General features: G+C 64.3%; 56 protein-coding genes (1 of these 56 cut by a window edge). 38 read left to right on the top strand and 18 right to left on the bottom strand.

Going from position 1 to position 55,316, the window contains the following annotated elements; translation table 11 throughout:
• Positions 1-301: the 5' portion of a nuclear transport factor 2 family protein gene (locus ABIB66_RS29200; protein WP_354209175.1), read on the bottom strand. 65 nt of this gene lie to the left of the window's left edge; the window shows 301 of its 366 coding nt (coding positions 1-301); it begins with the start codon at positions 299-301; its stop codon lies beyond the left edge, outside the window.
• A 100-nt stretch (positions 302-401) separates the two neighbouring features.
• Between ABIB66_RS29200 and ABIB66_RS29195 the strand changes: the two genes are divergently transcribed.
• The 3 genes from ABIB66_RS29195 (at position 402) to hemC (ending at position 3,754) form a co-directional block, all read left to right on the top strand.
• Positions 402-992 (top strand): TetR/AcrR family transcriptional regulator, encoded by a 591-nt coding sequence (locus ABIB66_RS29195; RefSeq protein WP_354209174.1) that lies wholly within the window; start codon positions 402-404, stop codon positions 990-992.
• Positions 993-1,045: 53 nt separating this feature from the next.
• On the top strand, positions 1,046-2,671 hold the full coding sequence (locus tag ABIB66_RS29190) for a GMC family oxidoreductase (RefSeq protein ID WP_354209173.1): 1,626 nt from the start codon (positions 1,046-1,048) through the stop codon (positions 2,669-2,671).
• A 102-nt stretch (positions 2,672-2,773) separates the two neighbouring features.
• Positions 2,774-3,754, top strand: coding sequence for a hydroxymethylbilane synthase (hemC, locus tag ABIB66_RS29185; RefSeq protein ID WP_354209172.1), 981 nt, complete (start codon positions 2,774-2,776; stop codon positions 3,752-3,754).
• Positions 3,755-3,957: 203 nt separating this feature from the next.
• Here the strand turns inward: hemC and hemE are convergent, their stop codons facing one another.
• On the bottom strand, positions 3,958-4,992 hold the full coding sequence (hemE, locus tag ABIB66_RS29180; protein WP_354256366.1) for a uroporphyrinogen decarboxylase: 1,035 nt from the start codon (positions 4,990-4,992) through the stop codon (positions 3,958-3,960).
• A gap of 110 nt (positions 4,993-5,102) precedes the next feature.
• Here hemE and ABIB66_RS29175 point away from each other — a divergent pair, with 110 nt between their 5' ends.
• Together ABIB66_RS29175 and ABIB66_RS29170 are read left to right on the top strand one after the other, a co-directional pair.
• Positions 5,103-5,318: a hypothetical protein gene (locus ABIB66_RS29175; RefSeq protein ID WP_354209170.1), complete on the top strand. Its 216-nt coding sequence runs from the start codon at positions 5,103-5,105 to the stop codon at positions 5,316-5,318.
• 172 nt (positions 5,319-5,490) lie between these two features.
• The gene (locus tag ABIB66_RS29170) at positions 5,491-7,395 is read left to right on the top strand and encodes a sensor domain-containing diguanylate cyclase (RefSeq protein ID WP_354209169.1); all 1,905 of its coding nucleotides are present in this window, start codon (positions 5,491-5,493) and stop codon (positions 7,393-7,395) included.
• A gap of 6 nt (positions 7,396-7,401) precedes the next feature.
• Here ABIB66_RS29170 and ABIB66_RS29165 read toward each other — a convergent pair whose 3' ends face one another.
• Together ABIB66_RS29165 and trhO are read right to left on the bottom strand one after the other, a co-directional pair.
• A complete protein-coding gene (locus ABIB66_RS29165) occupies positions 7,402-7,620 on the bottom strand; it encodes a SlyX family protein (RefSeq protein ID WP_354057373.1) in 219 nt (72 codons plus the stop codon).
• On the bottom strand, positions 7,610-8,392 hold the full coding sequence (trhO, locus tag ABIB66_RS29160; RefSeq protein WP_354209168.1) for an oxygen-dependent tRNA uridine(34) hydroxylase TrhO: 783 nt from the start codon (positions 8,390-8,392) through the stop codon (positions 7,610-7,612). Before trhO ends, ABIB66_RS29165 begins: the two co-directional genes overlap by 11 nt.
• Before the next feature lie 185 nt (positions 8,393-8,577).
• On the opposite strand from trhO, the gene ggt reads away from it, so the two are divergent.
• The 5 genes from ggt (at position 8,578) to ABIB66_RS29135 (ending at position 14,787) form a co-directional block, all read left to right on the top strand.
• Complete coding sequence (gene ggt, locus ABIB66_RS29155; protein ID WP_354209167.1) at positions 8,578-10,164, top strand: gamma-glutamyltransferase; 1,587 nt, start codon at positions 8,578-8,580, stop codon at positions 10,162-10,164.
• Positions 10,165-10,332: 168 nt separating this feature from the next.
• Positions 10,333-10,947: a (2Fe-2S)-binding protein gene (locus tag ABIB66_RS29150; RefSeq protein WP_354256363.1), complete on the top strand. Its 615-nt coding sequence runs from the start codon at positions 10,333-10,335 to the stop codon at positions 10,945-10,947.
• A 4-nt stretch (positions 10,948-10,951) separates the two neighbouring features.
• On the top strand, positions 10,952-11,968 hold the full coding sequence (locus tag ABIB66_RS29145; protein WP_354209164.1) for an FAD binding domain-containing protein: 1,017 nt from the start codon (positions 10,952-10,954) through the stop codon (positions 11,966-11,968).
• A 2-nt stretch (positions 11,969-11,970) separates the two neighbouring features.
• Positions 11,971-14,262: a xanthine dehydrogenase family protein molybdopterin-binding subunit gene (locus tag ABIB66_RS29140; protein WP_354209163.1), complete on the top strand. Its 2,292-nt coding sequence runs from the start codon at positions 11,971-11,973 to the stop codon at positions 14,260-14,262.
• 60 nt (positions 14,263-14,322) lie between these two features.
• Complete coding sequence (locus tag ABIB66_RS29135; RefSeq protein ID WP_007606926.1) at positions 14,323-14,787, top strand: FKBP-type peptidyl-prolyl cis-trans isomerase; 465 nt, start codon at positions 14,323-14,325, stop codon at positions 14,785-14,787.
• Positions 14,788-14,844: 57 nt separating this feature from the next.
• On the opposite strand, the gene ABIB66_RS29130 is transcribed toward ABIB66_RS29135, so the two are convergent.
• Positions 14,845-15,063, bottom strand: a complete 219-nt coding sequence (locus tag ABIB66_RS29130) for a CsbD family protein (protein ID WP_275171453.1) — start codon at positions 15,061-15,063, stop codon at positions 14,845-14,847.
• Positions 15,064-15,190: 127 nt separating this feature from the next.
• On the opposite strand from ABIB66_RS29130, the gene ABIB66_RS29125 reads away from it, so the two are divergent.
• The 3 genes from ABIB66_RS29125 to ABIB66_RS29115 all read left to right on the top strand — a co-directional run bounded on the left by ABIB66_RS29125 (position 15,191) and on the right by ABIB66_RS29115 (position 16,794).
• On the top strand, positions 15,191-15,703 hold the full coding sequence (locus ABIB66_RS29125) for a cupin domain-containing protein (RefSeq protein ID WP_354209162.1): 513 nt from the start codon (positions 15,191-15,193) through the stop codon (positions 15,701-15,703).
• 132 nt (positions 15,704-15,835) lie between these two features.
• Complete coding sequence (locus ABIB66_RS29120) at positions 15,836-16,264, top strand: VOC family protein (protein ID WP_275171455.1); 429 nt, start codon at positions 15,836-15,838, stop codon at positions 16,262-16,264.
• Between the two features lie 41 nt (positions 16,265-16,305).
• Positions 16,306-16,794 (top strand): VOC family protein, encoded by a 489-nt coding sequence (locus tag ABIB66_RS29115; protein ID WP_354256360.1) that lies wholly within the window; start codon positions 16,306-16,308, stop codon positions 16,792-16,794.
• 152 nt (positions 16,795-16,946) lie between these two features.
• Here ABIB66_RS29115 and ABIB66_RS29110 read toward each other — a convergent pair whose 3' ends face one another.
• Both ABIB66_RS29110 and ABIB66_RS29105 read right to left on the bottom strand, forming a co-directional pair.
• Positions 16,947-18,107 (bottom strand): hypothetical protein, encoded by a 1,161-nt coding sequence (locus ABIB66_RS29110; protein WP_354209161.1) that lies wholly within the window; start codon positions 18,105-18,107, stop codon positions 16,947-16,949.
• A gap of 2 nt (positions 18,108-18,109) precedes the next feature.
• Positions 18,110-18,811 (bottom strand): FecR family protein, encoded by a 702-nt coding sequence (locus tag ABIB66_RS29105; protein ID WP_027568515.1) that lies wholly within the window; start codon positions 18,809-18,811, stop codon positions 18,110-18,112.
• 51 nt (positions 18,812-18,862) lie between these two features.
• Between ABIB66_RS29105 and ABIB66_RS29100 the strand changes: the two genes are divergently transcribed.
• Complete coding sequence (locus ABIB66_RS29100; protein ID WP_354209160.1) at positions 18,863-20,293, top strand: glycosyltransferase family 39 protein; 1,431 nt, start codon at positions 18,863-18,865, stop codon at positions 20,291-20,293.
• Between the two features lie 55 nt (positions 20,294-20,348).
• Here ABIB66_RS29100 and ABIB66_RS29095 read toward each other — a convergent pair whose 3' ends face one another.
• Complete coding sequence (locus tag ABIB66_RS29095) at positions 20,349-20,990, bottom strand: OmpA family protein (protein ID WP_354209159.1); 642 nt, start codon at positions 20,988-20,990, stop codon at positions 20,349-20,351.
• 506 nt (positions 20,991-21,496) lie between these two features.
• On the opposite strand from ABIB66_RS29095, the gene ABIB66_RS29090 reads away from it, so the two are divergent.
• The 3 genes from ABIB66_RS29090 to ABIB66_RS29080 all read left to right on the top strand — a co-directional run bounded on the left by ABIB66_RS29090 (position 21,497) and on the right by ABIB66_RS29080 (position 23,392).
• Complete coding sequence (locus tag ABIB66_RS29090; RefSeq protein ID WP_354209189.1) at positions 21,497-21,742, top strand: hypothetical protein; 246 nt, start codon at positions 21,497-21,499, stop codon at positions 21,740-21,742.
• A 121-nt stretch (positions 21,743-21,863) separates the two neighbouring features.
• A complete protein-coding gene (locus ABIB66_RS29085; protein ID WP_354209188.1) occupies positions 21,864-22,112 on the top strand; it encodes a hypothetical protein in 249 nt (82 codons plus the stop codon).
• Between the two features lie 116 nt (positions 22,113-22,228).
• Entirely contained in the window at positions 22,229-23,392 is a 1,164-nt protein-coding gene (locus ABIB66_RS29080; RefSeq protein WP_354209158.1) for a winged helix-turn-helix domain-containing protein, read from the top strand.
• Between the two features lie 92 nt (positions 23,393-23,484).
• On the opposite strand, the gene ABIB66_RS29075 is transcribed toward ABIB66_RS29080, so the two are convergent.
• Complete coding sequence (locus ABIB66_RS29075; RefSeq protein ID WP_354256357.1) at positions 23,485-23,913, bottom strand: ribosomal maturation YjgA family protein; 429 nt, start codon at positions 23,911-23,913, stop codon at positions 23,485-23,487.
• Positions 23,914-23,992: 79 nt separating this feature from the next.
• On the opposite strand from ABIB66_RS29075, the gene ABIB66_RS29070 reads away from it, so the two are divergent.
• The gene (locus ABIB66_RS29070) at positions 23,993-25,324 is read left to right on the top strand and encodes an MFS transporter (RefSeq protein ID WP_354209156.1); all 1,332 of its coding nucleotides are present in this window, start codon (positions 23,993-23,995) and stop codon (positions 25,322-25,324) included.
• 12 nt (positions 25,325-25,336) lie between these two features.
• Here the strand turns inward: ABIB66_RS29070 and ABIB66_RS29065 are convergent, their stop codons facing one another.
• Positions 25,337-25,690 (bottom strand): type II toxin-antitoxin system PemK/MazF family toxin, encoded by a 354-nt coding sequence (locus ABIB66_RS29065; protein WP_354209155.1) that lies wholly within the window; start codon positions 25,688-25,690, stop codon positions 25,337-25,339.
• Positions 25,687-25,926 (bottom strand): antitoxin MazE family protein, encoded by a 240-nt coding sequence (locus ABIB66_RS29060; RefSeq protein WP_354209154.1) that lies wholly within the window; start codon positions 25,924-25,926, stop codon positions 25,687-25,689. Before ABIB66_RS29060 ends, ABIB66_RS29065 begins: the two co-directional genes overlap by 4 nt.
• Positions 25,927-26,128: 202 nt before the next feature.
• Between ABIB66_RS29060 and ABIB66_RS29055 the strand changes: the two genes are divergently transcribed.
• Positions 26,129-27,235, top strand: a complete 1,107-nt coding sequence (locus ABIB66_RS29055; protein ID WP_354209153.1) for an efflux RND transporter periplasmic adaptor subunit — start codon at positions 26,129-26,131, stop codon at positions 27,233-27,235.
• On the opposite strand, the gene ABIB66_RS29050 is transcribed toward ABIB66_RS29055, so the two are convergent.
• Positions 27,221-27,427: a hypothetical protein gene (locus ABIB66_RS29050; protein ID WP_354209152.1), complete on the bottom strand. Its 207-nt coding sequence runs from the start codon at positions 27,425-27,427 to the stop codon at positions 27,221-27,223. The genes ABIB66_RS29055 and ABIB66_RS29050 overlap by 15 nt on opposite strands.
• Here ABIB66_RS29050 and ABIB66_RS29045 point away from each other — a divergent pair.
• The 8 genes from ABIB66_RS29045 to ABIB66_RS29010 all read left to right on the top strand — a co-directional run bounded on the left by ABIB66_RS29045 (position 27,414) and on the right by ABIB66_RS29010 (position 38,638).
• The gene (locus ABIB66_RS29045) at positions 27,414-30,551 is read left to right on the top strand and encodes an efflux RND transporter permease subunit (protein ID WP_275171470.1); all 3,138 of its coding nucleotides are present in this window, start codon (positions 27,414-27,416) and stop codon (positions 30,549-30,551) included. The genes ABIB66_RS29050 and ABIB66_RS29045 overlap by 14 nt on opposite strands.
• Before the next feature lie 35 nt (positions 30,552-30,586).
• The gene (locus ABIB66_RS29040) at positions 30,587-31,186 is read left to right on the top strand and encodes a TetR/AcrR family transcriptional regulator (protein WP_027516353.1); all 600 of its coding nucleotides are present in this window, start codon (positions 30,587-30,589) and stop codon (positions 31,184-31,186) included.
• Positions 31,187-31,321: 135 nt separating this feature from the next.
• Entirely contained in the window at positions 31,322-31,945 is a 624-nt protein-coding gene (locus tag ABIB66_RS29035; RefSeq protein ID WP_027516354.1) for a flavin reductase family protein, read from the top strand.
• Positions 31,946-32,113: 168 nt separating this feature from the next.
• The gene (locus ABIB66_RS29030) at positions 32,114-34,381 is read left to right on the top strand and encodes an acyl-CoA dehydrogenase (RefSeq protein ID WP_354256354.1); all 2,268 of its coding nucleotides are present in this window, start codon (positions 32,114-32,116) and stop codon (positions 34,379-34,381) included.
• Positions 34,381-35,664 (top strand): acetyl-CoA C-acetyltransferase, encoded by a 1,284-nt coding sequence (locus ABIB66_RS29025; protein WP_354209150.1) that lies wholly within the window; start codon positions 34,381-34,383, stop codon positions 35,662-35,664. The genes ABIB66_RS29030 and ABIB66_RS29025 overlap by 1 nt, the downstream gene beginning before the upstream one ends.
• 2 nt (positions 35,665-35,666) lie before the next feature.
• Entirely contained in the window at positions 35,667-37,763 is a 2,097-nt protein-coding gene (locus ABIB66_RS29020) for a 3-hydroxyacyl-CoA dehydrogenase NAD-binding domain-containing protein (protein WP_354209149.1), read from the top strand.
• A gap of 50 nt (positions 37,764-37,813) precedes the next feature.
• Positions 37,814-38,224: an acyl-CoA thioesterase gene (locus tag ABIB66_RS29015; RefSeq protein ID WP_247372636.1), complete on the top strand. Its 411-nt coding sequence runs from the start codon at positions 37,814-37,816 to the stop codon at positions 38,222-38,224.
• Positions 38,225-38,446: 222 nt separating this feature from the next.
• Positions 38,447-38,638, top strand: a complete 192-nt coding sequence (locus tag ABIB66_RS29010) for a hypothetical protein (RefSeq protein ID WP_008137732.1) — start codon at positions 38,447-38,449, stop codon at positions 38,636-38,638.
• A gap of 139 nt (positions 38,639-38,777) precedes the next feature.
• Here ABIB66_RS29010 and ABIB66_RS29005 read toward each other — a convergent pair whose 3' ends face one another.
• Complete coding sequence (locus ABIB66_RS29005) at positions 38,778-39,254, bottom strand: nuclear transport factor 2 family protein (protein WP_354209147.1); 477 nt, start codon at positions 39,252-39,254, stop codon at positions 38,778-38,780.
• A gap of 154 nt (positions 39,255-39,408) precedes the next feature.
• Here ABIB66_RS29005 and ABIB66_RS29000 point away from each other — a divergent pair, with 154 nt between their 5' ends.
• Positions 39,409-40,083, top strand: a complete 675-nt coding sequence (locus ABIB66_RS29000; RefSeq protein WP_354209146.1) for an HAD family hydrolase — start codon at positions 39,409-39,411, stop codon at positions 40,081-40,083.
• Positions 40,084-40,173: 90 nt separating this feature from the next.
• A complete protein-coding gene (locus ABIB66_RS28995) occupies positions 40,174-41,016 on the top strand; it encodes a DeoR/GlpR family DNA-binding transcription regulator (protein ID WP_275171480.1) in 843 nt (280 codons plus the stop codon).
• Positions 41,017-41,019: 3 nt separating this feature from the next.
• On the opposite strand, the gene ABIB66_RS28990 is transcribed toward ABIB66_RS28995, so the two are convergent.
• A complete protein-coding gene (locus ABIB66_RS28990; RefSeq protein WP_354209145.1) occupies positions 41,020-41,436 on the bottom strand; it encodes a type II toxin-antitoxin system VapC family toxin in 417 nt (138 codons plus the stop codon).
• Complete coding sequence (locus tag ABIB66_RS28985) at positions 41,436-41,684, bottom strand: type II toxin-antitoxin system prevent-host-death family antitoxin (protein ID WP_354057328.1); 249 nt, start codon at positions 41,682-41,684, stop codon at positions 41,436-41,438. The genes ABIB66_RS28990 and ABIB66_RS28985 overlap by 1 nt, the downstream gene beginning before the upstream one ends.
• Before the next feature lie 289 nt (positions 41,685-41,973).
• Here ABIB66_RS28985 and glpD point away from each other — a divergent pair, with 289 nt between their 5' ends.
• From glpD to ABIB66_RS28950, 7 genes are all read left to right on the top strand, one after another.
• Positions 41,974-43,524, top strand: coding sequence for a glycerol-3-phosphate dehydrogenase (gene glpD, locus ABIB66_RS28980; protein WP_354209144.1), 1,551 nt, complete (start codon positions 41,974-41,976; stop codon positions 43,522-43,524).
• Positions 43,521-44,660: an ABC transporter ATP-binding protein gene (locus tag ABIB66_RS28975; RefSeq protein ID WP_354256351.1), complete on the top strand. Its 1,140-nt coding sequence runs from the start codon at positions 43,521-43,523 to the stop codon at positions 44,658-44,660. The genes glpD and ABIB66_RS28975 overlap by 4 nt, the downstream gene beginning before the upstream one ends.
• Positions 44,661-44,672: 12 nt before the next feature.
• The gene (locus ABIB66_RS28970) at positions 44,673-45,758 is read left to right on the top strand and encodes an ABC transporter ATP-binding protein (protein WP_275171484.1); all 1,086 of its coding nucleotides are present in this window, start codon (positions 44,673-44,675) and stop codon (positions 45,756-45,758) included.
• Positions 45,758-46,660 carry a carbohydrate ABC transporter permease gene (locus ABIB66_RS28965; RefSeq protein ID WP_275171486.1) on the top strand — a complete coding sequence of 301 codons (903 nt, stop codon included), beginning with the start codon at positions 45,758-45,760 and terminating at the stop codon, positions 46,658-46,660. Before ABIB66_RS28970 ends, ABIB66_RS28965 begins: the two co-directional genes overlap by 1 nt.
• Positions 46,660-47,466: a carbohydrate ABC transporter permease gene (locus ABIB66_RS28960; RefSeq protein WP_007606994.1), complete on the top strand. Its 807-nt coding sequence runs from the start codon at positions 46,660-46,662 to the stop codon at positions 47,464-47,466. Before ABIB66_RS28965 ends, ABIB66_RS28960 begins: the two co-directional genes overlap by 1 nt.
• Positions 47,467-47,476: 10 nt before the next feature.
• Positions 47,477-47,806 (top strand): DUF2160 domain-containing protein, encoded by a 330-nt coding sequence (locus ABIB66_RS28955; RefSeq protein ID WP_211398805.1) that lies wholly within the window; start codon positions 47,477-47,479, stop codon positions 47,804-47,806.
• Positions 47,807-47,933: 127 nt separating this feature from the next.
• Positions 47,934-49,676, top strand: a complete 1,743-nt coding sequence (locus tag ABIB66_RS28950; RefSeq protein ID WP_275171808.1) for an ABC transporter substrate-binding protein — start codon at positions 47,934-47,936, stop codon at positions 49,674-49,676.
• Between the two features lie 196 nt (positions 49,677-49,872).
• Here ABIB66_RS28950 and ABIB66_RS28945 read toward each other — a convergent pair whose 3' ends face one another.
• The 3 genes from ABIB66_RS28945 to ABIB66_RS28935 form a co-directional block, all read right to left on the bottom strand.
• On the bottom strand, positions 49,873-50,973 hold the full coding sequence (locus tag ABIB66_RS28945) for an alkene reductase (RefSeq protein WP_354209142.1): 1,101 nt from the start codon (positions 50,971-50,973) through the stop codon (positions 49,873-49,875).
• A 184-nt stretch (positions 50,974-51,157) separates the two neighbouring features.
• Positions 51,158-51,661, bottom strand: coding sequence for a DUF1993 domain-containing protein (locus ABIB66_RS28940; RefSeq protein ID WP_354209141.1), 504 nt, complete (start codon positions 51,659-51,661; stop codon positions 51,158-51,160).
• Positions 51,662-51,928: 267 nt separating this feature from the next.
• Positions 51,929-53,230 (bottom strand): lytic murein transglycosylase, encoded by a 1,302-nt coding sequence (locus ABIB66_RS28935; RefSeq protein WP_354256348.1) that lies wholly within the window; start codon positions 53,228-53,230, stop codon positions 51,929-51,931.
• A gap of 249 nt (positions 53,231-53,479) precedes the next feature.
• Between ABIB66_RS28935 and htpX the strand changes: the two genes are divergently transcribed.
• Both htpX and ABIB66_RS28925 read left to right on the top strand, forming a co-directional pair.
• Positions 53,480-54,412 (top strand): zinc metalloprotease HtpX, encoded by a 933-nt coding sequence (gene htpX / locus ABIB66_RS28930; protein WP_354256345.1) that lies wholly within the window; start codon positions 53,480-53,482, stop codon positions 54,410-54,412.
• A gap of 134 nt (positions 54,413-54,546) precedes the next feature.
• Positions 54,547-55,188, top strand: coding sequence for a tetratricopeptide repeat protein (locus ABIB66_RS28925; RefSeq protein WP_354209138.1), 642 nt, complete (start codon positions 54,547-54,549; stop codon positions 55,186-55,188).
• Positions 55,189-55,316: the final 128 nt, after the last annotated feature.

Genomic DNA, 55,316 nt, shown 5'->3' with positions numbered 1-55,316 from the left:
TCTGCCAGGCAATCTCATCCAACGTTCGGATGATGCCCTCGGCGTTGGTGAAGCTGAAGGTCCAGCGCGTGGCAACATGATCGCCTTCGATCAGGCTCGGCCCGATGCGCACCGCCTTGACCTCCTTGAAGGCTGCCAGCACGCCGCGCTCCTTGGCCGCGAGCTTGTCGCGTCCGACGAGGGGTTCGGCCTGGTTTTCACAGGTGGCAGCGTCCGGCGTGTAGTAGTCGAGGATCGCCCCGACGAAATCCCCGTCCTCCAATCGTTTGGCGAAAGCTTCGACGACATCACGGCTCGGCATGGCGCACCTCATGAGTAAAACCGACTGATAGTCGGTAAATACCGACCGACGGTCGAAAAGTCAACTGGCTGTCCTCGTCCGTTTCGACTACAGCAGACCCATGGCCAAACAGGCGGAGCGGCGCGCAGCGACATCGGAGGCGATCCTGACGGCGGCGCGCCGCCTGTTCGGGACGCAAGGCTTTGTCGCGACGACTATGGACGAGATCGCCGAAGCCGCCCACGTCGCCAAGGGCGCGGTCTATCATCACTTCAAGACCAAGGAGGCGGTGTTCGAAGCGGTGTTCGACCAGGTCTCGCGCGATCTCGTCGCCGAGATCGACAGCACGGCCCGTGCCGAGAAGGACGTGCTTGCCGCGATGGTCGCAGGCACCCAGCATTATTTCGCCGCGACCGCCAAGGGCCCGACCGGCCAGATCATCCTGCGCGACGGCCCGGCCGTGCTCGGCTGGGAGCGCTGGCGCGAGATCGACGCCAGACATTTCGGCGGCAAGCTGCCGCGTGCGATTGCGGCGGCGATGGAGGCTGGCCTGATCGCGCGGCAGCCGGCCGAGCCGCTGGCCCGGCTGCTGCTCGGCGCGGTCACGGAAGCGGCGGTCGCCTGCGCCGGACGCGCCGATATCGCAAGGGCGGGTGCGGAATATGCCCGTGCGTTCAGGTCGCTGGTCGAGGCGCTGCGCGTCGCTGCATGATCGTGCTAAGTGATGATCGGAAACGCCCCCACCAACAAAAAGAACAGTAGCGCATGAACGCAACTTCCTCCCTGACGCCCTCCGATCCTGAATTCGACTACGTCATCGTCGGTGCCGGCTCTGCGGGCTGCGTACTCGCCAACCGGCTGTCGGCGAACGGCAAGCACAGCGTGCTGCTGCTCGAGGCAGGCCCGAAGGATTCCAACATCTGGATCCACGTGCCGCTCGGCTACGGCAAGCTGTTCAAGGAAAAGACCGTCAACTGGATGTACCAGACCGAGCCGGAGCCCGAGCTGAAGGGCCGACAGGTGTTCCAGCCGCGCGGCAAGACGCTGGGCGGATCGAGCTCGATCAACGGCCTGCTTTACGTCCGCGGCCAGCACGAGGATTACGACAGATGGCGTCAGCGCGGCAACGCCGGCTGGGGCTATGACGACGTGCTGCCCTATTTCAAGAAAGCCGAGAACCAGTCGCGGGGCGCCGATCAATATCACGGCAGCGGCGGCCCGCTGCCGGTCTCCAACATGGTCGTGACCGATCCGCTGTCGAAGGCGTTCATTGATGCCGCGGTCGAGACCGGTCTGCCCTACAATCCTGATTTCAATGGCGCCACCCAGGAAGGCGTCGGCCTGTTCCAGACCACGACCCGCAACGGCCGCCGCGCCTCGACGGCGGTGGCCTATCTCGGCCCCGCCAAGGCCCGCGGCAATCTCAAGATCGAAACTGGCGCGCTTGGCCAGCGCGTGTTGTTCGAGGGCCGCCGCGCAGTCGGTGTTGAATACCGTCAGGGCGCCAATTTGCGCCGCGCCCGCGCGCGCAAGGAGGTCGTGCTGTCGAGCGGCGCCTACAACTCGCCGCAGCTGCTCCAGCTCTCCGGCGTCGGACCCGGCGACCTCCTGCGCAAGCACGGCATCGATGTCGTGCTGGACGCGCCGGGCGTCGGGCACGATCTCCAGGACCACATGCAGGTTCGCATCGTGATGCGCTGCTCGCAGAAGATCACGCTGAACGACACCGTCAATCATCCGCTCCGCCGCACCATGGCCGGCGCGCGCTATGCGCTGTTCCGCAAGGGCTGGCTGACGATCGCGGCCGGCACGGCGGGCGCCTTCTTCAAGACCAGTCCGCGACTGGCCTCGCCGGATATCCAGGTCCACTTCCTGCCGTTCTCGACCGACAAGATGGGCGAAAAGCTTCATGGTTTCTCCGGCTTCACGGCGTCGGTATGCCAACTGCGTCCCGAAAGCCGCGGGTCCTTGCGCATCAAAAGCGCCGACCCGACAGTGCCGCCGGAGATCCGCATCAACTACATGTCGACCGAGACCGACCGCACCACCAACGTGGAAGGTCTGAAGATCCTGCGCAAGATATTGCATGCGCCGGCGCTGAAGCCGTTCGTGGTCGACGAGTACGATCCCGGAGCGAAGGTAGTCACGGATGCCGAGCTGCTGGACTATTGCCGTGAGCGGGGCAGCACCATCTACCATCCGACCTCGACTTGTCGTATGGGCAATGATGCGCTCGCGGTGGTCGATCAGCGGCTGAAGGTGAGGGGCCTCGAAGGGCTTCGAATCGTCGACGGCTCGATCATGCCCGATCTCGTATCGGGGAACACCAATGCGCCGATCATCATGATCGCCGAAAAGGCCTCCGACATGATATTGGAGGATGCGCGGTAGAGCATGATCCGGACCCGGAGGGCCGCGTTAGCGCAAAGTGGAAACCGGTTTTCCGATAAGATGATGCTCAAAAGAATGACGTGCGTTGAAAGGGACCAGGGCTTGGCTACGCGATTCAAGATCGGCACACGCAAGAGCGCGATGGCGCTGGCACAGACGGAGGAGATCGCGCGTCGCCTGACCGCTGCCATGCCCGATCTCGACGTCGAGATCGTCAAGTTCGACACCACGGGCGATCTCGACCAGACCAGCAAGCTGCTGCCCCATGGCGGCAAGGGCGGTGCCTTCGTGGCGCAGATCCGCGCCGCCGTGCTGTCGGGCGAACTCCAGGCGGCGATGCATTCGCTGAAGGACATGCCCGGCAACGAAGACACGCCCGGCCTCGTGATCGGCGCCACGCTGTCGCGCGATCCTCCCAATGACGCGCTTGTCCTGCGCGATGGCGTGACGCTGGAGGCGCTGCGTCAATCACGTGGCAAGGGTTTCAAGATCGGCACCAACGCCGTCCGCCGCGCCGCCTATGCGCGGCGATTGTTTCCCGACGTCGAGATCATCCACTTCCGCGGCGCCGCCGATACGCGCGTGCGAAAACTCGACAATGCCGAAAAGCAGCGGCTGCCGGATGGTGGCGAGGTAGGTCCTGCCGATGCGCTGATCATGGCGCGCTCGGGCCTCGACCGCGTCGGCCTTTCGCAGCGCATCGCGTACGAGTTTACCGCAGCGGAGATGCTGCCGGCAGCGGGGCAGGGCATCGTCGCCGTCGAATGCGCGGCACAGGACTGGCAGACGCGTCGCATCCTCGCATCGATCGACGATCCCGCTGCACACGCTTCTGCCGATGCCGAGCGCGAGGTGCTGTGGGTGCTGAACGGCCATTGCAATTCGCCGGTGGCGGGCTTTTCGACCATTGCGGGCGATCAGATGTCGCTCACCGCGTCCGTGCTCGATCTCTCCGGAAACACCATCATCGAAGCCTTGCGGTCGGGCCCCGCCAATCGCCCACGCGAACTCGGCCGTGCGGTAGGACTGGATCTGTTGGCCAAGGGCGCCGCCGAGATCATCGAGCGCAGCCGGCCGCGCTAAGTCGGTCGCGTGACGGGCATGGGTGCGATGATGACATCATGCGCCTGTTTTGCCCGACGCGTCAAATGTTGGCGCGATCTGATGCGATGACGGCGCATCCGATTTCCGTCCCCCCTAAGTCATTGATCGGGCGTGGCCTCTCTACTGTGCATGGGGTTGTTTTCGCGCTTTTTTGTTTTCCCACTCCCCAGGCGCAAAATAAATCAGCCCCGCACGCGCTTCAGCATCTGCTCGACATGGGCGATCGGCGTCTCCGGCTGGATGCCGTGGCCGAGATTGAAGATGAACCGCCCTTGCGCAAAATTCGCCAGCGTGTTGTCGACCGCGCGGTCGAGCGCGGCGCCGCCTGTGATCAGCACCAGCGGATCGAGATTGCCCTGAACCGCAACCTTGCTCTGCACGCGCTCGCGGATGAAGGCCGGCTCCGCGGTCCAGTCGATGCTGACCGCGTTGACACCGGTCGCCTCGACGAAACCGGGTAATTGCGCGCCGGCGCCGCGCGGAAAGCCGATGATCTTTGCATCCGGCACTTTGGCGCGCACGCCTTCGACGATGCGCCGCGTCGGTTCGACCGCCCAGCGCGCGAACTCGGCGGGTGGCAGCACGCCGGCCCAGGTGTCGAAGATCTGCAAGGCGTTGGCGCCGGCCGCAAGCTGCGCCAGCAGATATTCGATCGAGTTCTCGACCAGCACGTCGATGATCTCTGCGAACGCCTCCGGATGCCGGTAGGCCATCATCCGTGCCGGCGCCTGGTCGGGCGTACCCTGGCCGGCAACCATGTAGGTCGCCACCGTCCACGGAGCGCCGCAGAAGCCGATCAGCGCGATCTTGGGATCGAGCGCGCCGCGCACGATCTTGAGGGCCTCGAACACCGGCGCGAGCTTGCCGAAATCGGCGTGCTTCGCCAGCGTTGCAACCTTGGCGGGATCGTCCAGCGGTTCGAGCCGCGGACCCTCGCCGACCTCGAAGCGCACGGAACGTCCGAGCGCATAGGGGATCACCAGGATGTCGGAGAAGATGATCGCCGCATCGAAGCCGAACCTCCGGATCGGTTGCAGCGTCACCTCGGCGGCAAGCTCGGGATTGAAGCAGAGATCGAGGAAGCCGCCGGCCCTGGCGCGCACCTCGCGATATTCCGGCAGGTAACGGCCGGCCTGCCGCATCATCCAGACCGGCGGAATGACCTGCCGCTGGCCGGAGAGGACGTCGATGAACGGTTTTGTCGCAGACTGGGGCACGAACGGTCCTGAAGATGGTTACGGCTCCTGATACACCGCCACAGCCCGGAGCGGAACAGGGGAACCAAGCGCAATTGGACCGCGTTGACCAGCCAACGGAGGACGAGACCATGGCTGAGACATTCAACCCCGCGCCGCATGACAAGCACGCCGACGATCTGCACGAAGCGCTCGCCGCCGACCGCCACGCCAAGCTCGACGCCGGTCTGAAAGATACCTTCCCCGCTTCCGATCCCGTGAGCGCCGCCCAGCCGACGCCCTCGAAGGCCGATGCGGAGGCCGACAATCCTTCGCTCTGGGACAAGGTTAAGGCCATGTTCAGCTAGCCGCGGGGAGCGCCGGATTCCGATAGGCTTGCTAAAGGCTTGTTAGCGATGCGCCGAGTCCGGCGTCCGTACGACTACGGGAAACCGGGGACATCACTGCATATTTATCCCGGTGTTTCAGGGTTCACTAACAGAAGCAGCAGAGTTTCCGATCTTCGGAGAATTCTGCCGCATGATTGCTGTGACCCAAAGAGCCGGATGGAGCCGCCTGCCGCTGCGGGCGGCTGCGTTCGTCGCGCTGACTTGCGTGGCCATCCTCGGCGTCAGCGGCTGGCGGGAATGGGCGGCGCGCGACGCGGTGCTCAAGAGCGCCGAGGCAGAGATGGCGAATGTTGCGCGCTCGTTGACGCAGCATGCCGAGGACAGCCTCGATCTCCTGGATTCAGGCGTCGTCGGCGTCGTCAGCCGGCTGGAGATGGACGGCACCGAGCCGGCCACGATCGCCAAGCTTAAAACCCTGCAGGAGGCGCGCAAGAAGGCGATAGAGCGCATCCACAGCCTCGCCATCATCGACGACCGCGGCAACTGGCTGACCTCGCCCGGCACGATCGGCACGACGTTCAACGACGACGCGTTCTTTCGTTATCACCAGCTCTCGCCGAAACGGGAGCCCCATGTCGGCCGGCCCGTGAAGAGCCTGCTGGACGGCGAGTGGGTCGTCACCCTGTCGCGTCGTTTCAACAAGCTGGACGGCAGCTTCGGCGGCGTGGTGCTCGCGACCATCAGCTCGGGATATCTTTCGCATTTCTACGAACAGTTCGAGATCGGCCGCAACAGCTCGGTCGCGTTGACACACGGCGACGGCCTGATCATCGCGCGCAACCCGAGCAACGAGAAATTCATCGGCCGCAGCGTTGCCAATACGCCGCTGTTCCGCGACGCCGGCCTGCAGCGGCCGGGCGGCGTTTATCACTTCAAGTCGCCGCTCGACGGCGCCGAGCGTGTCAGCTTCTTCAAGCGCTCTGGCCGCTATCCGCTGGTCCTGCTCGCTACCGTCGATAAGGCCGAACTGCTGGCGCCCTGGCGTGCTGCGGCGATCTCTCGCATGCTCTACGTGCTCGCGCTGGTCATGCTGCTCGCGATCATCGGTGCCGTGCTGGTGCGGCAGTTGCAGCGGGGCCAGAGCATGGCGGCCGCGCTGGTCGAGAAGGAAGCGCATTTCCGACTGCTTGCCGAAGGCTCCAGTGACATGGTGACGCGTATCGGGCTCGACGAGCGGCTGCGCTATGTCTCGCCATCGTCGATTGGCGTCGTCGGCTGGCGCGCCAATCAACTGATCGGAACGCCCGCGCTCGCCGGCGTTCACGCGGACGACCGGCCGCAGGTCCAGGCTCTCGTCGATGCCATGAAGCGCGGCGAAAAGGAGGAGGTGCGCGTCACCTATCGCAACGCGCACCGGCAGAATGCCGAAGTCTGGCTCGAATCGACCATGCGGGTGACCCGCAAGGATAATGGCAGCGTCGACGGCGTGGTCGCGATCTCGCGCGACATCACCGAGCAGAAGAAGCTTGAGAACCGGCTTGAAACGCTGGCGATCGAGGACAGCCTCACCGGGCTTGCCAATCGCCGCCGCTTCGATGAACGGCTGAAGGAGGAGTGGGCGCGTGCCTATCGCGAGCGCTCCAGCCTCTCTTTGCTGATGATCGACGTCGATCACTTCAAGTCGTACAACGACGAATACGGCCATCCCGCGGGCGATGCCTGTCTCCGGCAGGTGGCGCAAATCATCGCCACCGAGATGCATCGTTCCAGTGATCTGGCGGCGCGTTACGGCGGCGAGGAGTTCGCCATGCTGTTGCCGAACACCGACGCTGCCGGCTGCGCCCTGATCGGCGACCGGATTCGACGGGCGATCCGCGATGCCGGCCTCGTCCACACCAGCAACCATGCGGCTGGGTGCGTCACCGCTTCGCTCGGCGGGGCTGCCTGCCGGCCGGCGCTGGAGCGCACGGCCGGCGTCACCTCGCTGATCGAGGCCGCCGACCAGGCGCTCTATGCCGCCAAGGACGCCGGTCGCAACCGGCTGATGATGTCGGGGGAGGTGAGCAACCTCCTGCTCAAGGCGTCCGGTCAGTGACCCCGCTCAATAATGCGGCGGGCGCTCATTGGTCGCTCCCGGCGCATTCACCTCGGCCTCCTGCAGCCGCTCGCCGAGCTCTGCGATCCTCCGCGTCAGCGTGTCGATCTGCTTCCACTGCGCGGTGATGGTCTGGTTCAGCGTCTCGATCGCGTCGTCCTGATAGGCGAGGCGCGTCTCCAGCGTGTCGATGCGCTCGCCGAGCGTCTTGATCTCATTCGTCACGTGCAGCGTCCTTATTCCGTTCGGGCAAGCTAGCTTCTCGCACTCCAAGGACTTGCAAACCATGGCCGAGCGCGACACGCTCGTCGAACACGAAGCATTCGCCGCGCCAGCGGCTCTCGGTCTCCGGCACCTCTTCCAGATATTTGAGAATGCCGCCCTTGAGGTGATAGACCTCGGCAAAGCCGCGCGCGAGCAGGTGCGCGCTCGCCTTCTCGCAGCGGATGCCGCCGGTGCAGAACATCGCGATTTTGCGGTGTTTGGCGGGATCGAGCTGCTCGGCCGCAAATTCCTTGAACTGGCCAAAACTCCTGATGCCTGGGTCGAGCGCGCCGTCGAACGTCCCCATCGCCACCTCGAAGGCGTTCCTGGTGTCGAGCACCAGCGTGTCGGGCGCCGCGATCAGCGCGTTCCATTCGGCCGCATCGACATAGGCGCCGACCTGCCGCGTCGGATCGGCGGCTTCGTCGCCGAGCGTGACGATCTCCTTCTTCAGCCGCACCTTGAGCCGGCCGAATGGCATCGCCTCGGCGGTCGAGAACTTCAGTTCGAGATTGTTCAACCTGCCGCCGAACATGTCGCCGTGCGCGAGCTCATGGGTGAGCGCGTCGATCGCCTCGCCCGGGCCCGCGACCGTGCCGTTGATACCCTCCTGCGCGAGCAACACGCTGCCCTTCAGCGCCAGGCCGGCGCAGAACGCGCGCAGCGGCTCGCGCAGCTCGCGGTAATCGGGGAGGGCGGCGAATTGGTAGAAGGCGGCGACCTTGTAACTCATCGCGCCCGTTTAGCAGGCGCAGCGTGCCCGCAAAACCCGCAACGAGCAGCTCTATTGCCAGCGGGTGGCAGCCATTTCCCTGGTATGCCAGCATTGCCCCGGCAGGCCGGAATGTGTCATGTAGGCCCGGTTTTTCCGAGCCGGTGCGCCATCCGCGCCAGACGTCCAATGAGAGCAAGAATTCGATGAGAAACTTCCATTTCCCCGGCAGGTCCACGGTGCACGCCACCAACGCAATGGTGGCGACCTCGCATCCGCAGGCGTCGCTCGCCGCGATCGAGGTGCTGCGCGAGGGCGGCACGGCGGTGGACGCGGCAGTCGCTGGCTCGGCCATTCTCGGCGTGATCGAGCCGCAATCGACCGGCATCGGCGGCGACTGCTTTGCGCTGATCCAGCCGCGCGGCGAGGGCAAGATCATCGCCTATAACGGCTCCGGCCGCGCCCCGAAGGCGGCGAACGCCGACTGGTATCTCGAGCGCAAGATCAACTCCGTGCCGCTGACCTCGGCGCACGCGGTCTCGATCCCCGGCGTGATCGACGCCTTTGCGACCGTTTTGCGCGATCACGGCAAGTTCGGCTTCGACCGGCTGCTCCAGCCCGCGATCAAGGCGGCCGAGGAAGGCTACGTCGTCGCCCCTCGCATCGCCTTCGACTGGAAGAACCAGTTCGAGAAGCTGAAGGGTGGCACGAACACGGAGCGGTATCTGTTGCCGCACGGCAAGCCGCCGGTGGCCGGCGACGTCATCCGCCAGGCCGAGCTCGGCAAGACGCTGCGGGCGATTGCCAAGGACGGACGCGACGCCTTCTACAAGGGCCCGATCGCGGAAGACATGGTGGAGACCCTGCGCGGAATCGGCGGCCTGCACACGCTCGACGATTTCGCCGCGCATACCACCGAAACGACGACGCCCATCGGCACCATGTACAAGGGCTACGACGTCTGGCAGTGCCCGCCGAACGGGCCCGGCCTCACCATGCTGCTGATGTTGAACATCCTGTCGCGGTTCGACCTGACGAAATATGCGCCGCTCAGCGTCGAGCGTTTCCACCTTGAGGCCGAGGCCGCGCGCATCGCGTACATGCATCGCGAGCTGCATGTCGCCGATCCCGAGCATATGCAGATCGAGGTCGCCAAGATCCTTGCCAAGGAATACTGCAACGAGCACATTGACAAGATCCGCATGGACGGCATGCTCGACCTGCCGAACGTCGCGCCGCCGATGAATCCCTCGACCATCTACATCACCGTCGTGGACAAGGACCGCAACGTCTGCTCGTTCATCAACTCGGTCGCGCATTCCTTCGGCTCGGCCATTGTCTCGAACAAGACCGGCGTTCTGCTCCAGAACCGCGCCGGCGGCTTCCGCATCCAGCCCGGCCACCCGAATTGCATCGCCGGCGGCAAGCGTCCGCTGCACACGATCATGCCGAGCCTGCTCACCAAGGGTGGCCGTTCCGTGATGCCGTTTGCGGTGATGGGCGGACAGTATCAGCCGGTTGGCCAGACCCATGTGGTGACGAACGTTCTCGATTATGGTTGCGACGTGCAGGAGGCGATCGATATGCCGCGCGGCCTGCATTACGAAGGCCAGTACCAGCTCGAGGACAGCGTGCCGGCCGATATCGTCGAAGGCCTGAAGAAACTCGGCCACAAGACCACCAGCGTCGTCGGTCCGCTCGGCGGCGCGCAGGCGATCTGGATCGACTGGGACAAGGGCACGCTCACCGGCGGTTCCGATCCGCGCAAGGATGGTTGCGCGCTCGGATACTGATCACCGCGCACGGGTTCCCCGCGCAAGATCAGGAAAAATTGACAAAGGGCGACGCGGCATTTGCTGCGTCGCCCTTTCTCGTTCGGAACGGAGCTCATTGCTTCAGGTTAAGGGCCGATGAGCGGTGCAGGCGTGCGCTGCTTTTGCTCGAAGCGGCGGAGGCCCTCCATGTCCGAAAAACCAGGTTCCGGACCATCCGGATTCGATAGGCGCGCCTTCATCGCGGCGGCCGCCGGCAGTGCGCTGGTCCCTATGGCGGCGCGTGCCGCCGCGCAGGATGCGAACGTGTCGGTCGCCCAGGATCCGGCGCTTCCCGTCGATGTCACGCTGCGGGTCAACGGCAAGGACAAGCGCCTGCGCATCGACGCGCGCACGACGGTGCTCGACGCGCTGCGGGAGCATCTCAAGCTCACCGGCAGCAAAAAGGGCTGCGACCATGGCCAGTGTGGTGCCTGCACAGTCCTGATCGACGATCGGCGCGTGGTCTCGTGCCTGACGCTCGCGCTCGCAGCCGAGGGGCAGGAGATCACGACGATCGAGGGCCTTGCCACCGACGATCATTTGCATCCGATGCAGCAGGCCTTCGTCTACAACGATGCGTTTCAATGCGGCTATTGTACGCCGGGCCAGATCATGTCCGCCGTGGCCTGCGTCAAGGAGGGGCATGCGGGCAGCGAGGCCGACATCCGCGAATACATGAGCGGCAACATATGCCGCTGCGCCGCCTATCCCAACATCGTCGCCGCCGTGAAGCAGGCCGCGCCCGAGATCATGAAAGGCTAGGCGCATGCGACCGTTTTCCTATCAAAGGGCAACAGACCCCGACATGGCCGTGCAGGCGCTCAGCGCTGCCGCGGCTGCGAACAACCCGCTGACGAAGGCTACAGCGCAGCCGCTCGCGGGCGGCACCACGCTGATCGATCTGATGAAGCTGGATGTGATGCGGCCCGCCGCGATCGTCGATATCAATCCGCTGGCGCGCAGCTGGTCCGCGATCGAGCCCGGCAGTGATGGCTTGCGGCTCGGGGCGCTGGCGAAGATGTCCGACGTGGCCGCGCATGCCGAGATCCAGCGCAACTATCCAGTGATCGCGAATTCCCTGAAACTTGCCGCCAGCGCCCAGCTGCGCAACATGGCGACGCTCGGTGGCAACGTGATGCAGCGAACGCGTTGCAGCTATTTCCGCGATGTCTCCTATGAGAATTGCAACAAGCGCAATCCCGGCTCGGGCTGTGCAGCCATGGATGGCGTCAATCGTATGCATGCGGTGCTCGGTACGTCCGATCAGTGCATCGCGACCTATCCCGGCGATTTTGCCCAGGCGTTGATCGCGCTGGATGCGATGATCGAGATCACCGGCAGGTCCGGCACGCGCAACCTGCCGTTCGCGGACTTGCACAAGGCACCCGGCAGGACGCCCGATATCGAGACCACGCTTCGGCCCGGTGAGCTGATCTCTGCGTTCTCCATTCCCGCCCGCTGGCCGCGCTCCGTGTATCTCAAGGCGCGCGACCGCCAGTCTTACGAGTTTGCGTTGGCGTCGGCTGCGGTCGCGCTCGACGTGCATGATGGCACGATCAGGGATGCGCGTGTCGCGCTCGGCGGTGTCGCCACCGTGCCGTGGCGGGCGCGCGAGGCGGAGGCGCTGCTGAAGGGACAGAAATTCGACGACGGTCTGGCGCAGCGTGTGGCGGATGCCGCGTTTGCCGAGGCCAAGGGCCGCCGGCACAATGGCTTCAAGATCGCGCTCGGCAAGCGCGTGGTGGCGCGCGCGCTCCAGCAGGCCGTAACGATGGAGATCTGATCATGACCGCTGCAGCTCCCGAGCCGAAAGCAAACATGGGCCGGCCCGTGCCGCGCTACGACGCGGCTGCAAAGGTCACGGGCCGGGCGACATATGCGTCCGACATGCCGCTCGACAATCCAGCCTACGCATTCCTGGTCACGAGCGCCATCGCCAAGGGTCGCATCGACAGTTTCGATCTCGACGATGCCAGGCAGGTCCGCGGCGTGATCGACATCGTCACGCACGAGAACGCCCCGAAGCTGAAGGAATCGAAACTGTTCAGCAATGGCGGCTATGCCGGCACCACGATCCAGCCGCTGAAATCAGCCGACATCGCCCATGACGGCCAGATTATCGCCGTCGTCATCGCCGAGAGTTACGAGGCGGCGCGCGAAGCCGCCAATCGCGTCAAGGTCAGCTACACGGCCGTAGCTCCGAGTGCGACCTTCGACTCGCCGGGCACCACCACGGCAGCGGCAAAGGGACAAAACGCGCAGTTCAAGGAAGACCCGGAGGTCGGCGATTTCGCCAAGGCGTTCGACGCAGCCGAGGTCAAGCTCACCGCCTCCTATGAAACGCCGACCCAGCACCACAATCCGATGGAGTTGTTTACGACGAGTTGTGCCTGGATGGGCGACGAGCTCGTCATCTACGAGGGCAGCCAGTATGTCTATGGCCTGAAGAACGGCGTCGCCGAGCAGCTCGGTATCGACGCCGACAAGGTCCGTGTCGTCAATCCCTATGTCGGTGGCGGCTTTGGTTCGCGCGGCTCGATGACGCCCCGCACCGCCATCATCGCCGGCATCGCCAAACGCCTGAACCGGCCGATCAAGCTCGTGCCGACCCGCGATCAGGGTTTCACCATCGCGACCCATCGCGCCGAGACGCGCCATGAGATCAGGCTTGGTGCGGGCCGGGACGGCAAGCTGGTGGCTTTGAGGCACGACGGCGCGGAGGTTTCGTCGCGCCCGGATGCCTATTGCGTCGGTGGCACCAAGACGACGACGCGGCTCTATGCCTGCCCGACCGTCGCCAGTCTGGTGTCGATCGTGCGCGCCGACCGCAACACGCCGGGCTTCATGCGTTCGCCGCCGGAGGTGCCGTATCTCTTCGCGCTGGAGAGCGCGATGGACGAGCTTGCGGTGAAGCTGAACATGGATCCGGTCGAGCTCCGCCGCATCAACGACACCAATGTCGAGCCGATCGGCGGCAAGCCCTATACGACGCGGTCATTGATGGCATGCTTCGATGAGGCCGCCAGGGCGTTCGGCTGGTCGCAGCGTTCGCCGCAGCCGAAATCGGTGTCCGACGGCGACTGGCTGGTTGGCTATGGCTGTGCCGCCACCTGCTATCCGACGCAGATGGCGCCGTCTGCGGCGCGCGTCCGCCTCCAGCGCGACGGCCGTACCCGGGTCGAGATCGCCGGTCACGAGATCGGCACCGGTGCGTATACCGTCATCGCCCAGACCGCGGCCGAGCGGCTCGGCGTCCCCCTGGAGAAGGTCGCGGTCTTCCTGGGTGACAGCGATCTGCCGCCGGCGCCTGTTGCCGGCGGTTCGAACTCGACTGCCAGCACCTGCTCGGCGGTGATGATGGTGTGCGACCGGATTCGTCAAAGGCTGTTCAAGGCCGTGATGCCGAGCGACAGCCTCGCCGACAAGGCCAAGGAGACTGTCGGCATCAGCCAGGCGCCGAGCACCCAGGCGGCGAAGAGTGATCGTCCGCTCGACATCGAGAAGGCCTTCGACGCGCTCGGCGTCGGTATCGTCGAGGAATACGGCGAGTGGAAGCCTGAAGGCGCGCCGCTGGATTCCTTCACGGCGATGCACAGCGGGCACGCGCGGCTCGTCGGTGGCCATCAGATGAAGGACAAGATCGCCTACGCCTTCGGTGCCGAGTTCGTCGAGGTCCGCGTCAACCGCTTTACCCATGAAATCCGCTGCCCCCGGCTGGTGGGAGCGTTCGCGGCCGGGCGCATCATGAATCCGCGCACGGCACGCAGCCAGCTCATGGGCGGCCTGATCTGGGGCATGTCCTCGGCGCTGCTGGAAGCCACCGAGATCGACGAGCGCAATGCACGCTACGTCAACGACAATCTTGCCGACTATCTCGTGCCTGTGAGTGCCGACGTCCCCGGTGTCGAGGTGATCCTGCTCTCCGAGCAGGACGATCACATCAACCCGGCAGGCGTGAAGGGCCTCGGCGAGCTCGCCAATGTCGGCACCAATGCGGCGATCTGCAATGCGATCTATCACGCCACGGGCCAGCGCATCCGAAAGCTGCCCGTGCGGCTCGAAAATATCGAGGTGTGAGGGGTGGCAACGGCCTCGGCGTTGCGCTAGACACCTTGCGCCTCAAACGGAAGGTGTCTTATGCAGCGTTTACAGCGCGTGCTCCTCGCCATCATGTCGGCACTCGCGATCACCGTGATCGCCGGCGTGTCCGATTTCGTTTCCACCACGGCCTCGGCCCAGACCGCAGGGAAGACCATGACCACAGCTTCAGGTTTGCAGATCACCGACAGCGTCGCCGGCACCGGGGCTTCGCCCAAGCCGGGCCAGATCTGCGTGATGCATTACACCGGCTGGCTCTACGAGAACGGCCAGAAGGGCAAGAAATTCGACTCGTCGGTCGACCGCAACGAGCCGTTCGAATTTCCGATCGGCAAGGGCCGCGTTATCGCCGGCTGGGACGAGGGTGTTGCCTCCATGAAGGTCGGCGGCAAGCGCACGCTGATCATTCCGCCGCAGCTCGGCTATGGCGCCCGCGGCGCAGGCGGCGTGATCCCGCCGAACGCGACGCTGATGTTCGACGTGGAATTGCTCGGGGTGAAGTAAGCCCGCAACAAAAAGACCGGCCTCTCGGCCGGTCTTTTCGCTTTCAGTGCGGCGCCGTTATTCCGTCGCGCGCTTGGCTGCAGCCGCGGCGCGATCGACCGCGTCCTTCGCGGCGTCCTTGGCGTCGCCCATGGCCTGCTGGCCCTTGCCCTTCACTTCCTGGACCGCACCTTCACCCTTCAGGCGCTCGGACCCGGTGGCTTCACCGATGCCCTGCTTGGCCTTGCCCATTGCCTCGTTTGCGGTGCCCTTGATCTTGTCGGTCGTGCTACCCATGAAACTCTCCTGCGGTTTGCTCGCTAGGACAACGTCCGGCGGCTACGAGGGTTCCGTTTTTGTTATGGCTCGATGTCGCGGCTTTGGGTTAGTTTGCCGCACACGGAACCAACAGAAAGCAAGTCCCATGACCGGCCATGACCATTCGCATTCCCACCATGACCACGATCGCGACGATCGCTGGAAACATGATGGCGTGCGCGTCATTCCCGGCAACCAGCTCGATACCAACGTGCCGTCGACGGCGGGCATGGACCGCGCGGCCGCGATCAATTTCGCGCGCGTCGGTGCGCAGAAATTGTGGGCGGGCACGGTCAGCATCAAGCCCGACGCCAAGACCGGCGCGCACCACCACGGCCATCTCGAAAGCGTGATTTACGTGGTGAAGGGCAAGGCGCGGATGCGCTGGGGCGAGAACCTGCAATTCACTGCGGAAGCCGGTCCCGGCGACTTCATTTTCGTCCCGCCCTACGTGCCGCATCAGGAGATCAACGCCAGCCCGGACGAGGTGCTGGAATGCGTGCTGGTGCGCAGCGACGGCGAGGCGGTCGCGATCAACCTCGACATCGAGCCGGTCGAGAAGCCCGAGACCGTGCTGTGGGTCGATCCCATTCACCGCGATCCGAACGAGAAGAAGTGAGGATCGCCTGAAAGCCAGCGGGTTCGGTGCGACAGAACCTCGCAGGCAAGGGTCCAAAAAAAGATCCGGAAGCCGTGTCGGATCGCCGCTTGGCCGTCCGTCCTTGGGCAGAACCCCGCCCAAGGAGCTCCGATGCCCAGGATGATTTTCGTCAATCTGCCCGTGACCGACCTCAAGCGCGCCACTGCGTTTTACGAGGCGGTCGGTGCGACCAGGAACCCGCAATTCAGCGACGAAACAGCGAGCTGCATGGTCTTTTCCGAGACCATCTACGCGATGCTGACGACCCACGAGAAATTCCGGCAGTTCACGCCGAAGCCGATCTCGGATGCAAAGACCTCAAACCAGGCGCTGTTCTGCTTGTCCGCCGACAGCCGGACCGAGGTCGACGATATCGTCAGCAGGGCCAAGGCTGCAGGCGGGGTCGCCGATCCCAGCCCGAAGGACGAATACAGCTTCATGTACGGCCGCAGCTTCGAGGATCCGGACGGCCACATGTGGGGCGTGAACTGGATGGACATGGCAGCCTTCGCGGCGCAGTCCGAGATGGCGAACGCCTGATCTAAGCGCGCGAACATCACAACTGAAGAGGAGCATTCACGATGTCGAAGGTCGTTCCCTGCATGTGGTTCAATGGCGATGCCGAGGAAGCCGCGAAGTTCTACGTCTCGCTCGTGCCGAATTCGGCGATCACTCATGTTCAGCGCAACGTTTCAGATGGCCCGTCCGGCAAGGAAGGCTCCGTGCTCGTCGTCGAGTTCACGGTCGCGGGACAGCCCCTGGTCGCGCTCAACGGCGGCATGAAGATGGAATACACCCATGCGCTCTCGCTGATGATCCATTGCGACGATCAGGCCCAGGTCGACAGCGTCTGGAATGCCTTCCTGGCCCATGGCGGCAAGGAAGAGCAGTGCGGCTGGCTCCACGACCGCTACGGCGTGTCATGGCAGGTCGTGCCAAAGGTGATGTTCGAATTCCTATCGAGCCCCGACAAGGCGGCTGCCGCACGCGCGATGCAGGCCATGATGAAGATGGTGAAACTGGACATGGAGACCTTGCGCCGCGCGTTCGAGGGCAAGTCGGCAGCGTGAAGGGCGTGCCCTTGTCACATACTCACTGTCATCGCCCGGCTTGACCGGGCGATCCAGTACGCCGAGACGGTCGTTGGTCAATCGATAGGCCGCGGCGTGCTGGATGCCCTCGAGCCGGGCATGACAGCGGAATTTGAGGCGAAGGCCTGCCGCTAATAATTGATCCGCAGCCCCACGCCACCATGGATGGTGTTGCCCACCGGCTGCGGGCCGAGCGTGCCGTTGGCGAACAGGTCCACGATCCAGCCCTTCTGCACGCGGAAGCCGAGCCGGCCGCCATATTCGAACCAGCCCTGGTTGCCCATGGTCGGCACCACCACGCCGTCGCCGGTCACGGTGGCGACGATGCCGCTATGGCCAGCGAATGACTGCACCCAGCCGCCGTTGATGTTGGCCTCGATATTGCTGCCGTAGAGATGCGTCCACTGGCCGCCGATCTTGACCAGGCTGGTGCGGTCGGTGCCGGTCGCGATGCTGGCGTCGAACGGATTGAACGCCACTGCGCTGTCGGTGTAGCCCGAGACGCGCTGCCAGAGCTGCCAGACCTCGATCGAGGCGGCGACCTCGTCGCGGGGCGACACGCGGCTTATCCAGCCGGCGCGGCCGTAGACGGCGTAATTCGAGGCGTTGGTCGAACTCGTGACGCTCACCGGGCCGAGGCTGGTGTTGTAGCTGCGGGTGTAGCGCGCCTTCTCCCACGGCGTCAGGATCGTGCCGACGTCGAAGAACGGACGCGACGAGCCCCAGTCGGTGAAGTCATAGCGCAGCGCGAACGCACCGATCGGCGCGCTGGTGATGTTGTAGCCGCCCTCGCTGTACTGCGTGTAGGCGATGCCGGCGAGCAGCGACAGATTGTTGGTCAGCTCCTTGCGGCCGTGGATGCCCGCCGAAAAGGAGCCGGCGGAGCCGAATGCGCTGACGCAGTTGCTGCAATTGACCTGCTCGTTGACCCCGAGCAGCACCGTGCCGAGCACCCGGTTGGTGATCATCTGGTTGAAGCGCTGGTTGGCAAGGCCGCCGATCGAACCGCCGCTGGAATCCGCGCCGGTCGGCGTCGGCGTCGGGCTCGGCGAGGAGGACGGATAAGGGCTTGGCGACGATGACGGGTAGGGGCTGGGCGAAGGCGAGGGGCTGTAGGTCGGCGTCGGCGAGGGTGAATAGCTCGGCGCCGGGGTGGGCGTCGACCCTGCGCACTCGGACTCGCACGCCGTGGCGGCTGCCGCCGGACGGGCCTCGACCGCGACGAACGCAAACGCAGCCACGACGGTCAGCACGCCCGCGAGCATGAAGCGCCTGACGTTGAATACTTCCATCGTCAGCGCCCGCACAGCATGCCGTCGTCATGGACGGCGGGCGTGATGGTCGGCGACGCGTCCGCATATTGGTTCACCGCGCACAGTCCCGCGCTGGCGGCGCAGGTCGCGGCAAAGGTCCAGGGCGGCGTATTGGTCTTACTGATAGAGACCTTGCCGCCGGTCGAGGTGATGATTGCGGTGTCGCCGGGCTGGGTGAGCTGCACGCACTGTTGGCTCGTCGTGCAGACACTGGCGGCGCCGTCCTGCAGCACGACGACCGAGCGGCCGCGCTGGGACAGGATATCGAGTGTGGTACCGCGCACGCCGATGGTCGCGAGCGGGGTCGTGATCTTGTAGGCGGTCTTCTCGGAATGTCCGGTGACGAAACGGAATGCGCCGGTCGTCATGCGGATCGCGACGTCGCGATAGCTGTGCTCGTCGTTGAAGACCGTGCGGTCGAGCTTGAGCGTGGCGCTCGGACCGAGCGACAGATTGGTGCTGTCCGCCATCACGAAGCGCGCCGCGCTGCCGGCGCCGGTGCGCACGGTCTCGTCCCGCAGCATGCTGTCGCCGACGCTGATCGGCGTCGTGGTCGCGGCTACGCGAACCACTTCATTCTGGATCACGACGGCTTCACCGACGCGCGTCTGCGCCTGGGCGCAAGGGGCTACGCACAAGGCAGTCGAGAACAGCGTGGAGAAAAGCCAGAAACGCAAATTCATTTCGCAACCGATCGATGTGTCCCTGATCGTACCGGATCACGCGCGCTTGCGATGTGGCGGAATTATCACAAGCGCCGCGGGACCTGCGTTATGCTTAGTGACAGTTGCGGCAGAATGCGTTCAATGAAAACCGCGATCTCTATTATTCTCCGCGGTGACGCAAATTTGCCACGCAAAACATCTCCACAAGCGCAACTTGACTTGCCCGCGGTTCCGAAGGTGTCGCGGAGCGCAGTGATTGCTGTCGCGATTTTCCTGTTCGCGCATCTCGCACTGCTGATCGGCCTGACGACGCCGGAGAAGTTCGTCTTCGACGAAGTGCACTATGTGCCGGCGGCGCGGCAGATGCTGGCACCAGCGGTGTCGCAACCGATGCTCAATCCGATGCATCCGCCATTGGCGAAAGAGCTGATCGCGCTTTCGATTGCGGCCTTCGGCGACACCGCGCTGGGCTGGCGCTATCCCTCGACGTTGTTCGGCGCGCTCGCGATCGTCGCGATCTATCTGTGCGGCCTCGCGCTGTTCGCCGCGCAAGGGCCTGCGATCGCCGCCGCGCTGATCGCCGGCTGCAACCAGATGCTGTACGTGCAGGCGCGCGTCGCGATGCTCGACATTTTTGCACTCGGCTTCGGCCTGCTCGCGATTGCCGCCTTCATGCACGGCTTTCGAAAGGATCGCCCCCACGCATTGTTCGCGGCTGCCGGCAGCCTGTTCGGCTGTGCTGCGGCCTGCAAATGGAGCGGCCTGTTTCCGCTCGGAATCTGCATCGTCATCGTCGGGGTGATCCGCCTGATGCAGGGCTGGCGCACTCTGTTTGCCGACGCGAAGCCGGGGGATTGGTACCGACCCGATCTCTGGCTCGATTTCAGATTACATCATGTCGTGCTCTGCTTCACCGTCCTGCCCGCGATGACATATCTTGCGGCCTTCGTCCCGCTCTACGGCGTGTCGCTGCAGGATCTGGTCGAGGCGCAACGCCGGATCTTCGCCGACAACACCACCACTGCCATCGCCGGCCACACGTATATGAGCCCCTGGCCGTCATGGCCGCTGCTCGCGCGCCCGGTGTGGTTCCTGTTCGACAAGACTGCGGACGACAATGTCTCCGCGATCGTCTTCCTCGGTAATCCCCTGGTGCTGTGGCCGGCGCTGCCCGCGCTCGCCGTCGTGCTGCGCGACTTCGTCGTTGCGCGTCGCTGGGATGCGTTCCTGATCGCGGTCTTCTATTTCGGGTGCTGGCTTGCCTGGGCGTTGCTGCCTCGTACGCTCGCCTTCATCTATTACTATCTGCCGGCTGCGACCGTGGCGTCGCTCGCGCTGGTCTACGTGCTGCGCCGGGGCGGTCTGCCACGCTGGCTGTTGTGGGCCTATGTCGCGCTCGCGGCGGCAGGCTTTGCCGCCATGCTGCCGATCTCGGCGGCCTTCGTCGGCACGACGATGCAGACCTTCAACCGGCTGATGCTCTTCCAAGGCTGGATATGATATCGCCGCCTGCCGGGGGAACGGCAGGCGGCGTCTTTATTGGCGTGACCGAGAATTACTTCGACGCGGTCTGGGTGTCCATGTTCACAACCTGGACGCGGCGGTTGATCGGGTCGGCGCCGTTGGCGGTGTCTTTCAGCTTGGTCTTGCCGTAGCCGACGGTGACGAGATCGGTGCCGGTGAGGCCGTAGTTCTGCACCAGGTACTTCTTGATGGTGTCGGCCCGCCGCTCGGAGAGCCCCTGATTGTATCCCTCCGTGCCAACCGCGTCGGTGTGGCCGGCGACCACGAAGGTCGAGCCCTTCAGCGAGGGATCAGACAGCGCCTTGCCGAGCGCCTGCACCGACGGCACCGACGTCTTGGCGATGTCGGCCGAGTTGTAGTCGAACTGGATCTCCAGATCGATCTTCGGCTTGGTCGCGGCGAGCTCGGCAATCTGCTCGCGCTCGCCCGTCGACAGCGACCGCGTCGAGCGGTTGCGCACGGTGTTCAGGAACGTCGATTCCTTGGCCTGCACCGCCGGATCGACCTGCGGGCCTGCGGACAGGCCGCGGGTCGCCGGCTTCGGCTTCAATGCATCCAGGATCTGGTTGGTAGAGACATTGCCGTCGCCGGCCATGGCCAGGCCGGCCGTCATCGACAGAACCGTCGAGAGGGTCATCGCCTTCAGTGCAAAAGACTTATTGAAACTAGTCATTGTCGTATCCTCGTTGTGACGCCTGATGGCTATTTGATGCTGCAAGCATAGGGCAGGTTCAAAAGCCTTGGTGTGATCTTGGTCACGGGGGAAGCCGGGCTTCCGGGGCCACGGCAGCGAATTTCAAGCGGTTTCGGGCTCACGGAGGGCCGACCCGCGGTCCACTCCGAGGACGGACGCTAACGCGTGAAGAGAGTGGTTGCACGCTGCCCGGCGAGCGTTCGAGCCGTCGCAGTCCTGTCGTGATCCGCATCACTGAGGATCACCGCGCCTAGGTGCCGCTCGGGGGCGGGGCCTGGTTCACTCAGGGAAACCTGCGCTGACCGATCGTCGCAAAGCCGTCGCCTGATGGCCTGTCTGCGGACAATTTTTCGGCCAGATGGACGCCTAGGGCGGAGCCTCCGACAAGCGCAACGAAGGGAGCCGAGTTCCATCCAGTGCCGAGGCCAAGTGATTACCAGTTCTATCGCAGTGGCCCGCCGGATCGGACCGTGTCCCTGAACTCCATGCCCATCTACATCGGCGCGGCGATGATCGCGGTGGCGATCCTGCTGTCGACGCTGATCACGGGACTGACCTCCCGCTATGTCGGGCTTGGAGGGCCGACCGACGAGAACATGTGGCTGGTCGATCGTCTCACCGGTAGCGTCTATCGCTGCCAGGCGGAGGAGCGCGGCAAGGCCTCGTGCGAACCCGATGTCGCAACAGGCAGCGTTGGCGAGCGGTCCAAAGCCCCGAAAGCTGGCCGCTGAGCTGTCCGCCTTCGCACCGCAGCAAGAAAATTGTCTTCTCCACGAAACGTCTTCGCCAGAGAAATACGTAATTGCGAAGGCCGGCATGACGCCGGTTTCGTCTTACGGAGGAGACTTTTCGATGAAAATCTTGCTCACAGCAGCCGCTTTGGTCGCGTTCGCCGTTTGCCCTGCATCGGCCGCCATGATGGCGTGCACCAGCGATAATATGATGAAGTCCGCCGCCATGATGGGCGGCACGGCGGATACGCCGGCCAAGACGGCCATGAACAAGGAAATGGCCATGGCCAACACCGACATGAGCAACGGCAAGATGAAAAGCGCCTGCATGCATTACATGAAGGCGCAGAAGGCGATGTCGATGAAGTAGGCACGGGTAGCGCACCTCCCGACCGCGCTGTCAGCAGATGGCAGCGCGGTTTTTCCTTGTCCGCTCCTGGATCGGCTTCTTGCCTGGATGCGAATCCCGCTACACTGCATTCCGCAATGTCCCGCGCGCCCAAACCAATTCCACTCACCACGACACAGGCCCGGCAAATCTGGCTTCATGCCCAGCGGCTAGACGAGCGCGCGCCGTTCGGTGACGGCGCGCAAGCCGTCGCCGACGCGGTCGCCCATCTCGGCTATGTGCAGATCGACACCATCAACGTGATCGAGCGCTGCCATCACCACATCCTGTTTAGCCGGATCCCGTCCTACCGCCGCGCCGACCTGCGCCACGCCCAGAGCATCGACCAGAGCGTCTTTGAATATTGGACGCATGCGCTCTCTTATGTGCCGGCCGGTGACTTCCGCTTCTTCCTGCCCGCGATGCGCGAGCACCGGCGTGAGGGGCACAAATGGTTCGCCTCGGTGAAGCCTGCCGACATGCGCAAGGTGATGCGGCTGGTGCGCGCCGGCCCGCTGACGATCCGCGACATCGAGGACGACGTGCTCACCGAGAAGGAGCATCTCTGGCAAAGCCGAAAACCCTCGAAGCGCGCGTTGCAGCTCGCCTTCTATACGGGTGCCGTGACCGTCAGCGAGCGCCAGGGCATGCTCAAGACCTATGAGCTGATGACGCGCCATTTCGGCTGGGACAAGCTGCCGAAGCCCGCGTCGGCAAAGGACATTACGGCCTATCTGCTCGATCGCGCGCTGCGATCGCAAGGTGTCGTGAGCCTCGATTCGGTCTGCCATCTCGACGCGCCGCGCAAGACGGCGGTGGCTGCGCTGATCGCCTCGCGCGTCCGCCGTGGCGAGCTCGTGCCTGTCGCCATCGACGGGGCCGGCAAGCAGGCGCACTGGGCACCGCCGGCTGTGCTCGAGCCCGGCGAGCGCGCGCCGCCGGATCTCGTCCACATCCTCTCGCCGTTCGATCCGCTGATCATCCAGCGCAAGCGCACCAATCTCATTTTCGGCTACAACCATTTGTTCGAGGCCTATGTGCCGAAGGCCAAACGCAAGCTCGGCTATTTCGCGCTGCCCGTACTGGTCGGCGATGAGATCGTCGCCGCGCTCGATCTGAAGACCGACCGCCAGGCGAAGAAGCTGTTGATGCAGAAATGGACCTGGGTCGGCGAGGGGAAGAAGACCGTGCGGCGCAAGGAGCTGAAACGGAAGATCGAGGAGGAACTCGATCGTTTTGAGAAGTTTCAATTGGCGGAGTGAGATGCGCCCTCGTCGGTCTGTAGGGTGGATTAGCGAAGCGTAATCCACCTCTTTCACTTCCGCGGAGACAAACAGTGGTGGGTTACGCTGCGCTAACCCACCCTACGCACCTTGGCGAGCCGATCAATCCAAACGCCGAACGCGATCCCGGCCGCATAAGCCAGCAAGTTCCTCGGCGAGAAGATGCGCCCCAGCAGCAGCGCACCGGCCGTCGTTAGCCGGAACGCATCGAGCCATGGCGTATGGACGAGCCGGGAAAACTCAACAGCGACCGCGATCGCCATTGCGATCGCTGCGATCTGTGTCCGTGACAGCCGTGGCAGTAAAACCCCGACCAGCAGAAACACCATGGTCGCCCATAGCAGCGAGCCGCCATACTTCACCACGAAGGCGGGGAGCCCGAGCGGAAAGCCGTACCAGCGCAACGACAATCCACATGCGATCACGACCAGCGCCAGCCCGGCGCGGATCAGCGATGTCCGAAGCGGCGCAATGGGTTTGACCGGTTGCGCCTGATGCATTGCTTGCTCCATTGACTCTTTCGCGGCGATCCTCAAAACCCCGCATCAGCCCATAAAAGCAACAACCCCGGGGGAAGCCATGAACCAGACTACGACCTATGCCGGTTCGACCGGCGCAGCCAAGTCGGAAATCGAGACCTCGACGATCCGCGCCATCTCGTGGCGCCTGATCCCGTTCCTGGTGCTGGCCTACTTCTTCTCCTATCTCGACCGCGTCAATCTCGGCTTCGCCGCGCTGACCATGAATGCCGAGCTGAAATTCACGCCGCTGATCTTCTCCTGGGGCGCCGGCATCTTCTTCATCGGCTATTTCATCTTCGAGGTGCCGAGCAATCTGGCGCTGGAGAAGTTCGGCGCCAGCCGCTGGATCGCCCGCATCATGGTGACCTGGGGCATCATCTCGGCGCTGATGGCGCTCACGAGCGGCGTCACGAGCTTCTACGTGCTGCGCTTCCTGCTCGGCGTCGCCGAGGCCGGCTTCTTCCCCGGCATCATCCTCTATCTCACCTATTGGTATCCGGCCGAATATCGCGCCCGCTTCCTCGCGGCCTTCGCCATCGCCGTGCCGGTCTCCACCGTGATCGGCGCACCGGTCTCGGGCCTGCTGCTCGGGCTCGACGGCGCCATGGGCCTGAAGGGCTGGCAGTGGCTGTTCATCATCGAGGGCATTCCCTCGGTGCTGCTCGGCATCGTCACCTGGTTCTATCTCACCGACAGGCCGGAGAAGGCGGATTGGCTCTCGGCCGATCAGAAGGCGTGGCTTAAGACCAAGCTCGATGCCGAGATCGCGGCCAAGCAGGCGGTGAAGCATTTGTCGCTCAGTGAAGCGCTGACCTCACCGAAGGTGATCATGCTCGCCCTGGTCTATTTCGGCTTCGTCGGCGCGCTGTACGGCATGCAGTTCTGGCTGCCGCAGATCGTCAAGGCGTTCGGCCTCACCAACGCCCAGACCGGCTTCGTCACCGCGATCCCGTATTTGTTCGGCACTATCGCGATGATCCTGTGGGCGCGGCATTCCGATGCCACGCGCGAGCGCGTGATGCATGTCGGCGCGCCGTTGCTGCTCACCGCCGTCGCGCTCGGCGTCTCCAGCTATCTCACCGACCCCACCCTGACGATGATCGTGCTGACGGTCGCCGCGATCGGCGTGTTCTGCTGCTTCGGCGTGTTCTGGACCTTGCCGACCGCCTGGCTGTCCGGCACGGCGGCGGCCGGCGCCATCGCCTTGATCAACTCGATCGGCAATCTCGCCGGCTTCGGTGGGCCGTATCTGATCGGCTGGGTCAAGGAAGCCACCGGCCAGACCTCGACCGGACTGCTCGTGCTCGCGGTGCTGCCGTTGATCGCCGGCATCCTGGTCTTCATCGGCGGCCACGACAGCAAGCACGAGTTTGTCGAGCAGGGGCTGTGATCGACTAGTTCGTCATTCCCGGTCGGCTGTCCTCGGTGAACCAGCCAATCCCAAAAAGACGACGATTGCGCGATTGAGTCGTAGCACATCCTCGTCATCGAGGCGTCCGACCAGACTCCCGATCTTGGCTTTCGGTACGGTAGCGATCTTGTCCACCATCAGGCGGGAGGGTACCCGCAGACCATTGCGTTCCGTTTGATTGATAGGCAGGCGAAACAGGGGCGCTTCGGTCTGGTTGGTCGTTAAGGCGCAGACGGTGACTGAGTTCGTGATGTTAAAGCTGTCATCCTGCACGATGACTACAGGACGCGGCTTTCCCGCGTAGTCTTTGCCGCCGGCCAGTGTCCAGATCTCGCCGCGCTTCATTCGTCAATCAGGATCGAGACGGAGTTGATGAAGGCCTGATCGTCATGTTCTTGAGCGCTCGTCGCGACCGCCAGCGACTGACGATGAGCTTCCGCTTTGAAGGACGCGGAGCGAACATCCGGAACCCAAATCTGGATTGGCCGGAGCCCTTGCGCACGCAGGCGCTCGCGATGCTCTCGCACCTTGACGCGTGAAGGCTTTGACTTTGAGGACTCGCGCTTCGAGGAAGAGGTCATATGTCCCTCCGTATCGTTACATGTAACTTATAGCAGATAGTGGGTTCGCGTCAGCCACCGCGACCATTGCAGCCCAGAGCCAACCCTCTGAAAAATCCTTACCACCCCTTAACGATCACGCTTTCCTGATGACTGACGATTATTGACTTTTATCAGTGATTAGTCGACATTCCTCTCATTGCAGCCGAGGGAGTGTCCTCCGATGTTCGTCCGAACTGTTTTGTCCAGCTATTCCAAGCTCTTCGCCGGTGTTTCGCTGGCGTTGATGGCTGCCGCTCTCGCTGGGTGCAATGACACCGTCGCTGAAAAGGCCGAGCCGCCGCGGCCGGTTCTCGTCGCCACCGCCCACTACGATGCCGAAAAGCCCGAGCGCAGCTTCGTCGGCACCATCAGGCCGCGGATCGAGAGCGATCTGGGCTTTCGGGTGGCCGGCAAGGTTGCCAAGCGTCTCGTCGAGGTCGGCCAGACGGTAGAGATCGGTCAGCCGCTCGCCACACTCGATGAAGTCGACTTGAAGCTCCAGGCCGAGCAGGCCGTCGCGGAGCAGACCGCTGCGACCGGCGTGCTGGCTCAGGCCGCCGCCGCCGAGCAGCGCGCCAAGGATTTGAAGGCCAAGGGCTGGACCACCGACGCGCAGCTGGATTCGAGCCGCGCCGCCGCCGACGAGGCCCGCGCCCGCCTGAACCGGGCTGAGCGCTCGGTCGAGCTGACCAAGAATTCCCTTTCCTACGCGACGCTCAACGCCGACGCCCGTGGCGTCGTCACCGCAACGCTGATCGAGCCTGGCCAGGTGGTCTCCGCGGGCCAGACCTCGATCCGTGTCGCCCGCTTTGCCGAGAAGGAAGCGGTCGTCGCGATCCCTGAGACGCTGGTCGGACGTGCCAAATCGGGCGCCGCCAGCGTCACTCTTTGGTCGGAGCCGGGCAAGAAATATACGGCCAAGCTGCGCGAGATCGCGCCCACCGCGGATCCTGCCACGCGCACCTATCTCGCAAAGTTCTCGCTACCCGAGGCCGACGACAAAGTCTCGCTCGGCATGACCGCGACGCTGACCTTGTCGGACGCCGCAACCGAGCGCGTCGCGCGGCTGCCGCTGTCGGCACTGTTCAACGAAGGCGGCAAGCCGTCCTTCTACGTCGTCGACGACAACGGCGCGGTCACGCTGAAGCCGGTCGCGGTGAAGTCCTATGAGAGCAACGACGTCGTCATCACCGGCGGTGTCGAAGAGGGCGCCAAGATTGTCGCCCTCGGCGTTCAGAAGCTCGATCCGGGCCAGAGGGTGCGGATCGTCTCGTCACTGTCCTTTTAAGTCTCGTTTACGAGTTACGTCGTGTGAGGTGAGTTTCGGCCCAAGCGCAAATGCTTTGGCTGAAGCGGCGAAGCGATCCAGAACCTGCCCAGCCCCCTGGATTGCTTCGCTGCCTCGCGACGACGCGTTGAACAGAGTGGCTGTCGTTTTTTGCAAACGGATCTCTTTGGAGAGTGCGATGAAGCGCTTCAATCTTTCGGCCTGGGCCGTCAGCCATCCGACGCTGATCCTGTTCCTGATGCTCATTCTCGGCGTGGCCGGGTTCTTCTCCTATCAGAAGCTCGGCCGCGCCGAGGATCCCTTCTTCACGGTGAAGGTGGTCAACGTCTCCGTGCTGTGGCCGGGCGCGACCGCGCAGGAAATGCAGGCGCAGGTCGCCGATCCCATCGAGAAGAAGATCCAGGAGCTGCCTTACTTCGAGAAGGTCCAGACTTATTCCAAGCCGGGCTTCACCGCGCTCCAGGTGACCTTCCGCGATTCCACGCCGCCGAAGGACGTGCCGTATCTCTTTTATCTGTTGCGCAAGAAGCTGGCCGACGTGCAGGGCCAGCTGCCCTCGGGGATTTTGGGACCCGTCGTCAACGACGAGTTCTCCGACGTCGATTCCATCCTCTACATGATGACCGGCGACGGCGCCGACTACGCCCAGCTCAAGAAGGTCTCTGAGGGTTTCCGTCAGCGCCTCCTGAAGGTGCCGGGCGTGACCAAGGTCGACGTCTACGGCAACCAGGATGAGCGCATCTTCGTCGAGTTCAGCCATGCCAAGCTCGCCACGCTCGGCATCACGCCGCAGGCGCTGTTCGATTCGCTCGCCAAGCAGAACAATGTGACTCCGGCCGGTACGGTCGAGACCTCGTCGCAGCGCGTGCCGCTGCGCGTGACCGGTGCGCTTGACGGCGCCAAGGCCGTCGCCGAAACCCCGGTCGAGAGCAACGGCCGCGTGTTCCGTCTCGGCGACATCGCCACCGTCACCCATGGCTATGTCGACCCGCCGAGCTTCATCGTGCGCCAGGAAGGCAAGGCCGCGATCGGCATCGGCGTCGTCACCGCCAAGGGCGCCAACATCCTCGATCTCGGCAAGGAGGTCGAGAAGGCGACGGCTGAATTCATGAAGGCGGTGCCGCAGGGCGTCGACATCAAGCTGATCGCCGACCAGCCTAAGGTGGTCGAGCACGCCGTCAGCGAGTTCGTGCACTCCTTCATGGAAGCCCTCGTCATCGTGCTGTTCGTGTCGTTCCTGGCACTCGGCTGGCGCACCGGCATCGTGGTCGCGCTGTCGGTGCCCCTGGTGCTCGGCATCGTCTTCGTCGTCATGAACACGATGTCGCTCGACCTGCACCGCATCACGCTCGGTGCGCTGATCATCGCGCTCGGCCTGCTGGTGGATGACGCCATCATCGCGGTCGAGATGATGGTGGTGAAAATGGAGCAAGGCTGGGACCGCATGCGTGCGGCGTCCTTTGCCTGGGAATCCACTGCGTTTCCGATGCTCACGGGAACGCTGGTCACGGCCGCTGGCTTCCTCCCCATCGGCTTTGCCAATTCCGCGGTCGGCGAATATGCGGGCAGCATCTTCTGGATCGTGGCGATCGCGCTGGTCGCGTCCTGGTTCGTGGCGGTGATCTTCACGCCCTATATCGGCGTCATGCTGCTGCCCAACATCAAGGTGCACCACAATCACGATCCGCACGCGGTCTACGAGACCCGCATGTATCGGGGCCTGCGCGCCATCGTGCAGTGGTGCGTCAACCACCGCATCACCGTGGTGGCCGCGACCGTCGGCGTCTTCATCGCCTCGATCGTCGGCTTCGGCCACGTCCAGCAGCAGTTCTTTCCGCTGTCCGAGCGGCCCGAGCTGTTCCTGCAGCTTCGCCTGCCCGAGGGCACCGCCTTCAACGTCACGGAAAAGGCGGTGAAGAAGGCCGAGACCATGCTCAAGGACGACAAGGACATCGAGACCTACACGGCCTATGTCGGGCAGGGCTCGCCGCGCTTCTGGCTCGGCCTCAATCCGCAGCTTCCGAACGAGGCTTTTGCCGAAATCGTCATCGTCGCAAAGGGCGTCGAGGCGCGCGAACGCATCAAGGCCAAGCTTGAAAACGCCGTCGCCGACGGCGCGCTCAACGAGGCCCGCGTGCGCGTCGACCGCTTCAATTTCGGTCCCCCCGTTGGTTTTCCCGTGCAGTTCCGCGTCATCGGCCCCGACGCCAACAAGGTGCGCGAGATCGCCTACCAGGTCCGCGACGTCATGCGGCAGAACAAGAGCGTCAAGGACGTCCAGCTCGACTGGAACGAGCAGTCGCCTTACCTCAAGCTCGTCGTCGACCAGGACCGCGCCCGCGCCATGGGCCTGACCCCGCAGGACGTGTCGCAGGCGCTGTCGATGCTGATCTCGGGCTCACAGGTGACGACCGTGCGCGACGGCATCGAGAAGGTCGGCGTGGTCGCGCGCGCCGTGTCGTCCGAGCGGCTCGACCTCGGCGCAGTCGGCGATCTCACCATCACCTCGCGCAACGGCGTTGCCGTGCCGCTGCAGCAGATCGCCAAGATCGAGTATGCCCACGAGGAGCCGATCATGTGGCGGCGTAACCGCGACATGGCGATCACCGTGCGCTCCGACGTCGTCGACGGCGTGCAGGCGCCCGACGTCACCGGCCAGATCGCGCCGAAGCTGAAGGCGATCAAGGACAATCTCGAGCCGGCCTACCGCATCGAGGCGGGCGGCGCGTTCGAGGAATCCGCCAAGGGCAACGCCTCGATCTTCATTCTCTTCCCGCTGATGGTCATGGTGATGCTGACGCTGCTGATGTTCCAGCTGCAGAGCTTCTCGCGCCTGATCCTGGTGTTCCTCACCGCGCCGCTCGGCATTGTCGGCGCCTCCTTCGGGCTCAACATCGCCAACGCCCCGTTCGGCTTCGTGGCGCTGCTCGGCCTGATCGCGCTCGCCGGCATGATCATGCGCAACGCCGTGATCCTGGTCGATCAGATCGAGACCGACGTCTCGCACGGCCTGACCCGCCGCGAGGCGATCGTCGAGGCCACCGTCCGCCGGGCCCGCCCGGTGGTGCTGACGGCGCTCGCCGCCATCCTCGCCATGATCCCGCTGTCGCGCTCGGCGTTCTGGGGGCCGATGGCCATCACCATCATGGGCGGATTGTTCGTTGCGACCTTCCTCACGCTGCTGTACCTGCCGGGCCTCTACGCCCTCTGGTTCCGCAAGAGCCTGGATGAGGCGGGCACGCCTGAGCAGCCTGCCGCGCCGCAGCATGGGAGCGATGACCAGCACGCAATTCCGCTTGCTGAGGCGGCTGAATAAGTGAAGATAAACTGCTGATTGACGAGTCCTGACAGATGACACTGGTTTCGGAACATATCGAAGGCGACACCCGGGATCGTATTCTCGAGGTGGCTGAGCGGCTGTTCCGCCAGATCGGCTATCTCAAGACCACGGTCGGCGACATCGCCAAGGAGCTCAAGATGAGCCCCGCCAACGTCTATCGTTTCTTCGAATCGAAGAAGGCGATTCATCAGGCGGTGGCCCGCTCGCTGATGGGCGAGGTCGAGCTGGAAGCGCAGCGGATCGTGGCGAGGCCCGGTCCGGTGCTGCCGCGCTTCCGTGAGCTGCTCACCACCATCCATCGCATGAACACCGAGCGCTATGTCGGCGACAATAAGCTGCACGAGATGGTCGAGATCGCGATGCAGGAGGACTGGGACGTCTGCGTCAACCACATGGAATGCATTGCCGGAGTCATCGGCCAGATGATCGCGCAAGGCGTGGCCTCCGGCGAGTTCGAGGCGCCGGACCTGCAACTGGCCGCGCTGTGCGCCTGCACGGCGATGATGCGCTTTTTCCACCCCCAGATGATCGCCCAGTGCGCTACCAAGCCGGGCCCGACCATCGACCAGATGATCGATTTCGTCATCGCGGGATTGTCCCCGCGGCACTGACGCGCCCAGGAATTTCCCCCTATAAGCGGATCTGCCGTCGTTCCGGGGCGCGCAAAGCGCGAACCCGGAATCTCGAGATTCCGGGTTCGGTCCTGCGGACCGCCACGGAACGACGGGCAGTGGAGAAGCAAGCGCGTGACCGACAAAGACCTGCACTTTTACGAGCCCGCCAAGGGCCACGGCCTCAAGCACGATCCCTTCAACGCCATCGTCGCGCCGCGGCCGATCGGCTGGATTTCGTCGCGCGACACCAAAGGCCACGTCAATCTCGCCCCCTACAGCTTCTTCAACGCGTTCTGCTATGTCCCCCCGATCATCGGCTTCTCCTCCACCAACTGGAAGGACACGGTCGAGAACATCCAGCAGACCGGTGAGTTCGTCTGGAATCTCGCCACCATGGACCTGGCGAGGCACATGAACGCGACGGCGGCGCACGTTGGCCCTGAGGTTGACGAGTTCGAGGTCGCCGGCCTCACCGCTGTGCCCGGCAGGCTCGTCAACGTGCCGCGCGTCGGCGAGAGTCCCGTCGCCTTCGAGTGCAAGGTGTCCGACATCGTCCGGCTCAAGGGCGCCGACGGCAAGGAGGCCAATGCCTGGCTGACGCTCGGCGAGGTCGTTGCCGTTCACATCGACAAGGCTATGATCAAGGACGGCGTCTACCAGACCGCCGCCGCCCGCCCGATCGTCCGCGCCGGCCGCAGCGGTGATTATTTCGAGATCAAGCCGGAAAATATGTTCGAGATGGTGCGGCCGGATTAGATCGGCCGACCTCCGTACTCCCGGAACTGCCACCACGCCTCGGCCGTTATGGCCCTGGGCGGCTGCCCGGCCGCGTCAATTCGCGTCTTTTCGCAGGTGAAGTGTTCACCGCCGCCGGCCACTTTCCGCTAAAATGCCCGATCACCGCGCCGATGCATGAGGTCCGCCATGAGCTTCCGCCGCGACAGCCTGACAAAGCCGATCTTCTCCTGGGCACGCGGCGTGCTGCCGGCGATGTCGGACACCGAGCGTGAGGCGCTGGAGGCCGGCGACGTCTGGTGGGACGCCGATCTCTTTACCGGCAACCCTGATTGGTCGAAGCTGCTGAAGGTCAAACAGGCAACGCTGACTGAAGAGGAGCAGGCCTTCCTCAACGGCCCCGTCGATGAGCTCTGCGCCATGCTCGACGAGTGGAAGATCTTTTGGGAATGGCTCGACCTGCCGCCCGATGTCTGGCACTTCATCAAGCGCGAAAAATTCTTCGGCATGATCATTCCGAAGGAGTTCGGCGGCCTCGGCTTCTCGCCTTATGCGCACTCGGAAGTGGTGCGCAAGATCTCGACCCGCTCGATTGCCGCCGCGGTGACGGTGATGGTGCCGAACTCGTTAGGCCCTGGCGAACTCCTGATGCACTTCGGCACCAAGGAGCAGCAGCAGCGCTGGCTGCCGCGTCTTGCCGACGGCCGCGACATTCCCTGCTTCGGCCTCACCAGCCCCGAGGCCGGCTCTGATGCCGCCTCGATGGTTGACACCGGCATCATCTGCAAGGGCACCTTCGAGGGCCAGGAGGTGCTAGGTCTGAAACTCAACTGGCACAAGCGCTACATCACGCTCGGTCCGGTCGCGACGCTGCTTGGCCTCGCCTTCAAGGCCTACGACCCCGATCATCTGGTGGGAAGCCAGGAAGAGCTCGGCATCAGCGTGGCGCTGATCCCGACCAACCTTCCCGGCGTCGAAATCGGCAAACGCCATCTGCCGTCGATGCAGGTGTTCCAGAACGGCCCGAATTGGGGCCGCGACGTCTTCATTCCGCTCGACTACGTCATCGGCGGCCAGGCGCGGCTGGGGCAGGGCTGGAAGATGCTGATGACGGCGCTCGCCGCCGGCCGCGGCATCTCGTTGCCGTCGCTCTCCGCCGCCGGCGCCGCCTATGCCGCCCGCACCACCGGCGCCTATGCCCGCATCCGCGAGCAGTTCGGCATCTCCATCTCCAAATTCGAAGGCATCGAGGAGCCGCTCGCCCGCATCGTCGCGACCGCCTATCAGCTCGATGCGGCCCGCCGGCTGACCTGCGCCGCGCTGAATGCCGGCATCCATCCGGCCGTTATCTCCGGCATCATGAAGCTGCACGCGACCGAGCGGATGCGCACCGCGGTCGATGACGCCATGGACATCCATGGCGGCAAGGCCGTGATCGACGGTCCGCAAAACTATCTCGGCAATCTCCACCGTGCCGTACCTGTCGGCATCACCGTCGAGGGCGCCAATATCCTCACCCGCAATCTCATCGTGTTCGGACAGGGCGCCATCCGCGCCCATCCGTATTTGCTCGACGAGATGAATGCGCTCGCGGATGCCGATCGCGAGCGCGGGCTCACTGCCTTCGACAAGGTGTTCTGGAAGCATGTCGGCCACAGCTTCGAGACACTCTTGCGCGCGTTCGGCCGGAGCTGGAGCTTTGGCATCTTCGCGCTTGCCCCGGATGCAGGTGACGCCAGGCCATTCTATCGTCAGCTCTCGCGCTACTCCGCTGCGTTTGCCCTCTGCGCCGATATGGCGCTGCTGACGCTCGGCGGCGCGCTCAAGCGCAAGGAGATGCTGTCGGCGCGCTTCGGCGACATCCTGTCCGAGCTGTACCTGCTCTCGGCCGCGCTCAAACGCTGGGAGGACGAGGGCCGGCAGAAGGAGGACTTTGCCGCGCTCGAATGGTGCATGGCGACGGGCTTTCGGACCATCGAGAACCGGCTTGCGGAGATTCTCGCCAATCTGCCGAACCGCTTCGTCGCAGGCATCCTCAAATTCGTGGTCCAGCCATTCGGCGCCCGCGTGCTGGGTCCCTCGGACCGGGTTGTGCATCAATGCGCGAGCTTGGTGCTGGAGCCGTCGGCCGCGCGCGACCGCCTCACGCCCGACCTCGCTTATGTCGACGACGATGGCGGCTTCGCCCGGCTGGAGCGTGCGTTCAACCTGGTCGCAGGTACGGACGCCATCGCCAGGCGAATGCGCGCGGCGCATATGAGCGACTGGAAGGATGCGGTGGCCAAGGGTGTGATCACGCAGGCCGAAGGCGAGCAGCTGGCCGCGGCCCGCGAAGCCGTCACTGAAGTGATCGAGGTCGACGATTTTGCGCCGGAGGCGCTGTCGCCGATTTACAAGAAAACCGGCGACGTGCATCAGTTCTTCCAGGAACTCGGTGAACAGAGGGCGGCGAGCTGATGGCACGACCGGTTTTCATCGTCGACGGCAGCCGGACGCCGTTTTTGAAGGCGCGTTCGGGGCCGGGGCCGTTCACGCCGGTCGACCTCGCCGTGCAATGCGGCCGGCCGCTGTTGGCACGTCAGCCGTTTCCGCCTGATACCTTCGACCAGGTCATCCTCGGCTGCGTCAACGTGATCGCGGACGAAATGAACCCGGCCCGCGTCGCCGCGCTCCGGCTCGGTATGGGCGAGGACATGGTCGCCTTCACCGTGCAGATCAATTGCGGCTCGGGCATGCAGTCGATCGACACCGCCTACCGCTACATCCGCGAGGGCCATGCCGACATGATTCTCGCCGGCGGCACCGAGGCGCTTAGCCACGCGCCGCTGGTCTGGCCCAATTCCGGCGTGCGCTGGTTCGCCGGCCTTGCCACCGCCAAGGGCGTCGCCGCGAAGCTCGCTGCCGCCTTCAAGCTGCGGCCGCGCTATCTCAAACCGATCATCGGCCTGGAGCGCGGGCTGACCGATCCCATTACCGACCTGAACATGGGCCAGACGGCCGAAGTCGTCGGCCATCTCTTCGGCATCACCCGCGCGCAGTCCGATGCCTATGCCGCCGAGAGCCATCGCCGGCTCGCGCATGCGCAGGCGGAAGGTTTTCTCAAGGGCGAAGTCGAAACGGCGTTCTCCCGCGACGGAAAATTCTTCGACCATGACGATGGCGTGCGTCCGGACTCGACGGCCGAGTCGCTGGCAAAACTGAGGCCGGTGTTCGAGCGTCCCTGGGGCCAGGTCACTGCCGGCAATTCCTCTCAGATCACCGACGGCGCGTCCTGGGTGATCCTGGCGTCCGACGAAGCGGTCGCCAGGCACGGTCTGACGCCGAAGGCCGTCATCGTCGACAGCAACTGGGCCGCACTTGATCCAAGCATCATGGGTCTCGGTCCCGTGATGTCTGCGACGCCGCTGCTGAAGCGCAACGATCTCACCATCCAGGACGTCCAGACCTGGGAGCTGAACGAGGCCTTTGCCACCCAGGTGCTCGGCTGCCTCGCCGCCTGGAATGACGACAAGTTCTGCCGCGAGATTTTGGGGCTGGACGGCGCTGCCGGTGAGATCGACCGCGAAAAACTCAATGTCGATGGCGGCGCCATCTCGCTCGGGCATCCCGTCGGCACCTCCGGCAATCGCATCGTGCTGCATCTCGTCAACACCATGAAGCGGCTCGGCACGCGGCGCGGCGTTGCCACCGAATGCATCGGCGGCGGGCTCGGCGGCGCCATGCTGATCGAGGCGGTGTGACCATGGATTCCAGGATCATGACCGCGCTCGGCGATCGCGTGCTGGAGCTCGGGCCCAAGCCCGCTGCCTATAGTCCCTACAAGCACTTCAAGCTGACGCGCGACGCCGACGGCGCCGCCTGGCTGCTGTTCGACCGCACTGACGCCAGCGCCAACACGCTGTCCTCGGACGTGATGGAGGAGTTCGACGCCGTGCTGGCGGCGATCGAGACCGAGCGCCCTGCCGGCCTCGTGATCCGCTCCGCAAAGCCGTCCGGCTTCATCGCTGGCGCCGACGTCAACGAATTTCGCGGCGCCAGTGATGCCGGGATGGTGGAGACGCGGATCCGCGCGGCCCATGCGGTGGTCGACCATCTGGAAGCGCTGAAGCTGCCGACGGTCGCGGTGATCCATGGCTTCTGCCTCGGCGGCGGGCTCGAAGTCGCGCTGGCCTGCCAGTCGCGCATCGCCATCGACGGCGCCCGCTTCGGCTTCCCTGAGGTGATGCTGGGGCTACATCCCGGTCTCGGCGGCACCGCGCGCTTCACCGCGCTGGTCAATCCGACCCAGTCGATGGCCCTGATGCTGACCGGCCGCACTATCGATGCCCGCCGCGCCAAATCGCTCGGCCTCGTCGACACCGTGACGCAGGAGCGCCACGTTCGCAATGCGGTGAAGGACGCACTGTTTGGCCGGCTAAAGCGGGTACGGCCGGGGATGCTCACGCGCGCAGCCAATTTCGGCCCGGTGCGCGGGCTGCTGGCCAGGCGCATGCGCTCGGAGGCCGCGAAGGCCGCGTCCCGCGAGCATTATCCGGCGCCCTATGCCTTGATCGATCTCTGGGAGACCCATGACGGCCGCAAGGCCGCGATGCTCAAGGCAGAGCAGGCCTCGTTCGCCAAGCTGATGGTGACGCCGACTGCGCAGAATTTGATCCGCGTGTTCTTCCTGCGCGAGCAGATGAAGAAGGCGGCAGGCTCCGGCAACACGATCAAGCATGTCCATGTCATTGGCGCCGGCGCCATGGGCGGCGACATCGCGGCCTGGTGCGCGGGGCAGGGGCTGCGCGTCTCGCTCGCCGACATGAAGGCGGAGCCGATTGCGGGCGCGGTCAAGCGCGCCGCCGAGCTCTATGGCAAGATCATCCGCAAGCCGACCGAGGTGCGCGACGCGCTCGATCGCCTGATCCCCGACGTGACCGGGGAGGGCGCCCGCAACGCCGATCTCATCATCGAGGCGGTCCCGGAGAAGCTCGAGCTCAAGCAGAAGGTCTATGCCGCTCTCGAGCCGCGGATGAAGCCGGGCGCGATTCTCGCGACCAACACGTCGAGCATTCCGCTCCAGGATTTGCGCACCACGCTGGCGCGGCCGGAGCGGCTGGTCGGCCTTCACTTTTTCAACCCGGTGTCGCGGTTGCAACTGGTCGAAGTCGTCAGCCATGACGGCAACGATGCGCAGGTGCTGAAGCAGGCACTCGCCTTCGTCGGCGCGATCGATCGGCTGCCTTTATCGGTGAGGAGCTCGCCGGGCTTCTTAGTCAACCGCGCGCTGACGCCCTACATGCTGGAAGCGATGGTGATGCTGGACGAGAAGATCGACCAGCGCCTGATCGACGCTGCCGCGGAGCAGTTCGGCATGCCGATGGGGCCGATCGAACTGGCCGACCAGGTCGGGCTCGACATTTGTCTCGATGTCGGCGACATGCTGCGCACCAAGTTCGGCGATCTGCTGCCGCCGACCCCGGCCTGGCTGCGCGAGAAGGTTGCGAAGGGCGAACTCGGCCGCAAGACCGGCAAGGGCTTTTACGTCTGGCGCGACGGCAAGGCCGAGAAGGCGCCGTTACCCGAGACCGGTCCGCGCGTCACCGACCAGATGATCGACCGCCTGGTGCTGCCGATGTCCAACGTCTGCGTTGCGGCGCTTCGCGAGGGTATCGTCGATGATGCCGACATGGTCGATGGCGCCATGATCTTCGGCACCGGTTATGCACCGTTCCGTGGCGGCCCGTTGAACTATGCGCGCACGCGTGGCGTGGATCACGTCGTATCCACTCTGCGCGCGCTGGCCGGCAGATTCGGCGAACGCTTTGCACCGGATCCGGGCTGGGATAATTTCAAGTGAGCAGTTTCAAGTGAGCGATTTCAAGTGAGCAATCTTCGAGTGAGAGAGGCATGAACGAACAAGCCAATGCCGGGCCGGGCGGCGATCTCTGCATCCGCACGCTGGCGATGCCTGCCGACACCAACGCAAACGGCGACATCTTCGGCGGCTGGCTGCTCAGCCAGATGGACGTCGGCGGCGGCGTGTTTGCGTCAAAGGTCGCGAAGTCGCGCACGGTGACCGTCGCCATCGAGGCGATGAATTTCCGCAAGGCTGTCTATGTCGGCGATCTCGTGTCGGTTCACGCCCACCTCGTCCGCGTCGGGCGTACCTCCATCACCGTGCATCTGGAAGCGTGGGCGCTACGCCGCGGCGAGCAGCAACCGTTCCTCGTCACCGACGGCAATTTCACCTACGTCTCGATCGACGAGCACGGCCGCCCGCAGCCGGTTCGCCCGACCGACACCGCGATCGCGACGTAATCGCGCGCGGCGTTGCGCCTCATCTGTCTGATGCGTGCGGCACCGCCAAACGCGGCGCGACTGAGTCACGACGCCGCGGCTTTGCCAAGAACCAGTCATAAAACGGATGAGGTCCCGGCGTACTCAGTTGCCTGTCGATTCGGGGTGGAAACGGCCTCATATGCCCTAGGAACCTTTGGGCAGAGCTGCCGTTATTTGCCCGCACTGAGGAATCTACGGGCCATGCCGGACAGCTACATCATCGAAGTTAATTCAGAGACCGCGGGAATCGTTGTTCGTGGCCAGGGCGGCTATTGCTTCTTCGCCTCGTCCCACCAATTCAACCGTCTCGAAGGCCAGCTCTTCCGCAACGCCCGCGAAGCCGAGCGCGCCGCGCGCAAGCTGGTTAACGGTGATGTGAAGGAAGCGGCGTAAGCGCAGCTGTCATTCCGGGGCGCGTAGCGCGAGCTACGATGCGCAATTGCGCATCTGAGAATCCATTTTGCCGCAGAGAATGTCGACGAACGAATTCCGGGCCCGCGCCTTTCGGCGCGTCCCGGAATGACACCGTCAATCACAACTTCGTCGCCGCCCGTGAGAGCAGCTTCCAGTCGTCGCCCTGCTTCTGCCAGTTCATCAGGATGTGAAGGTTGGTAGGCACTTTTTTCCCATCGGCCGCCATCTCCTGTTCCGCCACCCAGTGGAAACGCACGATCGCGGCGGGGCCGACGACCTTGATGGTCGGGTCCTTGTACTCGATCGACAGGAATTTGGATTTGCCGTCGGTGGCGTTGGTGACGAAGGTCGCCTTGTCCTCGACCTTGCCGCTGGAATGGCTGTAGCTCACCTCGTCGGCGCAGAGCGCGCCGAGCGCCTTGGGATCGGCCGCGATCTGGGCGAGACGGAACGCCTCGACCTTTTTCGCCACGGCTTCCTCGTCCGCCGAGGCTGCCAGCACCGGTGTCGTGAGCGCTGAGACTGCAAGAGTGGAGACGGCAAGAGCTGGCACGGCAAGAGTCGAGAGAGCCAGATCGCGTCGGTTGATCGTCATCGTTTCCTCCTTTTTGATCTTGCATGGAGTGTTGCAGCCGCGCGCGACTTTGTCGAGTGTCGCGTCGTGGTCATTCACGTGCGTCATTGCGCGATTGCCGCTGTATTGATACGGCTTTCGTATTGATGCGTCATATATTCGGGAAAGTACGGACATGATCGAGGCTATCGGCAGGGCGTTGCTGTTCGACATCGACGGTACGCTCGCCAACACCGATCCGCTGCACCTGAAGGCCTTCAATCAGGTGTTCGGCCCTCGCGGCCATGTCTTCGATCACGCACGCTTCTCCAGGGAGCTGCAAGGCTTCGCGAACGTATCGATCGGTGAGCGCTTTCTGCCCGACGAGGCGCCGGAACGGCGTGCCTTGATCCTAGATGAGAAGGAGGAAGTCTTCCGCGAGCTCGTCGCTGGGCAGATCGAGCCGCTGCCGGGCCTGATGGCGCTGCTCGACAGGGCGGATGCGGCCGGTATTCCCATGGTTGCCGTGACCAACGCCCCGCGGCTCAATGCGGAGATGCTGCTGTCCGGCCTCGGCATCACGGACCGCTTCAAGGCGCTCGTGATCGGCGCCGAGCTGTTGCACGGCAAGCCGCATCCGCTGCCTTATCAGGAAGGGTTGCGCTTTGCCGGCGCCAGCGCGATGGCCTCGATCGCGTTCGAGGACTCCCGCACCGGCGTGCAATCGGCCGCGGCGGCCGGCATTCCGACCATCGGCATCCGGACCAGCCTCAGCCACGCCGATCTCGTCGCCGCCGGGGCTATCGCCTCCGCCAGCGCCTTCGACGATCCGGACCTGCTCGCGCGCCTCACCGCCGCAATGGCGTGGTGAGACCTTCGTCCGTTAACCGTGATCGGCGCGCGCATTGACCGGGCGCGCGAACCGCCGCACCATGCAGCTTCCTGACCTAAGGCCATCGCCGTGACCGGACTGACTCATCGCCAAGCCGAAATCCTCAACATCGCGCGAGCCTCGGGCCGCGTCATGGTCGAGGAGCTGGCGCGCCGGTTCGAGGTCTCGGCGCAGACCATCCGCAAGGATCTCAACGATCTCTGCGAGCGGAGATCGCTGACCCGCATTCATGGCGGCGCCATCATCGCCTCCGGCGTGGAAAACCTCGCCTATGAGGCGCGGCGGTTCGTCGCCGCCGACGAGAAGAAGGCGATTGGAGCCGCGGCCGCCTCACTGATTCCGAATGGCTGCTCGCTCTTCATCAACATCGGCACCACGACCGAGGAGGTCGCGAGCGCGCTGACCTCGCACGAGGACCTCCTCGTCATCACCAACAATCTGAACGTCGCCATGCTGCTGTACCGCCATCCCCGCATCGAGGTGGTGGTCGCCGGCGGCACGGTGCGGCGCGCCGACGGTGCGGTGGTCGGCTCGACCGCGACGCAGCTGATCGGCCAGTTCAAGGTTGACTACGCCATCATCGGGGCGTCCGCGATCGACGAGGAGGGCGCGCTGCTCGACTTCGACTATCGCGAGGTGCAGGTGGCGCAGGCCATCATCGCCAACGCCCGCAGCGTCATGCTGGTCGCTGATTCCACCAAGCTCCGGCGCAGCGCGCCGGTCCGCATCGCGCATATCAGCCAGATCCAGACCTTCGTCACTGACCAGGAATTGCCCGAGCGCCTCGCCACCATCTGCCACGGTAAGGGCATCGAGGTGATGGCGGCGATGCCGAAGGCGGCGGATGTCGATGATGCCCAAGCCGAGGCACAAGAAGCGCCCGAGGCGGCGCCGGTGGTGCGGCTGAGGTAGAATTCATGCGGCGTCCCATGGATTGAGTAGCGGGACGCCCGTTGGTTCGAAATCCCCCACATTGCGCGTGACAACCGTCAAGCCGTGAACAAGCGCGGTCGCTGCGATGAGAGCATCGCGTTCCGCCCGGGGGTTGGGAACGTGAAGTTGCGCACAGCGCTGCGCCACGGCTGTATCGATGGCCAGGATTCGCCCCTCAAAGCGAACCAGAATTTGGCCATCGATCCAGGTGCGCAGGACGGCACCTTGCGCCGCGTCTTTGCGCTCGATCAAGCGCGCGCCCAGCTCAATTTCGAGGATCGAGATGGCAGACATGAAGAAATTCGCCGCGGGAATTGCATTGGCCCATGCGACGACGTTGCGATCAGCTTTATCTGGCCGCCTCAGTTCGGAAATGACATTGGTGTCCAGCAGAAACATCAGTCGAGATCGGCAGCCCTAATCTCACCTGCCATGCGAGGCGGATCGAAATCGAACTCCGCGCTCACTTGCCCAAGAGCCTCGGCAAGGCTCATGTGCCCGCCGCTCAGACGCAAATATTCCTCGATTGAGAGCAGGACGTGGGCCGGACGGCCGCGGTCCGTAATGAAGACGGGCCCCTGCGATGCGGCCTTTTTCGCGCCGCTGGTGTCTTGATTGAATTCCCGACTGGTCAGGGTGGTCACCATCGTCAGCGCCTCCTCGCCGTGGCAGTGCCATACCGCCAAGTATATGTAGACATGTTGCTACATTCAAGGGGTTGAGCGCTCTGGTTGATGCGAGCCATGCCCGCATGCGATTCGATCGAGCCCTTTGCCCTCAAATGCGGCGCTCGGTCTGGCAATTTCTCACCTCATTGGCGCCGACTAAGTTCCGCTTTCACTTCCTTCCGCCTCTCTTTCATCTTGCTTTCGTTTCTCGGTGTGATCTAATCAAAAACGAAAGTAACCGCTCGATTGAACGGGCGGTCGCCGGGGGATGCGTCTGTTGGAGCGTATTTTCGACCTCGCCATTATCGGAGGCGGTGTTAACGGCTGCGGCATCGCGCGCGACGCGGTGGGCCGCGGCAACTCCGTTTTCCTGTGCGAAATGAATGATTTGGCGAGCGGGACGTCGTCCTGGTCGACCAAGCTGGTGCATGGCGGCCTGCGCTATCTCGAATATTACGAGTTTCGGCTGGTCCGCGAGGCGCTGATCGAGCGCGAGATCCTCTGGGGCATCGCGCCCCACATCATTCGCCCTCTGCGTTTCGTTTTGCCGCACCATGCGGGCTTGCGGCCAGCCTGGCTGCTGCGCCTCGGCCTCTTCCTCTATGACCACATCGGCGGCCGTCATCTGTTGCCGGCGACCCGCTCGGTCGACCTTCGGCGTGACGAGGTCGGCCGCCCGCTGATCCCGAACCGCTATGGCCGTGGGTTCGAATATTCCGACTGCTTCGTCGATGATGCCCGTCTGGTCGTGCTCAACGCACGCGACGCCGCCGACAAGGGCGCCGAGATCCGCACCCGCACTCGCGCGACAGATATCAAACAGTCAGACGGCATCTGGACCGTCAGCATGATCGACACGCTGACCGGCGCGCGTTCGTCGATCCAGGCCCGTGCGCTGGTCAATGCCGGCGGTCCCTGGGTCGAGGATGTGCTCGGCCGCGGCGCCGGCGTCAACGCCAAAGCCAAGGTGCGCCTGGTGCAAGGCTCGCACATCGTCGTGAAAAAGCTCTACGACCACGACCGCGCCTACATGTTCCAGAATGCCGACGGCCGCATCATCTTTGTCATTCCCTATCAGGACGATTTTACGCTGATCGGCACCACCGACCGCGACTATGACGGCGATCCCGCCAAGGTGAAGGCGACGGCCGAAGAGATTCAGTATCTCTGCACGGCGGCAAGTGAATATCTGGCCAAGCCTGTCACGCCCGATGACGTGGTCTGGACCTATTCCGGCGTCCGTCCGCTCTACGACGACGGCGCCAGCGAAGCCAAGGCCGCGACGCGCGACTATGTGTTCGAGCTCGACACGCCTGGCGGCGTGCCGCTGCTGTCGATCTATGGCGGCAAGATCACGACCTACCGCCGCCTCGCCGAGGAGGCGCTGGAGCGGCTCGGGCCCTATCTTCGCAGTGCGAAAGCGCGCGAAGGCTGGACCGGCAAATGGCCGCTGCCCGGCGGCGACATGGGCGTGTCCGATGTCGACGGTCTGATCGCCGAGCTTCAGCGCGGCTATCCCTTCCTCAGCCACGAGCATGCGCGGCGCCTCGCGCGCGCCTATGGCACGAGGGCGATCAAGCTGCTTGGGGATGCGAAATCGGCGGCCGATCTCGGCCAGGCCTTCGGCGCGACGCTGACCGAGCGCGAAGTCCGCTATCTCATGGCCCACGAATGGGCCGTTACCGCCGACGACGTCGTCTGGCGCCGTTCCAAGCTCGGCCTGCGACTAAGTGCCGATGAGATCGCGGCGCTTGACGACTGGATCAGGACCCACGCCGTGCAGCAAAGTCCCCTGCTGGAAGCGGGAGGACGCTCATGACCGTGACACTCGATCACATGACCCGGACTGTCGACGGTATCCCACACATCCGTGACGTCTCGCTGACGCTCGAGAGCGGCACGCTCAACGTGCTGCTCGGGCCGACGCTGTCGGGCAAGACCTCGATCATGCGGCTGCTCGCTGGCCTGGACAAGCCGACATCGGGCAAGTTGCTGGTCAATGGCAAGGACGTCACCGGTGTTGACGTGCGCCAACGCTCGGTCGCCATGGTCTATCAGCAGTTCATCAACTACCCCTCGCTGTCGGTTTACGAGAACATCGCTTCGCCCTTGCGCGTGCAGGGCAAGCCGCGGGCCGAAATCGAGGCGCGGGTCGCGGAAGCGGCCCGGCTGCTCCGGCTCGAGCCGTTCCTGAAGCGCACCCCGCTCCAGCTTTCCGGCGGCCAGCAGCAGCGAACCGCGATGGCGCGCGCGCTGGTGAAGGGCGCCGACCTCGTCCTGCTCGACGAGCCGCTCGCCAATCTCGACTACAAGCTCCGCGAGGAGCTGCGCACCGAGCTGCCGCGCATCTTCGAGGCGTCCGGTGCGATCTTCGTCTATGCCACCACCGAGCCGACCGAGGCGCTGCTGCTCGGCGGCAATACGGTGTGCATGTGGGAGGGGAAGGCGCTCCAGATCGGCGAGACGCCGAAGGTCTACCGGCGGCCCCAGACCTTGCGCGTCGCGCAGGTGTTCTCCGATCCGCCGCTCAATCTCGTCGGCATCGAGAAGAAGAACGGTTCTGTGCAATATGCGGGTGGCATCGCCGCGCCGGCGTCCGGTCTTTATTCCTCGCTCGCCGACGGCGCCTATCGCGTCGGATTTCGTGCCCATCAGCTCGCGCTTGCCAATGGCGAGACTGACCGCCACGCCTTCCATGCCACAGTAACGGTGACCGAGATCACCGGTTCGGAGAGTTTCGTGCATCTGACCCGCGATGGATCGAATTGGGTGGCGGTGTTGCACGGCGTGCACGAGTTCGAGCCCGGCCAGACGCTCGATGCCGTGCTCGATCCCAACGACGTTTTCGTGTTCGATGCTGCCGACCGGCTGGTCGCGGCACCCGCCATAGCGTTTTCAAGCGAAGTGCGTAGCGGTTCGCGTGAAGAAAACGCGTCAACAAATAAAGTTTCTTGAGGGAGGTGCGACATGGCCCGCATTGACCTCGTCGATCTCGCCCACTCCTACGGCGGCAATGATGCGCCGCAGGACAGCTTTGCTCTCAAGCCTGTCACCATGACGTGGCGGCAGGGCGGCGCCTACGCGTTGCTCGGGCCGTCCGGCTGCGGCAAGACCACGCTGCTCAACGTCATCTCCGGCATCATCACGCCCTCGCGGGGGAAAATCCTGTTCGACGGCGAGGACATCACACCGCTGTCAACCCAGAAGCGCAACATCGCCCAGGTGTTCCAGTTTCCGGTGATCTACGACACCATGACGGTGGGGCAGAATTTGGCGTTCCCTCTGAAGAACCGCGGCGTGCCGAAGGTCGAGATCGACAAGCGCGTCGCCGAGATCGGCCGCCTGCTCGACCTCGAGCCCTATCTGAACCGCAAGGCGACACGGCTCACGGCCGATGCCAAGCAGAAGATCTCGCTCGGCCGCGGCCTCGTCCGCTCCGACGTCGCCGCCGTGCTGTTCGACGAGCCGCTCACCGTGATCGACCCCGAGCTGAAATGGCAGCTCCGCTCCAAGCTGAAGGCGCTGCATCGCGAGCTCGACCTTACGATGATCTACGTCACCCACGACCAGACCGAAGCGCTGACCTTCGCCGACACCGTGGTGGTCATGCATGACGGCCGCGTGGTGCAGAGCGGTACGCCGGCCGAGCTGTTCGACAAGCCGGCGCACACCTTCGTCGGCTATTTCATCGGCTCGCCCGGCATGAACATCCTGCCGGCCGAGGTGAGGGGCCGCGAGGCCAGGATCGGCGGTCACGTCATCGCGCTCAACCGTAGCTACGACAAGCTGCCTGATGGCGCGAAGATCGAGATCGGCGTCCGTCCAGAATTCGTTGAGGCCGTCGCGCCTGCGCCCGGCCTGCTCAGTGCGAAGATCGAACGCGTGGACGACCTCGGCCGCATCCGCTTCGCGCGGGCGCGGCTCGGTGACGCAAAACTCGCGGCACGCGCGCCGGCCGGCTTCACCAGCCCGGACGGCACGGCCGGCCTGAAATTCGACCCGTCGCACGTCCACGTTTATGTCGACAGCCTTCTGGTGGAGGGAGCCGCCTGATGGACAAGACCGTCAACCAAAAAGCCTGGTTCCTGGTGCTGCCGGTGTTCCTGGTCGTCGCCTTCTCGGCAGTGCTGCCGTTGATGACGGTAGTGAACTATTCGATGCAGGATACCTTCGGCAACAACCAGTTCTTCTGGAACGGTGTCGGCTGGTTCAAGGAATTGCTCGATCCTTCGACCGATCTCGGCGGCCGCTTCCTGGCTTCGCTCGGCCGCAATCTGTTCTTCTCGCTGGTGATCCTCGCGATCGAGGTGCCGCTCGGCATCGTGGTCGCGCTGTCGATGCCGCGCCAGGGCTGGACGGTCGCGGCCTGCCTCGTCATCCTGGCGCTGCCGCTGCTGATCCCCTGGAACGTGGTCGGCACGATCTGGCAGATCTTCGGCCGCCCCGATATCGGCCTGCTCGGCTATGTCCTCAACGCCATCGGCATCGACTATAATTACGTCTCCAACGAGATCGACGCCTGGGTCACCGTCATCGTGATGGACGTCTGGCACTGGACGAGCCTGGTCGCGCTGCTCTGCTACGCCGGCCTGAAGTCGATTCCCGAAGCCTATTACCAGGCGGCGCAGATCGACGGCGCCTCGCGCTGGGCGGTGTTCAAGGCGATCCAGCTACCGAAGATGAACCGCGTGCTGCTGATCGCGGTGCTGCTGCGCTTCATGGACAGTTTCATGATCTACACCGAGCCGTTCGTGGTGACAGGTGGCGGTCCCGGCAATTCGACGACCTTCGTGTCGATCGAGCTGGTCAAGATCGCGCTGGGCCAGTTCGACCTCGGCAAGGCCGCCGCATTGTCGCTGGTCTACAACCTCATCATCCTGATCGTCTGCTGGATCTTCTACACCGTCATGACCAATGCCGGCGCCGAGCGGAAGCCGCAGGAAGGAGCCGCGTGATGCACTCGATCCCCGGCCGTCGCCTCATTATGGCGCTGTTCTTGATCTTCCTGCTGTTGCCGATCTACTGGCTCGTCAACATGAGCTTCAAGACCAACGCCGAGATCGTCTCGACGATGACGCTGTGGCCGCACGCCCCGACGCTCCAGCATTACAAGCGCATCTTCACCGACGAGAGCTGGTATTCCGGCTATATCAACTCGCTGGAATATGTCGTCCTCAACACCATCATCTCGATCTCGGTGGCGCTGCCGGCGGCCTATGCGTTCTCGCGCTACCGTTTCCTCGGCGACAAGCATCTGTTCTTCTGGCTGCTGTCGAACCGCATGGCGCCGGCCGCGGTCTATGCACTGCCGTTCTTCAACCTCTATTCGGCGATCGGGCTGTTCGATACGCCCTGGGCGGTCGCGCTCGCGCACTGCATCTTCAACGTCCCGCTTGCGGTGTGGATCCTGGAAGGCTTCGTTTCCGGCGTGCCGCGCGAGATCGACGAGACCGCCTTTCTCGACGGCTATTCCTTCCCGCGCTTCTTCATCAAGATCCTGGTGCCGCTGATCGCGAGCGGCATCGGCGTCGCCGCCTTCTTCTGCTTCATGTTCTCCTGGGTCGAGCTGCTGCTCGCGCGCACGCTGACCTCGGTGCAGGCCAAGCCGATCGCGGCGATCATGACGCGTACGGTATCGGCCGCGGGTATGGACTGGGGCCTGCTGGCCGCTGCCGGCGTGTTGACGATCATCCCGGGCGCGCTCGTGATCTGGTTCGTCCGCAATTATATCGCGAGCGGTTTCGCGCTCGGTCGGGTGTAGGGAGGCATCAATGGAATCTATTGCATGGATGGCCTGGACGCCGCCGACGGCGATCTTCTTTGTCGCGCTCGCCTGCACGTTGGCCGTGATGACCTGGCTTGGGGTGGCCTATCCCGAAGCCGAGCGAGTCGGCGTGCTGCGCATCCCGACCACGCGCGGCGACCGTCTGTTCATCTCCCTGATCACGGCGGCGGTCATCCACCTGCTCTGGATCGCTTTCGCCGGCACTGACGCCCTCGCCACGCTGCCGATCGGCGAGGACGGACTTGAAATTTCGCGCCTTTGGATCGCATCAGGAATTTCGCTGGCCACGGCCGTACTCATTTTCCGCACGGTCTAGCCCGCGAAGGAACGGCCAGATCCGGGACCAACCCGGGCCTGTAAAAAGTTTGTCGCTGCAACGGAGGAATAACATGCGGCAGTTTAGGAGAAGGGAACGTCCATTGACCAAGAATAGCTTTCTGACGATGTCCAGCGTCGCCGCCATCGTCGCGGTGTCGCTGGCCGTCTCGGCGCCGGTGCGCGCCGCCGACGACGCCGCGATCCAGAAGTGGATCGCGGAATTCCAGCCCTCGACGCTGTCGAAGGAAGACCAGAAGAAGGAGCTGGAGTGGTTCGCCAAGGCCGCCGAGCCCTTCAAGGGCATGGAGATCAACGTCGTCTCCGAGACCATCACGACCCACGAATACGAGGCGCAGACGCTGGCCAAGGCGTTCTCCGAACTCACCGGCATCAAGCTCAAGCACGACCTCATCCAGGAAGGTGACGTCGTCGAGAAGCTGCAGACCCAGATGCAGTCCGGCAAGAACGTGTACGACGGCTGGATCAACGATTCCGACCTGATCGGCACCCACTTCCGCTACGGCCAGACCATCGCGCTGTCGGACTACATGACCGGCGAGGGCAAGGACGTCACCGATCCCATGCTCGACGTCAACGACTTCATCGGCAAGTCGTTCGGCACCGCGCCGGACGGCAAGCTCTACCAGCTGCCCGACCAGCAGTTCGCCAACCTGTACTGGTTCCGCTACGACTGGTTCACCAACGCCGACTACAAAGCCAAGTTCAAGGCCAAGTATGGCTACGAGCTCGGCGTGCCCGTGAACTGGTCGGCCTATGAAGACATCGCCGAGTTCTTCACCAACGACATCAAGGAGATCAACGGCGTCAAGGTCTATGGCCATATGGACTATGGCAAGAAGGACCCGTCGCTCGGCTGGCGTTTCACCGACGCCTGGCTGTCGATGGCCGGTAACGGCGACAAGGGCATCCCGAACGGTCTGCCGGTCGACGAATGGGGCATCCGCATGGAAGGCTGCCGTCCGGTCGGCTCCTCGGTGGAGCGTGGTGGCGACACCAACGGTCCGGCCGCGGTCTACTCGATCACCAAGTACCTCGATTGGATGAAGAAGTATGCTCCGCCGCAGGCCCAGGGCATGACCTTCTCCGAATCGGGTCCGGTGCCGGCGCAGGGGAACATCGCCCAGCAGATGTTCTGGTACACCGCCTTCACCGCCGACATGGTGAAGCCGGGCATCGCCGTGATGAACGCGGACGGTACGCCGAAGTGGCGTATGGCTCCGTCGCCGCACGGTTCGTACTGGAAGGAAGGCATGAAGCTCGGCTACCAGGACGCTGGCTCGCTGACGCTGCTGAAGTCGACCCCGGCGGATCGCCGCAAGGCAGCCTGGCTCTATCTCCAGTTCATCGTCTCCAAGTCGGTGTCGCTGAAGAAGAGCCATGTCGGCCTCACGTTCATCCGTGAATCCGACATCTGGGACAAGTCGTTCACGGAGCGTGCGCCGAAGCTTGGCGGCCTGATCGAGTTCTACCGCTCGCCCGCGCGCGTGCAGTGGACCCCGACCGGCAACAACGTGCCCGACTATCCGAAGCTGGCGCAGCTGTGGTGGCAGAACATCGGCGATGCGTCGTCCGGCGCGAAGACGCCGCAAGCCGCGATGGACTCGCTTGCCGCTGCGCAGGACTCCGTCATGGAGCGTCTGGAGAAGTCCGGCGTGCAGGGCGCCTGCGGTCCGAAGCTGCACAAGAAGGAAACGGCCGAGTACTGGTTCGCCAAGGCCCAGAAGGACGGCACGATTGCTCCGCAACGCAAGCTCGCCAACGAGAAGCCGAAGGGCGAGACGGTCGACTACGACACCCTGATCAAGTCGTGGCCGGCACAGCCCCCGAAGCGCGCGGAAGCGAAGTAAGCGCCGCGTCGAGCGACATCAAAAAACGAAAGGCCGGGAGCAATCCCGGCCTTTTTCCTTTTTATTGTCGTGGATTTGCTTCCACACCGTCATTGCGAGCGAAGCGAAGCAATCCAGAGTCTTTCCACGGAGGTAGTCTGGATTGCTTCGTCGCTTCGCTCCTCGCAATGACGGAGGATGGAGCGACGACGACGCCTTACTCCGCCGGTTCGGCCGCCAGCGTCGGGTAGTCCGTGTATCCCTTCGCGCCGCCGCCGTAGAACGAGTTCTTGTCCCAATCGTTCAGTGCCGCGCCCGTCTTCAGCCGCTCGACCAGATCGGGGTTGGAGATGAACGGCTTGCCGAAGGCGATGAGATCGGCCGCGTTCGCGTCCAGAACCTTGCTGGCGAGATCGAAATCATAGCCGTTGTTGGCGATGTAGGCGCCGGGGAAGCGCTTGCGCAGGGCCGCATAGTCGAACGGGGCGATGTCGCGCGGACCGCCGGTGGCGCCTTCGACGACGTGGAGATAGACGAGCTTCAGCGCGGCGAGCCCGTCGACGATATGGTCGTACAAGGCTTGCGGGTTCGAATCCGAGATGTCGTTGGCCGGCGTCACCGGCGAGATGCGGATGCCGGTGCGCTCGGCGCCGGCTTCGGCCGCGACGGCCTTGGAGACTTCCAGCATCAGCCGCGCCCGGTTCTCGATCGAGCCGCCATAGGCGTCGGTACGCTTGTTGGTGCCGTCCTTGGCGAACTGCTCGAGCAGATAGCCGTTGGAGCCGTGGATCTCGACGCCGTCGAACCCGGCCTCAAGTGCGTTCCTCGTGGCGCGCTTGAAATCGTCGATGATCCCTGGAATTTCGGAGAGCTCGAGCGCGCGGGGCTCGGAGACGTCGGCGAAGCCGCCGTTGACGAAAGTCTTGCCCTTGGCGCGGATCGCGCTCGGCGCCACCGGGGCTGCGCCATTGGCCTGAAGGTCGACGTGCGAGATGCGGCCGACATGCCAGAGCTGGATGAAGATCTTGCCGCCGCGCTGGTGCACCTGATCGGTGACCTTGCGCCAGCCGGCAACCTGCTCCTTGGAGTAGATGCCGGGGGTGTCCTGGTAGCCTTGGCCCTGCTGCGAGACCTGGCTTGCTTCGGTAATCAGAAGCCCAGCCGAGGCGCGCTGGGCGTAATAGTCGGCGGCGAGCGCGCCCGGTACGAAGGTGCCGGGAACGGCGCGGTTGCGCGTCAGCGGCGCCATCACGAAACGGTTCGCCAGCGTGATCGGGCCGAGCTTGTAGGTCTCAAACAATTTGGTCGAACGGCTCATGAGAATGCTTCCAGGCGGTGAGAGATCCGGAACACTTGTGCATTGCGACACGAGGCGCAAGGGAGGAGCCATACGGAAAGCGCAGGCGAGCTGCGCACGGGCGTTGCGCAGCTTAATTGATGTGCAATTGCGGGCCGCGCCAGTGGATTTGATCTCCCTGCCGCGGTCGCACGAGTTGGAAAACTCAGTTCGCGCCCATGTAGTCGCGCTTTCCGATTTCGACGCCGTTGTGACGCAAGATCCCGTGGGCGGTCGCGGCATGGAAATAGAAGTTCGGCAGCGAGAACGCGCTCAGGAATTGCTGGCCCTTCATGGTGATGGACTTGTCGGGGCCGGCCGGGAAGGTGACATCCTTGGTGTCGGCGCCCTCGAACTGCGCCGGCTTGAACGATTGCACATAGTCGATGGTCTTCGCCAGGCGCTGCTTCAATTCGGCAAAGCTGGTCTCGGTGTCCGGTGTGGAGGGCACTTCGCTATGGGTCAGCCGGGCGCAGCCCTTGGCTGCGAAATCGCTGACGAGCTGGATCTGCTTCGAGAGCGGCAGCATGTCCGGAAACAGGCGGGAGCCGAGCAGGACGGCGGGATCGACCTTCTTGGCCGCACAATGCGCCTCGGCTTTCGTGAGCAGGCCGGTCAGGCTGTTCAGCATTTGCAAATAGGCGGGAACGACGGCGTCGTGGAAGGACATGTGATGCTCGCTCTGTGGTGGGAAATCTCAGGAGAAAAACCTGAGCCACTCACATGGGAACCTCATGGAAAAATACAATCGCGCGAGCGGCTTGTGCAGTGCGAAAATTCTACCGAGCGGGCTTGCGGTGCTATCGGCGCCATACCCCCCGCTGTCATCGTTAGGCTTGACCGGACGATCCAGTACTCCGAGGCAGCTGTGATTGTATCGATAGGCCGCGGCGTACTGGATGCCCCGCTTCGCGGGGCGTGACAGCGATTCTAGTGCTTAGCGGATCGTGGCCGCCGGCTGTGCCTGCGCCGTGCCACCGCGCATGCGGGCGAGCAGCTCGGCCGTCGGCCAGGAATCGGCCGGCAGACCGTATTTGATCTGCATCGCCTTCACCGCGGCGCGGCTCTGCTGGCCCAGCACGCCGTCGACCTTGCCGACGTTGAAGCCGGACTGGACCAGAAGCTGCTGCAATTGCTTGAGCTCGTTGAACGGCAGCTGCGCGACCGGTGTGGACGGCTTTCGCATCGGAGCCGCGCCCGCGATGCGGGTGGCGAGATAACCCGCGGTGGTCGAATAGATCAGCGAGTTATTCCACTCGGTGTAGGCCGCGAAATTCGGGTACGCCATGAAGGCCGGACCGAAGCGTCCCATCGGCAGCAGCACGGATGCCGCCAGGTTGTCGTTCGGCAGCGGTCGGCCGTCGGGATAGGTGACGCCGAGTTGTGCCCATTTCGAGCGCGGCTCTCGCACCGTGAGATCGGTCTGATCCCACGGCAGGTTTTGCGGCACCCTGATCTCCTCCAGCCACGGCTCGCCGCGCCGCCACTTCAAGCCATTGGCGATGTAGTTCGCGGTCGAGCCAATCACGTCGTCCTCGCTGCGGAGGAGGTCACGCCGTCCGTCGCTGTCATAGTCGACGGCATAGTTGACGTAATGCACGGGCAGGAACTGGGTTTGTCCGAGCTCGCCCGCCCAGGAGCCGACCATCTCGTCGGGATGCAAATCACCGCGATCGATGATCTTCAGCGCGGCGATGGTCTCGTTCACGAACATCTCCGAGCGGCGGCAATCATAGGCCAGCGACACCAGCGATTTCAGTGTCGGCAGATTGCCCATGTTGACGCCGAAGTCGCTCTCCAGTCCCCAGAACGCGGCGATCACCGCCGGCGGCACGCCGTATTCCTTTTCCGCGCGGGCGAATGCGGCCGCATGTTGCTTGATGTGCTGTTGGCCGTTCTGCATGCGATAGGGCGCGGCCATGCGGCCGGCAAATTCGGTAAAGAGCTGGCCGAACACGCGCTGACCACGGTCGCGGTTGACGATGCCCTGGTCGTAGACGAGGTAAGGCGAGGCCGCCGCGATCGTCCGCTGCGACACGCCGGCGGCAACAGCCTGCTGTTTCACATCGGCCAGGAAGCGATCGAAGTTCGCGCCGTTATGGCACGACGCCGCGCGCGGTGAGGGCGCGGTGGCCCTGGGGGCCGCCGGCTTTGCGGGTGGCGGAGCGAACTGGGCGGAGGCGGGAAGGGCGAGCGTGAGCAGGGCGGCGGCCGCGATCGCAAATCGGGTCTGGAGCATGAGGTTTCCGGCGGGGAAGGGGCGTGGGGAATCTTGCCAAAGCTTAAGGGAATTGAGCGCCTCAAACCATCCCTTCGTCATGACCGCGCAGGCGGGACAAGCCCGGGCATGACGGAAAGGCAATGTTGGGCCAGTGCCGCGTCTCCGCGACGCACCCTGAAACCTTGCACGTGGACGGGGGTCATCCCTACCTCATGCTCGCCGGCCCGCAACGCCTCCAGCGGCCACGGCCGGCCTCGGGAGACGGCCATGAACTATCTTCGTACCGCAATGCTGCTCGCAGGCCTCACCGCCCTGTTCATGGGCGTCGGCTATCTGATCGGCGGCGCCGGCGGCGCCATGATTGCGCTCGTCATTGCCGCGGCGACCAATCTCTTCACCTACTGGAACTCCGACCGGATGGTGCTGTCGATGTATGGCGCCCATGAGGTCGACCGCAGCAGCGCCCCGGAGCTGGTCGGGCTCGTGGCCGAGCTTGCGAGCCGCGCCGGCTTGCCGATGCCGCGCGTGTTCCTGATGGATGAGCCGCAGCCCAACGCGTTTGCCACCGGGCGCAATCCCGAGAATGCCGCGGTTGCGGTCACCACCGGGCTGATGCGCCAGCTCAGCCGCGAGGAGCTCGCCGGCGTGATCGCGCACGAGCTCGCCCATATCAAGCACCACGACACGCTGCTGATGACTGTGACCGCGACCATCGCGGGCGCGATCTCGATGCTGGCGCAGTTCGGCATGTTCTTCGGAGGCAACCGCGACAACAACGGCCCGGGCATCGTCGGCTCGATCCTGATGATGATCCTTGCCCCGCTCGGCGCCATGCTGGTGCAGATGGCCATCAGTCGTACGCGCGAATATGCCGCGGACAATCTCGGCGCACGCATCGCCGGTCAGCCGATGTGGCTGGCATCGGCGCTGGTGAAGATCGAAGGCGCGGCGCATCAGGTCCCGAATGTCGAGGCGGAACGAAATCCCGGCACCGCGCACATGTTCATCATCAATCCGCTGTCGGGCCATGGCGTGGACAATCTGTTCGCCACCCATCCCTCGACGCAGAATCGCATCGCGGCGCTTCAGCAGCTAGCAGCCGAGCTTGGCGCGCAGGCGGCGCCATCGGTCGGCGCCAATGAGAACTATCCGCCGCGAAGCCCGTGGGGCCGCTCGTCCTCGCGCGGTCCTTGGGGTTGATGCAGACGCGGCCCTAATTTGCGCGCTTTGTGACCTGTCGCACACAGGGCGGTCCCGGCCGGTGTTAACACCCTGCCGTGACAGTTCCTGCGAAAGGGGATGCGTGGCCGGCCCTTTGCCTGCCGCCGTCGAAGATGACCAAAGCTGCGGTACCATTGTTGATTGTCCTGGGCGTGCTGATTGGCCTGTCCACGCACACCGTCGTCAATTGCGGGGACGAGGACGACCCGGACATCTGCTCGGCGGTGATCGGCTTCTCGCCGCTGCGCGGCTCGCTGATCGCTTTCGCCTATGAGGGGCGCGGACGGATCGCGCTGCGCCACGGCGACTGGCGGCGGGCGATCGCGGATTTCGACGAGGCCATCCACCTCAATCCCAACCGCGCCTCGCTCTATCGCGATCGGGCGCTGGCGCGCCGGCAGAACGGCGATCTCGAACTTGCCATCGAGGATTATGACGAGGCGATCGCGCATGATCCCAGGCACGCCGCGCCCTATCACCAGCGCGGTCTCGCGCTCGCCGCCACCGGCGATCTCGATCGCGCGATTCTGAGCTACAACACCGCGGTCCGCGTCGACCCGTCGGATGCGCAGTCTCGGCTCGACCGCGGCCTCGCCTTCCTTGCCCGCGGCCAAGCGGATGAGGCACGCGCCGATTTCGAGGCCGCGCTGGCACTGCCCGCCGGCAAGGATGCCCACACCCGCGATGCGGCGCGCGCTAAGCTCGCCGAACTGGCAAGCGCCGAGCCGACCCGCCTCGCCGCGCCAGGAAGGTAGAGATATCTGGAGCTGCGTGCGCCGCTGCAACCCTCTCCCCTTGTGGGAGAGGGTGGCTCGCCGGGAAGCGGCGAGACGGGTGAGGGGTATCTCTCCGCGCGTGAGCCTGCTGCGGTTGAAATCCGCGG

It is taken from the genome of Bradyrhizobium sp. F1.13.3, assembly GCF_040548265.1.
In the GTDB taxonomy this organism is placed as follows: domain Bacteria; phylum Pseudomonadota; class Alphaproteobacteria; order Rhizobiales; family Xanthobacteraceae; genus Bradyrhizobium.
Note: the sequence above shows the minus strand (reverse complement) of the source record. Positions and strands in the feature narration are given on the sequence as shown.

Excerpts from the sequence above, each read along its gene's own strand:
- ABIB66_RS29055 (WP_354209153.1), top strand. The coding sequence starts at position 26,129 with ATGTTCGTCCGAACTGTTTTGTCCAGCTATTCCAAGCTCTTCGCCGGT.
- ABIB66_RS29125 (WP_354209162.1), top strand. The coding sequence starts at position 15,191 with ATGACCGGCCATGACCATTCGCATTCCCACCATGACCACGATCGCGAC.
- ABIB66_RS29025 (WP_354209150.1), top strand. The coding sequence starts at position 34,381 with ATGGCACGACCGGTTTTCATCGTCGACGGCAGCCGGACGCCGTTTTTG.
- ABIB66_RS29145 (WP_354209164.1), top strand. The coding sequence starts at position 10,952 with ATGCGACCGTTTTCCTATCAAAGGGCAACAGACCCCGACATGGCCGTG.
- ABIB66_RS29005 (WP_354209147.1), bottom strand. The coding sequence starts at position 39,254 with ATGACGATCAACCGACGCGATCTGGCTCTCTCGACTCTTGCCGTGCCA.
- ABIB66_RS29090 (WP_354209189.1), top strand. The coding sequence starts at position 21,497 with ATGCCCATCTACATCGGCGCGGCGATGATCGCGGTGGCGATCCTGCTG.
- ABIB66_RS29120 (WP_275171455.1), top strand. The coding sequence starts at position 15,836 with ATGCCCAGGATGATTTTCGTCAATCTGCCCGTGACCGACCTCAAGCGC.
- ABIB66_RS28970 (WP_275171484.1), top strand. The coding sequence starts at position 44,673 with ATGGCCCGCATTGACCTCGTCGATCTCGCCCACTCCTACGGCGGCAAT.
- ABIB66_RS29130 (WP_275171453.1), bottom strand. The coding sequence starts at position 15,063 with ATGGGTAGCACGACCGACAAGATCAAGGGCACCGCAAACGAGGCAATG.
- trhO (WP_354209168.1), bottom strand. The coding sequence starts at position 8,392 with ATGAGTTACAAGGTCGCCGCCTTCTACCAATTCGCCGCCCTCCCCGAT.
- ABIB66_RS29105 (WP_027568515.1), bottom strand. The coding sequence starts at position 18,811 with ATGAATTTGCGTTTCTGGCTTTTCTCCACGCTGTTCTCGACTGCCTTG.
- ABIB66_RS29075 (WP_354256357.1), bottom strand. The coding sequence starts at position 23,913 with ATGCATCAGGCGCAACCGGTCAAACCCATTGCGCCGCTTCGGACATCG.
- ABIB66_RS29045 (WP_275171470.1), top strand. The coding sequence starts at position 27,414 with ATGAAGCGCTTCAATCTTTCGGCCTGGGCCGTCAGCCATCCGACGCTG.
- ABIB66_RS28975 (WP_354256351.1), top strand. The coding sequence starts at position 43,521 with ATGACCGTGACACTCGATCACATGACCCGGACTGTCGACGGTATCCCA.
- ggt (WP_354209167.1), top strand. The coding sequence starts at position 8,578 with ATGAGAAACTTCCATTTCCCCGGCAGGTCCACGGTGCACGCCACCAAC.
- ABIB66_RS29070 (WP_354209156.1), top strand. The coding sequence starts at position 23,993 with ATGAACCAGACTACGACCTATGCCGGTTCGACCGGCGCAGCCAAGTCG.
- ABIB66_RS29100 (WP_354209160.1), top strand. The coding sequence starts at position 18,863 with ATGTGGCGGAATTATCACAAGCGCCGCGGGACCTGCGTTATGCTTAGT.
- ABIB66_RS29000 (WP_354209146.1), top strand. The coding sequence starts at position 39,409 with ATGATCGAGGCTATCGGCAGGGCGTTGCTGTTCGACATCGACGGTACG.
- ABIB66_RS28955 (WP_211398805.1), top strand. The coding sequence starts at position 47,477 with ATGGAATCTATTGCATGGATGGCCTGGACGCCGCCGACGGCGATCTTC.
- ABIB66_RS29095 (WP_354209159.1), bottom strand. The coding sequence starts at position 20,990 with ATGACTAGTTTCAATAAGTCTTTTGCACTGAAGGCGATGACCCTCTCG.
- ABIB66_RS29085 (WP_354209188.1), top strand. The coding sequence starts at position 21,864 with ATGAAAATCTTGCTCACAGCAGCCGCTTTGGTCGCGTTCGCCGTTTGC.
- htpX (WP_354256345.1), top strand. The coding sequence starts at position 53,480 with ATGAACTATCTTCGTACCGCAATGCTGCTCGCAGGCCTCACCGCCCTG.
- ABIB66_RS28950 (WP_275171808.1), top strand. The coding sequence starts at position 47,934 with ATGTCCAGCGTCGCCGCCATCGTCGCGGTGTCGCTGGCCGTCTCGGCG.
- ABIB66_RS29150 (WP_354256363.1), top strand. The coding sequence starts at position 10,333 with ATGTCCGAAAAACCAGGTTCCGGACCATCCGGATTCGATAGGCGCGCC.
- ABIB66_RS29020 (WP_354209149.1), top strand. The coding sequence starts at position 35,667 with ATGGATTCCAGGATCATGACCGCGCTCGGCGATCGCGTGCTGGAGCTC.
- ABIB66_RS28935 (WP_354256348.1), bottom strand. The coding sequence starts at position 53,230 with ATGCTCCAGACCCGATTTGCGATCGCGGCCGCCGCCCTGCTCACGCTC.
- ABIB66_RS29195 (WP_354209174.1), top strand. The coding sequence starts at position 402 with ATGGCCAAACAGGCGGAGCGGCGCGCAGCGACATCGGAGGCGATCCTG.
- ABIB66_RS28990 (WP_354209145.1), bottom strand. The coding sequence starts at position 41,436 with ATGTTTCTGCTGGACACCAATGTCATTTCCGAACTGAGGCGGCCAGAT.
- ABIB66_RS28985 (WP_354057328.1), bottom strand. The coding sequence starts at position 41,684 with ATGGTGACCACCCTGACCAGTCGGGAATTCAATCAAGACACCAGCGGC.
- ABIB66_RS29065 (WP_354209155.1), bottom strand. The coding sequence starts at position 25,690 with ATGAAGCGCGGCGAGATCTGGACACTGGCCGGCGGCAAAGACTACGCG.
- ABIB66_RS28965 (WP_275171486.1), top strand. The coding sequence starts at position 45,758 with ATGGACAAGACCGTCAACCAAAAAGCCTGGTTCCTGGTGCTGCCGGTG.
- glpD (WP_354209144.1), top strand. The coding sequence starts at position 41,974 with ATGCGTCTGTTGGAGCGTATTTTCGACCTCGCCATTATCGGAGGCGGT.
- ABIB66_RS29140 (WP_354209163.1), top strand. The coding sequence starts at position 11,971 with ATGACCGCTGCAGCTCCCGAGCCGAAAGCAAACATGGGCCGGCCCGTG.
- ABIB66_RS29115 (WP_354256360.1), top strand. The coding sequence starts at position 16,306 with ATGTCGAAGGTCGTTCCCTGCATGTGGTTCAATGGCGATGCCGAGGAA.
- ABIB66_RS29040 (WP_027516353.1), top strand. The coding sequence starts at position 30,587 with ATGACACTGGTTTCGGAACATATCGAAGGCGACACCCGGGATCGTATT.
- ABIB66_RS29030 (WP_354256354.1), top strand. The coding sequence starts at position 32,114 with ATGAGCTTCCGCCGCGACAGCCTGACAAAGCCGATCTTCTCCTGGGCA.
- ABIB66_RS29110 (WP_354209161.1), bottom strand. The coding sequence starts at position 18,107 with ATGGAAGTATTCAACGTCAGGCGCTTCATGCTCGCGGGCGTGCTGACC.
- ABIB66_RS28960 (WP_007606994.1), top strand. The coding sequence starts at position 46,660 with ATGCACTCGATCCCCGGCCGTCGCCTCATTATGGCGCTGTTCTTGATC.
- ABIB66_RS29135 (WP_007606926.1), top strand. The coding sequence starts at position 14,323 with ATGCAGCGTTTACAGCGCGTGCTCCTCGCCATCATGTCGGCACTCGCG.
- ABIB66_RS29060 (WP_354209154.1), bottom strand. The coding sequence starts at position 25,926 with ATGACCTCTTCCTCGAAGCGCGAGTCCTCAAAGTCAAAGCCTTCACGC.
- ABIB66_RS29170 (WP_354209169.1), top strand. The coding sequence starts at position 5,491 with ATGATTGCTGTGACCCAAAGAGCCGGATGGAGCCGCCTGCCGCTGCGG.
- ABIB66_RS28940 (WP_354209141.1), bottom strand. The coding sequence starts at position 51,661 with ATGTCCTTCCACGACGCCGTCGTTCCCGCCTATTTGCAAATGCTGAAC.
- ABIB66_RS29015 (WP_247372636.1), top strand. The coding sequence starts at position 37,814 with ATGAACGAACAAGCCAATGCCGGGCCGGGCGGCGATCTCTGCATCCGC.
- ABIB66_RS28945 (WP_354209142.1), bottom strand. The coding sequence starts at position 50,973 with ATGAGCCGTTCGACCAAATTGTTTGAGACCTACAAGCTCGGCCCGATC.
- ABIB66_RS29080 (WP_354209158.1), top strand. The coding sequence starts at position 22,229 with ATGTCCCGCGCGCCCAAACCAATTCCACTCACCACGACACAGGCCCGG.
- ABIB66_RS29190 (WP_354209173.1), top strand. The coding sequence starts at position 1,046 with ATGAACGCAACTTCCTCCCTGACGCCCTCCGATCCTGAATTCGACTAC.
- ABIB66_RS29175 (WP_354209170.1), top strand. The coding sequence starts at position 5,103 with ATGGCTGAGACATTCAACCCCGCGCCGCATGACAAGCACGCCGACGAT.
- ABIB66_RS28925 (WP_354209138.1), top strand. The coding sequence starts at position 54,547 with ATGACCAAAGCTGCGGTACCATTGTTGATTGTCCTGGGCGTGCTGATT.
- ABIB66_RS29010 (WP_008137732.1), top strand. The coding sequence starts at position 38,447 with ATGCCGGACAGCTACATCATCGAAGTTAATTCAGAGACCGCGGGAATC.